This window comes from Limnobacter sp. CACIAM 66H1 (genome assembly GCF_001601825.1).
Taxonomy (GTDB): Bacteria; Pseudomonadota; Gammaproteobacteria; order Burkholderiales; family Burkholderiaceae_B; genus Limnobacter.
Map to the genome: position 1 here is coordinate 1 of NZ_LUJK01000020.1, position 51613 is coordinate 51613.

Genomic DNA, 51613 nt, shown 5'->3' on the forward strand with positions numbered 1-51613 from the left:
GAAAAACATGGGCGGGCATGAAATGGAAACGCAGCAAGCAACAACCTTCTGGACCAGTGTGCGTGACCAGCAACATGAGTTCTTTACGCGCGAAGGCGATTTGTGGCGTTTGGCAGTGCCACCCACTACCGTGGATTTGGCCATGCACGGTCAAAGTGTCCATGAATGGGGCAGCGGTTTGCGCTGGTTCCGAGCAGACTCGGGCACCACCGAGGATCAGATTCGGGCAATGGCAAAGCGCGTTGGTGGCCATGCCACCCTGTACCGCACTGCCAACTCCGCCGCACGTCAGCATGCATTTCAGCAACCGGATGCGGTCATGCTCAAATTGCAGCGCCGCCTGAAAGAGCAATTCGACCCGGCTGGTGTTTTCAGCATCAACCGCCTGTCACCTATTTTGTAAGCAGAGCCCATGGATACCCAACTCGCCGACTGGATCAAAGACACCCCTGATGGCAAAACAGCCGACGCGATTTTGCGAAAGTGCGTGCATTGCGGTTTTTGCACCGCGACTTGTCCCACCTACCAAATTTTGGGCGATGAACTGGACAGCCCGCGCGGTCGAATTTATTTGATCAAGCAAGTTCTGGAAGGCAAACAGGTGACCCGCAAAACCCAGCAACACCTGGACCGCTGTCTCACCTGTCGCAACTGCGAAACCACCTGTCCATCGGGTGTGAAATACGGCCAGTTAATCGATATTGGCCGCAAGATTGTGGACGAGCGGGTCGAGCGTCCCATGTCAGAAAAGCTGACTCGCGAGAGCCTGAAAATGCTGATGACCAACCGCCCCATGTTCAACGCGGGCATGGCCTTGGGTAAAGCTGTACGCGGCATACTTCCCGAAAGCATCAAGAAAAAAGTGCCTGCCAAGCGCGCCACCTTGCCATTCGCCAACACGGCACACACACGCAAAGTCATTTTGCTCAAGGGCTGTGTGCAGCCTGCCATGATGCCTTCGATTGATTCAGCAACTTCGGTCATTCTGGATGCGCTGGGCGTTCAAAGCATGGTGGTTCAGGAATCCGGCTGCTGTGGTGCTGTGAAATTTCACCTGAATGATCATGCAGGCGGTCTTGCGCAAATGAAAACCAATATCGATGCATGGTATTCCTTGTTGGCAAACGGCGAAGCTGAAGCGCTTGTCATGAACGCCTCTGGCTGCGGGGTCACGGTCCGTGAATACGCGCACCACTTTGAGAACGACGCAGAATACGCCGCCAAAGCCAGGCTGGTCAGCGAGAAAACGGTGGACATTGGTGAGTACATCACTCGACAAAATGCAGACGGCCTGGCCCGCCTCAGTGTGAAAGTAAAAGCGGCCATTGAACAACAACGAATTCCAGGCAGCATCGCCTTTCATCCGCCCTGCACCTTGCAACACGGCCAACAAATCAAGGGGGTCGTCGAAAACGTCCTGACCACATTGGGCTTCAAACTGACCCCGGTTACAGATTCCCATTTGTGCTGTGGCTCGGCAGGCACTTATTCAGTGTTACAACCCGAACTGTCCAAAGAACTGAAGAAACGCAAATTGGCCAACCTGATGGCAGGCAATCCACAGGCCATCGCATCCGCCAACATTGGTTGCTTGGGGCATTTGGAGAGTGACGCCACTGTGGATGTTCGACATTGGGTGGAGTGGGTAGCGCAGGCTGTTTGATGAAAAATTGCGCAACACGGAACTGAAAGGACCGCACATTTACTAAGTGGTCCTTTCAATTCCTAAGTATTTGTAGCCATGACCATCACAGACAATAGCCGCACCACCGCACCACGCCCAGTCAGCTCATTGACCAGGGCACTCAGTCAAGTCAGTCTGGAGGAGCAGGCAAGACCCGCCAAAAAAGCAGCACTGTCCATCGCAAGTGAAACACTAAAGGCTCAACAAACCCGACAAATCGTGTCTTACTGCAACGCGATTGACCGGGAAATTCCATTGATTCAAGTGAACACCCGGCGAGCCTTGTCCACCTACTTGGTGAACAATCAAATTCACGACACCGGTCTGCTCAACCAGAGACAAAAAAACCTGTGCGCTTGGACCTTGCTGGAACACGCAGCCCGAGGCGATAGTGACTTCAAGAAGATTTACCCGGCACTGGTTGGTAGTTACGTCGGTGCCGCAGAAAAGCCGCGTTTCGAGGCATTGGCCCGATCGATGAACCTGAACCCTGCAAATTTTATCGCTTGAGTGATCAGGCACATTTCTACTTCCTGCAGATGACCTCCCGGCGGCTGTAGTAGCCAGGGTGGGAGGGAACCACTGGCATCATCATGTCTGCGCCGTCGATGCTTCTGAGCACATCTTCGGTGCAGGCAATAACGCCCAAACTGGCCAGCCATTTGGTGGCGGCCTCATCAGCATCCAATTCAAACTGGCGATTCATCGCATGCAGTTTTTCCATGGTCGTCGGGTTGCGTTCAATCGCATCAAAGGCCATATCGGGGGTAGGCATGCCCGCCAGTTCCATCGCCTTTAAGCCCAGCTTTTTCTGATGCTCCAAGTGCACGTGAGCGTACTCGTGCGCGATCACGAACAACACGCCGTCAGGTGTCAGACGGTTTAAAAAGTCGGGATCCATGGTTAGCAAGGCACCCTCGATCCGATCAGACACGTAGGCTCTGCTCCATGTTTTCGTCAACTCAACCTCAAGCTTCATATTGGGCACGGTTTTGCCCAACTGCACAATTGCATGATCGATGTCGGTGCGGCTTGCTGCCTGTGCACTCGGATATGAAAACAAAGGCCCCAGACAAAGAATCCAAAGACACCCCAAGGCTTTGACGCGTGCACTCCGCATACTCCACTCCAACTTCGAGCTAACTGACTGCCTAAGTTTAATCACAGCGCCATTGCCATGCAATCCACTAAAAACCAAATGGCTTAAGGCCGCTTGAAAACTGCGCTGCATCCAACGGAGTGGAATTGACCAAGGCGTGCGTTTCGACCACCAGAGATTCAAACATGGGGCGTTGATCTTGGGTCAACTCAGTGCCATCAAACTGAATAAAGGGATCAGTTCCCCCCTTGATTGTGGCCAACAATGCCATTTCAAGCACAGAGCCAGGCAAATTCACGTGATCCGAAGTGGAGAGCCAAGCAGCAGCTTTTCTACGGTTATCAGCCCCTCCCTCCAGCCAGACGCACGCCTGCCGAAGCGCTCTGCACAATCCGCTCAAGGCTTGTGGATTCTGGTTAGCCCATGAGCGGGTACATCCCAGAACCTTTTCAGGCGCTTTGGGCCACAAACTGTTCGAAGTGGCCACAATCGAGCCCAAGCCCTCATTCACCGCCAAGGAGTTGTAGGGTTCACCCACACAAAAAGCATCAATCGAACCCGCTTGAAGCGAGGCCACCATTCGAACAGGAGGAACCACTTCAAAACGTACATCCTGATCCGGATCCACATCATTCAAACGCAACCAGCGGCGAAGCTGCAAAGTGTGCATCGAAAACGGGAACACAGTGCCAAACACCATGGCTCGCTCTTCCCGGGATTTTGCGGTCCTTAATTTTGAACCTAGTGTTTCACCCTCAATGAGCCCAGAGATCAAAGTTGCCAAAGACTTGCTGACGGTTATCGCATTCCCGCTTCGATTCAACACGAGTGGTGCCACCACTTCCTTTCTGGGAGAACCACCCAGCCCCAATTGCAAGGCAATCGCCATGGGCGAAAGCATATGTGCTGCATCAATTTCACCATAGGCCAGTTTGTCGCGAAGCGTCGCCCAAGAAGCCTGCTTGACCAGCTCGACAGTCAAACTCTCCGCCTCGAAGAAACCCATTTTCTGGGCAACCACAAACGGCGCAGAATCAGTCAGCGCAATCACGCCGATGCGAATTTCCTGTTGCATTACACGCCACCTCCACCCAACATTTCAAACACCTCAATGACGTTGCGTGCCGTATCCACAAGACGTTGATTGCGCTCCATGGCCAGCTTGCGCATGGCGTGGTAGGCCTCGTCTTCATTAAAATTGCGGTGCTTCATCAACAGGCCTTTGGCTTTGTCGATCAACTTGCGGTCTGCAAGCTGATCACGGGTTTTCTGCAACTCGTTTTTTAGTGCCTGAAATTCGCGAAAACGGGCAACGGCCACCTGCACGATTGGACGTACTCGATCCGGGTTCATGCCATCGGCCACGTAGGCACTCACGCCGGCCTTGATGGCACTGGCAATCGTGTCCTCGTTGTCTTCATCTGAAAACATAATGACGGGTTTCGGATTGCTGCGTGACAACACCGCCATGTTCTCAAGGCAATCGCGATCGGGTGAGTCGATGTCCACAATCACGATGTCAGGCTGGGATACCGCCACATGTTCAACCAAACGATCGGCGGAACTGAGACGGGACACCAGCACATAACCTGCATCAAGCAAGGCACGTTCCAGTATGGCGGCCCGCCCTGGTTCCTCGTCGACCAAGAGTACTTTCAGTGGAGGTGTGGTGGCTTTGCCAGTTTTACTATTGACCATGAACGGGTTTACTCATTCCTTTAGGGGGCAAGACGGGACATTGCCCATGAATCACCGCGCAAGGTATAGGCGAGGCGATCATGGAGTCGCGACGGCCGCCCCTGCCAAAACTCAAAAAAATCGGGTACCAGACGATAACCGCCCCAAAATGGGGGCCGTGTTTGCGGATCACCCTGCTGTTCTTCCTGAGCCTGTCGCACTCTGGCTTCAAGCACCGCCCGGGAATCGATTACCTGGCTTTGTGGCGAAGCCCAGGCGCCCAGGCGGCTACCGGCTGGTCGCGACAGGTAATACGCATCAGACTCTTCGGGACTGCACTTCTCTACCCGCCCCTCAATTCGAACCTGACGCTCCAGTTCTGTCCAGTGAAACAGAATCGCAGCGTGCGGATTCTGTGCCAGCTCCTGACCCTTGCGACTTTCATAATTGGTAAAAAACGTAATGCCACGCGCATCCAGCCCCTTGATCAACACGATACGGGCCGAGGGTCGCCCTTGATCGTTTACCGTAGCCAGTGTCATGGCGTTGGGTTCAGGCAAATCTGCACTCAAAGCCTGATCAAACCAAAGTTTGAAGAAGTCGAATGGATTGGCCAAGGCGTCAGCTTCATCCAGCGTGGCTTGGGTGTAGTCTTTTCGAAGATCCGCGATCGACATAAAACAAAACTCCTTGATGCTGCTAAAGGTATGATGACCTTTATTTTCACATGCTGCCAGCACCACAATGAAGAGCAATGCCGATCTGATCGACGAATTCTGCACCACTTTGTGGCTTGAGGAGGGATTGGCCAAAGCCACACTGCAGGCTTACCGCAGCGACTTGCAACAACTGGGAAACTGGCTGGAAGAACAATTCTCTGAAAGCCTTTTGCAGGTCAGCAATGAACACATCCGCAACCATGTACACGACCTGCTGGAATTAAAGCCCAGTAGCCTGAACAGAAAACTAAGCAGCTACAAACGTTTTTATTTGTGGCTGAACACCACCAAGCAACGCGAGGACAACCCCTGCGCACAACTGCAAAGTGCCAAGCGTGGCTTGCGCATTCCCAAAACCCTGAGCGAGAAACAAGTACTGGACCTGCTGGCTGCACCCGACTTGAGCAACGCCGCTGGGCAGCGCGACAAGGCCATGCTTGAATTCATGTACGCCAGCGGCCTGCGGGTCAGTGAACTGGTGAATATGCCTTTGCGCGCAGTGGACCTGAATGTTGGTGCCGTCAAAGTGCTGGGCAAAGGCAACAAAGAACGCTTGGTCCCCATGGGCGAACCTGCAAGGCTGGCGATTCAGCTGTATTTGCAGCAGGCCCGCGGTGAGTTGTTGAAGGGGAAAACCAGCGACTTTTTATTCGTAACCCACTTTGGCACTCCAATGACCCGCCAAGGCTTCTGGAAAAACATCAAGCGCCTGGCCTTGATTGCTGGGATCAACACCACAGTCAGCCCCCATGTATTGCGGCATGCGTTTGCCACGCATTTGATCAACCATGGCGCCGACCTGCGCGTGGTGCAATTGCTCCTGGGGCACGCCGACATCGGCACCACCCAGATTTACACCCATGTGGCCAAAGAACACCTGCACACCCTGCTCAATCAAAGCCACCCACGATCAAAAAGTCGCTAAAATCGACGCCAAAGCCCAACAACAAGGAGACACCTTTGCTTAATTTCGCCGCTGGCCTGCTGATCGCCTATTTGATTGGTTCAATTTCATTCGCAGTGGTTGTTTCCAAATTCGTGGGTCTGGCCGATCCACGCACCTACGGCTCAAAAAACCCTGGTGCCACCAATGTGCTGCGAAGCGGCAACAAGAAAGCAGCCGTGCTCACGCTGTTGGGCGATGCCCTGAAAGGCACACTCGCCGTGGCACTGGCCTTCCATTTTCAAGACCAGCTAGGTTACAGCCGCACCGACATTGCCTGGATTGGACTGGCGGCCTTTATTGGTCACCTGTACCCAGTATTCTTCAAATTTGAAGGCGGCAAAGGTGTGGCTACCGCGCTGGGCGTACTGCTTGGCTTGAACTGGATACTGGGCCTGGCCACCGCGATTACCTGGATAGTGATTGCCTACTTCTTCAGATATTCCTCTCTGGCCGCGCTCATCGCAGCGCTGTTTGCCGTGTTTTACAACGTACTGCTTTTTGGTATCAACGGACAGGCTGCCGCCATCACAATCATGTCCGCCTTGCTCATCTATCGACACAAGCAAAACATTGCTAATTTGATCGCGGGCAAAGAAAGTAAAATTGGCGATAAAAAAACTTCATGATTCCAGTTGACTTGGATACAAGCTCAATCAATCAATTGTGCTTCGAGTAAAAGCGATAGTGTCCAGAGTGCACCGATGCTCCTGAATGTTTAAGCAGTACGGTGTCTCTGCTGGCCTGTTTGGAATCCAGGTCTTTGACTCGGTCCCTGTCGCTCACAAAATCAACCTTCGAACCCAGTGACTCAAAGAACGCGGTAATGATTTGTCGGTCACCTTGAACCTCGGCCATACCCGAGAGTTCTTTCAGGTTTTGTGCCAAGGCGTTGGCTTCGGTTGTGCCCTCATTTTTGATTGGACGGGAGGCGCCGACAATCTCCAGAACCTGATCTGTTAGCCGAGGAATGGCAAGTTGCAGCGTCATTTTTTGCAAGTTGGTTTCAACTTGCGCGTCGCCAACTCGATACCCCAGGTTTTTTGCTTCATCCAGTGCTTGATAAATATCCTTCACCTCATCAACATTTTTAGGCCAATACGGCTCATAGCCATCCGCCAGCATTCCGGCCTTTTTGGCGTCTGGCTGAATTTTAGTGGCCCAATCAGCTTTCACCTTTTCCAGCGCATCGAACACGCGCCGTGATACATCTTGAATATCCGAATAAGCAATTGCGCTGGCGTTCGCTGCACGCAACCAGCAGCGATTCCCCTGGCCAGATACCTCTTGAATTTTGCGCCCACTCGCTGACAGCAGCTTGTCGATGATGGCGATTTCAGACATAGGCTTGATCGGGCTGCTTGTTTTAGCTGAACTTGTGGAACGATTGACCTTGATCGGCTGATCATTGGCAGCCCCGATCAATAGTTTGGAGGGCGACTGATCGATTGAGGAGGACCACTCAATCACCTTCGGCAAGGGCTTTCCGTTGCCACAAGACTTCCAAAGCTTTTGCACAAAACTTTCCACCTCAACCAAGGTCCTCTTGAGTTGTGGGCTAACTTGTCCTTGCAATTTGACAGTCAGGCTTTTTCCATCCAGATAGTCAGTCAAAGCCTGCGCATTACTTGCATCTTTTGAACCCAACAGCGGCTTTAACTGCCTTTTCAATTCAAAGACTATTGCGATGTTCTCTTTTTTTCCAAACTGCTGGCGCAAACGCTCCTTCTGATTAATGGTGGAGAAATAACTCTGAATCGATGCAAAACTCTCGCGAATTGCCTTGCCCCCAGCCAGGTTCACGAAATTACCCACGTTCACCGAAATGCGTCGCAAGACACCTCCGCGACGATTCGCTGCAATTTCTTTAGAAATTTCCCTTGCTGCGGTCACCGACTGTTCTGCGCCGAGGGTATCTCTTTCTGCAACCCACAAGGCGGCCTTTTTATGAAAATTACTCAACTCCTGCTTGAACGATTCCAGACCTTCAACGCCAAGCTTGCCATTCTTCTGCTGCCCGGCCAGCTCCACCTTGTTTTCAAAGTTTTTCAGCGTCTTCATGAATTGTGTGACCTCGAGGTGATGGGTGGTCAACAAGTCATTGGGCATGGCCGCCAGAATCAGCGAGGCCGCCTCCACAGCATGTTGGTCAGTAATCACGGCATGGGTGATATCAACCGGTTTTCCAGCTTTAAATACCTCCGCCTGCAAAGTTCCCGACAAACTGCCTAGTACCTTCAACCGGGCTCCCACATGCTCCTGAGATTTTCGCGAATAGCTGGACTCCACCTTGTAAGCCAGCGACGGTGCACTCAATGCCAGGCTTTTTGAATTGAAACCGGCTGCGCTCACATTTGCAGCCGCAAGTTGATGAATGAATATCCTGCCGTTTTTATCCAACCCTTGTGGTGAATCACAATTTGCCGTGCCCAGAAACGTCAACACTTTTTCCGAGCGCTCACTGCCCGGGGTTTTCAGTGCACCCCCCAACTCCGCAAGAAAAGGCAGCTTGTCCCCGCGCACTGTTGAATGCGTGGACTTACCCTGATTGTCAAAATTATTGAACCAGGACCCAAACTCGGACAAACAAACTTTCAACGCAGCTGATCGCGACGATGCGCCAGCACGTCCGTATTCCAATGCCTTATTCAAGCTGAAACCATCCTGGACTGACGGTGATTCAACACCATTGGCCAACATCGGCAAACTGCAAGGCAGCGCCTTGGCTTCAGAAGCAGGCACTGCAGCGAACCTACCGGATAAGCCGTTGAGGGCTTTCAAATCTGTTTCTGCAGCACACACAGTGCGCAAAAACGTTTCGATTTTTTTCTTCTGGTCTTCAACACCTTTGATATTCTTTTCGCACGCATCGAATTGATTCATCAACTCAAATACTTTCGTACTGTCCCGCCCTTCACCTGTTTGCTCTAACTGTTTTTGAAGTCCAGACTTTTTCTCTTGCTCCTGAGCCTCAAGCTCATCAAGCTTTTTTGCAAGGGCATTCAGCTCGACCTGATTCAACTCAACCCTGTTCTTGTTGAGCTGCACAACATTCCGAATGGAAGATTCAAGTTTGGACTGAATCATTTTGTAACCTTGAGCAGCCTTCTCATGCATGATTTGCTGGGACTTGCTTGCTCGATACCATTTCTGCACAACCTTCGCTGCTGCATTTTGGGAAACGTCGGCTGGTTCAGCCAATGCTGATGAAGACCCGCCAGCCGAGTGCAAAGCCTCGATGACTGAACGCTGAACGCCAATCGTGTGGCCTTGCTGCCTGTTACTCAAGTCTGCTTTCCGGATAAGGTCTATGACCGACTTCTTTTCATTTGAAGTGACATGAGCCAGTTCCTTGACCCTACGCTCAACATCAGTGAGCGTTTGTTCAAACGAACCCATATCTGACAGCTTGGCAATTCTCTCACTCGCCTCGTCCTTGGCTTTTTGGAGTAACTCAGCAGCCTTGTCCGATTCGAGCTGCTTTTGATACTGCGCGAGTTTCGCAGGCACACCGTCCCTGACAGCAGCCTGCTGCAAAGCATTCAATGCGGCAGCTTGATCGGGTGCAGCGCTGAAAAAACTACCAAGCCACCGCAACCATGAACTTGCCGGCTTGGTACTTGTTTCTGGTTTCGCCAACGGCACAGGGTTGGTGAGTGTGGAGGCGGCTGATGAAGGTTTGGCTGTGGAGATGGATGAGGCGACAGTTGTTGTATCAGGCGAAGAAGTTGAACTCACCGGGACTGGGTCGGTTCTCTTGAGCATATCGACAATCATGGACTTGAGTTCTTCTGCTTTTTGTCCACCACCTGACTCTACTTTCTTGACCAAATCATCAATCAAGGAATTGAGTGCCTCACTGATTTCTTCAGTGCCATTTATCTTGTAACACGCTTTCATCATGTCAATAACATGGGGTTGTTCAAGGGGTGTTTTGCCAAAGTTGGCATTCAACTGAGTGGCAGCCAAACCAGGGGTGACTACCGCTTGAACACCTGAACCTGACTTGCCTGTTGCAGCGCTGGACGATCCTGTGCGCTGACTGATGGCACTGGGTACTGCGGTGGTGGTTGAAGTGGTCATGGCGAGGTACTCCGGATGGTCGGTTCTGATTGGTTGGATGAATGGGTACTGAGACTGTGTAGTTTTCTGAGATCCTCAGCATTGGTCACAATGTTGAGTTGCAGAACCGCAAGCCTGGTTTTGATAAACGCGAGGGGATCGGGGAGCTCATCGCTTGGTGGAATTTTCAGTTCGCTCAAGGTGTGCTCGAGCAATTTGAAGTTACCCAGTAAATCAGCTTGCAAATCGGCAGCCAGGTTTTGACCGCAAACAGAGTGCGCGAGCTCATCTGCGTTGCTCAGCGCTTGTTTCCAGTGAGCGGAAGGATTGTCAGCAAGACTGGCGCTGAATTTCTTCCACAAGGCGAAAGCAGCCTTGGACACGCCATCCGTATTCGCAGAAGCTTCGCTCTGGAATGATTTAGCGGCATTTGAAGCAACAATACTTTGAGGCGTCGGGGGGGGTGAATTCCCCACCCCGGAGGGACTGACCGACATTTATTCCCCTTGCTTGAAAATCAGCAAAACGACGGGGAATACATCCCCTTTCGATTAAGGAACAAGTGCGGCCAGAAAGTTCCTTGGGTCAATGATTGCGATTAGCCTCTACTGCTGTAAAACTGTGCCAACGCGGCTGCAGTGTGACCCGCCTTCTTGCCTTTGGCTTTCGCAATTTCCTGTGGGCTACCCTGTGCCACCAACTGCCCACCGCCAATGCCAGCCTCGGGACCCATGTCGATCACCCAATCGGCTTGGGCAATCAAGTCAAGGTCGTGTTCAATCACCACCACCGTGTGGCCCGCATCCACCAGCCTGTGCAGTACGGCAATCAGCTTTTCCACATCGTTCATGTGCAGGCCAACCGTGGGTTCGTCCAGCACATACAAGGTCGGGGGGCTCATTTGTACACCCGCCTTGTTTTCGCGTACTTTCACCAGCTCGGTCACCAGCTTGATCCGCTGCGCCTCGCCACCGCTCAGCGTGGGGCTGGGCTGGCCAATAGTCAGGTACCCCAAACCAACGTCGTTCAGCAGTTGCAGGGCTTGCGCGATCGCCGGATGCGCTTCAAAAAACGGCGCTGCCTCTGAACAACTCATGTTCAAAATTTCCGCAGCGGTTTTGTCGCGCCAGGTGACTTGCAAGGTTTCCGGGTTGAATCGTTTGCCGCGACAGGCTTCACACACCACTTTCACGTCAGGCAGGAAGTTCATCTCTATGGTTTGCATGCCTTGGCCGTCGCACACCGGGCAACGGCCGGGCCCCGCATTGAAACTGAAACGGTTGGCTGCAAAGCCTCGCATCCGGGCTTCGATGGTGTCAGCCAGCACATTGCGAATTCGGTTCCAAAAGCCAATGTAAGTGGCCGGGCAACTGCGCGGTGTTTTGCCAATCGGAGTTTGGTCCACCTCCAGTACACGGGCTACTTGATCAGCACCTTCAATCGCATCGCAGGCAAACCAGTTGTGTATGGGTTTGCCTTTCTTGTTTTGGTTCAGCACATACTGGCGCATATTGGCCAATAAAATATCGCGCGCCAAAGTCGATTTTCCGCTACCTGACACACCAGTAATGGCGACCAAACGTCCCAGCGGAATGTCCACATTTAAACTTTTGATGTTGTGCAGTTTTGCCCCTTTAATGCTCAATCGGGGGGTGAGTTTTTCCACCGGGCGCTTGGGCTGTAGCAAATGCGGAATCGGATTTTTCAAATAGCGGCCTGTCAGCGAGTTTTTGTCCGCTGTAACCTCGGCCACCGTGCCTTGAGAAATAATTTCGCCTCCCAGCTTGCCTGCACCAGGACCGATGTCGACCAACCGGTCAGCACGTTTCATGGTGTCAATATCGTGCTCGACCACCAACAGCGTATTGCCCTTGGCCCGAAGTTCTTCAAGCGCATCCAGCAGGCGGTGGTTGTCACGAGTGTGTAGGCCAATGGTGGGTTCGTCCAGCACGTAACACACACCGCGCAGGTTGGTGCCCAGCTGGCTGGCCAAGCGAATGCGCTGTGCTTCACCACCACTCAGAGTAGGCGCGCTGCGGTTCAGGTGCAGGTAATCAAGACCCACCTGTTTCAAAAACTTCAATCGCCCGGCCATTTCGATGCGAATGTCTTTGGCAATCGCTGTTTCGCGTTCGTCCAGTTCGAGCTGGTCCACCCACTGCAAAGCATCGCTGACGGTTTGATCAGCCAGTTCGGCGATATTGCTGTTCTTGAACTTCACAGCCAGCGCAGTGGGGTTTAGGCGTTGACCATTGCAGGAGCCACACACCATGCTTTCTCGCAAATAGCTTCCTTCGTCATTTTCAGCATTTTCGTCTGCGCTTTTGTCTTGCTCAGAAAGCCACTTGCCTTCTTCACCTGTGGTTTCAGCATCAAACCCCTCTACCTCCTCACCCACGCCAAAGCAACTGGTACACCATCCATGTTTGCTGTTGTAACTGAACAAGCGCGGGTCGAGCTCGGGAAAGCTGCGTGCGCAACTCGGGCATGCCCGCTTGGTGGAGTAAAACCGAATGGTGGGCGCTTCACCCTTTTTACCAGGTGCCTCAACCATGACTGTGCCTTTACCAAACTCAAGCGTTTGGACCAGCACCTCGCGCAATTCTTTTTCTGTTTTGGCCTGCACAAGCAGGGTTTTCACAGGCACCTCGATGTGGTGTTCCTGATAGCGGGCCAACTTCGGCCAGGGGTTGGTGGGCACGTACTCCCCATCCACGCGCAGGCGTTCATAACCGCGGTCCACGGCCCATTTTGCAATTTCGTTGTAAATGCCTTTGCGGCCCTGCACCAGTGGTGCCAGCAAAGTGATTTCCTGCCCTTTGTAATGCTGCATGATTTGCGCCAGCATGCTGTCCATGCTTTGCGGAGCAATGGGCACCTCGCACGTGGGGCAATGCTGAATGCCCAACTTCACAAACATGAGGCGCAGGAAGTGGTACACCTCGGTCACCGTGGCGACTGTACTTTTCCGGCCACCCCGACTGGTGCGCTGCTCGATCGCCACGGTGGGGGGAATACCAAAAATGGCATCCACATCAGGCTTGGCTGCAGGTTGCACAAACTGTCGAGCGTAGGCATTCAGGCTTTCAAGGTAACGGCGCTGGCCTTCGCTGAACAAAATATCAAACGCAAGGGTGGATTTTCCGCTGCCGGAAGGCCCGGTAATGACAGTCATCTTTTCCCGTGGAATGGTCAGGCTGACATTTTTCAGGTTGTGCTCACGCGCATGCAAAATTTCAATGCCGTCAGTCAGGCCGCGCTTGTTGTGTTTGGTCTCCAGTCCGTACAGGGCCGCCGCCTCGGCCACCAGGTGATCACTGCCTTTGTTTAAATCGGCAGCATGCAGCAGATTGGTTTGCGCAAGGTATTGTTTGATCGCAACGCCCGTGTGGCTCGCTTTGTTTTTTGCAAGCTGTTCGGGCGTGCCCTGGGCCACCAGTTCACCCCCGTATTCGCCCGCCTCGGGTCCAAGGTCGATAAGCCAATCTGCCGCGCAGATCACATCCAGATTGTGTTCAACAATCAACACACTGTGCCCTGCTTCCTGCAACAAACGCAGCGAACGCATCAACTTGGCCACATCGTCAAAGTGCAAACCAGTGGTCGGCTCGTCAAACACAAACAGGTCACCTCGCTTGGCCACTTTTTGACCGCTGGCGGTGAGTTTCAGGTTAGCCAGAAAACCCGCCAACTTGAGTCGTTGTGCTTCGCCACCGCTGAGCGTGGGTACAGGCTGCCCCAAACGCAAATAATTCAGCCCAACCTGTGCCAGCGGTTGCAGTGTTTTTAGTAGCGCAGAGTCTTTTTCAAACAAATCAAGCGCCTGGTCTACGGTCAGTTCAAGTACCTGCGCCATGTTCAACACTTGGCCTTTTCGTTCAAGCGTGACTTCCAGTGCCTCTGGCCGGTAACGTGTGCCATTGCATTCGCCGCAGCGCAAATAAACATCACTCAAGAACTGCATTTCAACATGTTCAAAACCATTGCCACCACAAATGGGGCAGCGGCCATCGCCACTGTTGAAACTGAAGAAGCCGGGTTTGTAATCCCGCTCTACAGCAATTTTTGTTTTGGAGAACAGTTTGCGCAGTTCATCAAACGCGCCGACATAGCTGGCGGGGTTGCTTCGCGTTGTTTTGCCGATTGGGCTTTGGTCAACAAATGCCAATTCGGAAATGAGTTCAACACCCTCCACGGAATCGAACTCACCGGGGGCCTCTGTGGGCTCACCTTTTATTTTCTTGATCGCGGGCACCAGTACATCTTGTACCAAGGTGCTTTTGCCTGAACCTGAAACACCTGTGAGTACCACCAATCTGTTGAGCGGCAGTTTGAGATCGATGTTTTTCAAGTTGTTGGCGCGCACACCGGTCAAGGTAATGTGCTCTGTGGAATCGCCCAACGGCTCGATGTATTCCACCACCTTCAGTTCACCCTTCAAGTAGCGGGCAGTCAGCGAGTTTGCCTGAGCGATTTTGGCGGGCGCGCCATCAAATACAATATTGCCCCCGGCTTCACCCGGGCCCGGGCCAATGTCTATGAGCCTGTCAGCCTGGTTCATCAATTGCGGGTCGTGCTCCACCACCACCAAGGTATTTCCTGCCTCTTTCAAACGCTGCATGGCCTGCGCCACGCGCGCAATATCGCGGGGATGCAAGCCGACGGAGGGTTCGTCCAATACAAACAAGGTATTCACCAGCGAACTACCCAATGCCGTGGTCAGATTGATTCGCTGTACTTCACCACCACTGAGGGTTCTGCTTTGCCTGTCCAGCGTCAAATAACCCAAACCCACTTGAATGAGGAAGCCCAGGCGGGTACGAATTTCCTGAAGCACCAGGTCACTGGCTTCATCGAGTGCACCGGGCAGTTGCAGGTTTTTGAACAGCTGCGCCACCTTCAACAGCGGCATTTGCATGATTTCATGAATGCTGTGCTTGCCCGAATCGCTGGGCAACTTCCAGAGCAGGGAATCGGGCTTCAGACGCGCGCCGTTGCAGTCACCACACGGGGTGTAACTGCGATATTTGGACAACATCACGCGCACGTGCATTTTGTAGGTACGGCTTTCGAGCCATTCAAAAAAACGGGCTACACCATAGAACAAGTGACCGTCCCAATTCCCATCAAAATTGGCATCGCCCTCAATCACCCACAGCTTGTGTTCTTCGGGCAAATGTTTGTAAGCGATGTCGGTGGCGATACCGCGTTTTTTGGCAAATTTCACCAAGTCTTTCTGGCAGCTTTTAAAACTTTCCGTGGTCCAGGGCTTCACCGCGCCCTCCTCCAGCGATTTGTTTTCGTCGGGAACCACCAATCCGTAATCAATACCGATGACACGTCCAAAGCCGCGGCAGGTGTCACACGCACCCAAGGGTGAATTGAAGCTGAAGTGGCTGGGCAAAGGGCTTGAATAATCCAGATCACAAGTGGCGCAATGCAGGCCCTCGGAAAAACGCCAAGGCTGTTGCTCGTCATCGCCCTCGTCAGGCAATGCAAACACATTCACCTTGCCCTTGCCCCTGTGCAAGGCGCTGGCCACAGCGTCACTAAAGCGGCTTTCCTCAACACCCGCGACGCGGAAACGGTCTTGCACCACATCCAGCAATTTCTCCACGATGCTGCGGCCTTTTTTAATCGGCGTTTCGCGGTGAATACGGGTGTAGCCTTGCGCGCTCAGGAAGTCTTCAATTTCCTGAGTCGTAAATTTTGCGGGTACACGCACCGGGAATGTAATCACCAAACGCGGGTCGTTCTGTGCGGCGGCCTTGTCCAGTATCGATTGTTTGATGGTGGCTACGGTGTCTTCACGTACCCACTGGCCACACTGTCGGCAATGCAAATGAGCCGCGCGGGCGTAAATCAACTTCAGGTGATCGTTGATTTCGGTCATGGTGCCCACGGTGCTGCGGGAGGTGCGCACAGGGTTGGCTTGGTCAATTGCGATGGCAGGCAAGACGCCTTCGATGCTATCTACATCGGGTTTGTCCATGCGGTCGAGAAACTGGCGCGCATAAGGCGAAAAGGTTTCGACATAGCGACGCTGACCCTCTGCATACAGGGTATCGAACACCAATGAGCTTTTACCACTGCCCGACACACCCGTGAACACGGTAATTTCACCGGTCCTGATGTCAATGTCGACGTTTTTGAGATTGTGCTGCCGCGCCCCCTTGATACGAATCACATTGCCAAGGTACTGGGAATTCTCGGTTTTTTTCGCTTTGGTGGTCATGGGGCGCCTGGGGTAAAACGGTTGCTACAGGCGGTTAATTGTACCTGTAGCAATCGCTTTTACCTGGCTTGGAGCGCTTTACTTAAGCAACCTGTGCAAGCCTGCGTTTGCGAACACCTTGTGCCAAGGTTTCCAGCACTTGCAGGCTGTCGTCCCAGCCCACGCAACCATCGGTGATGCTTTGGCCGTAAGTCAAAGGCTTGCCGGGTTCAAGGTCCTGGCGACCTTCCACCAAGTGGCTTTCAACCATGACACCCATGATGCGCGCATCGCCGGCGGCCAGTTGTTCAGCGATGTTCTCGCACACCCCAACCTGGTTCTTGGGAACCTTGCTGCTGTTGCCATGACTTGCATCAATCATGATTCGGGCGGCCAGGCCTGCTTTGCCAATGTCGGCCGCCGCGGCCTCCACTGACGCTGCGTCATAGTTCGGGCCTTTCCCGCCACGCAGAATAATGTGGCAGTCCTCGTTGCCCGAGGTGCTGACAATCGCGCTGCGACCCTCCTTGGTTACGCTCAGGAAGTGATGTGGGTGTTGCGCTGCCTTGATGGCATCCACTGCAATTTTTACGTTGCCGTCTGTGCCATTCTTGAAACCGACCGGACAGCTTAGACCTGATGACAACTCACGATGAATCTGGCTTTCAGTGGTGCGGGCACCAATCGCACCCCAACTGACCAAATCAGCGATGTACTGTGGGGTGATCATGTCGAGGAACTCAGTTCCCGCTGGCAAACCCAGGCTGTTGATATTCAAAAGCACTTCACGCGCCATGCGCAGGCCTTTGTTGATTTCAAAGCTGCCATCCAGATTGGGGTCGTTAATCAACCCCTTCCAGCCCACAGTGGTGCGCGGCTTCTCAAAATAGACACGCATCACAATTTCCAGGTCTTCTGCGTATTTTTCGCGATACACCTTCAGCTTGTTGGCGTATTCCATCGCTGCCTTCACATCATGGATGGAACAGGGCCCCATTACGACGATCAAGCGATCGTCACCACCATGCAGAATTTTGTGGAGGGCCGCACGGCAACCTGCCACTGTTTCGGCAATTGCGGGGGTAATGGGCACGTCTGCGATCAAGGCCGCAGGGGTGATCAGTTCTTTAATTTCTTTGATTCTCAAGTCGTCTGTTACCGTGTTCATGCCAATTCTCCTGAATGCTGGCGCGCTTTTTGTTCAAAGTGTCGGTTCAAAAAAAAACCGCCAGGAAGTTCAGGCCTGGCGGTTTTGGGATCTGTTTGAACTATGTGTTTTTACGCACAACCCTCTTCCGCCGCTTGCCCAAACCAGGCAAAGAAGCCAAAAAAAGCATAAAAAGAGTGCGCGAAATTCGTGTTCATCTTTTAAATGTAATCAATTCATGGCCGCTGTGCAAGCGCGCTAAGCCAAATTCTAACAAGTCGCCGATGGCTGTGGTTGGCATCCCACTGAAAAACAAGGAACTTTGACAGCTTTGGGTCCACTCAGGCGTTCAATTTCAATACTCCAACCAATGAATCATGAGCATGAACGGAATCAACCCAATTCAAGTGAACCCAGTGAATATTGCCCAAGCACCTCCCCAAGCCCAACAGCGACCCACGGTGGACGCAGTAAGAACCCTCGCCGTGCAAATCAGGAGGCAAACCGCAGAGTTGATCCCGCTTGCCAACAATTTCTACACAGCATGGATGGTGTTACCACAAGCGCAGGCCCTCTCCTCTTCCGCATTACAACAACTCAAAAACACCTTTTTGGAAGCCGATGAGGGACATGCAGACTTTCTTCGTAAACTGGAGAACTGTACTGATGAAGTGCGGCACAATGCCAGAGAGGTCACTCGTTTGGCCATTTCATTGCACAACAACAGCTTCGAGGCACTCGAAATCGCCAGTCATTTACTCGAGCGGGGCCCCGGCAACTTGCTGGTGACCACGCCATTGGGGCCTTGGTCTTTGTCAAAGCAGGCCATTGACACCAGCTTGCTTTACCACATCACGGGTGATGCTGAGGTGCTGCAAGGCCAACAACCCCAAGACCGAGCCAATCTGGCTGCCTTGCATGCAGAATGGGCGCAAGACGACGCAATCGACCCCTATGCGCTTCAACGCTAGTTTACTGAGTACCGCCCATGACCAGCCCATCAATGCGCAGGGTGGGCTGACCCACACCCACAGGTACGCTTTGACCTTCCTTACCGCAAGTGCCCACGCCATCATCAAGCGCCATGTCATTGCCAACCATTGAAATTTTGGTAAGCGACTCTGGGCCGTTGCCGATCAAGGTTGCACCCTTGAGTGGGTAGGTGATTTTGCCGTTTTCAATTTTGTAGGCCAGCGAAGCTGAAAACACAAACTTGCCACTGGTGATGTCCACCTGACCACCGCCAAAATTCACGGCATACACGCCATCTTTTACGCTGGCGATAATTTCCTCGGGCGTTTTGTCGCCGTTCAACATGTAAGTGTTGGTCATGCGGGGCATGGGCAAATGCGCAAAGCTCTCGCGTCGACCATTGCCAGTCACCGGCATTTTCATCAGGCGCGCATTCGTAATGTCTTGAATATAGCCTTTCAAAATACCGTCTTCAATCAGGGGGGTGCATTCGGTTTTGTTGCCTTCATCGTCAATATTCAGGGAACCCCGGCGGCTGGCCAAAGTACCATCATCAACAATCGTGACCCCCTTGGCGGCCACTCGCTGGCCAATCATGCCGGAAAAAGCACTGCTGCCTTTTCGGTTGAAGTCGCCTTCCAGACCGTGGCCAATCGCCTCATGCAGCAAAATACCAGGCCAACCTGAGCCGAGCACCACGGTTTGAGAACCAGCGGGGGCAGGACGAGCCTCCAGATTGATCAAGGCCTGGTCCACTGCGGTGTGAGCATGGTGCATCAGGAATGCATCGTTGAAATGACCAAAATCATAACGACCGCCCGCCCCCCGACGAACCTGTCTCGCGACGGCCTTTTTGTTCTACCACTACGCTGACATTGATTCGAACCAAAGGACGTACATCCGCGGCGAGTACACCATCACTGCGAGCCACCAATACCACATCATAGGCGCCCACAATATTGGCCATCACTTGCTTCACGCGCTTGTCGCGCTTGCGTGCAAATTGTTCAAGACGCTTGAGCAGATCTACTTTTTCTGTCGATGTCAGCGTGGGAATCGGGTTCAGGGGGCTGTAGAGTGCCCGGCTTTCAGCGCCAGCAAAGCCCTTGCCCGTTTTCAGATTGCGATTGGCGGTTTTGCCCAAGCTTGCAATTTCACGCACCGACTTCGCCGCTGCCAAGATGGGTTTGAAGGCAATGTCGTCGGAATAGGCAAAAGCTGTTTTATCACCGCTGACAGCGCGCACGCCTACGCCCTGTTCAATGTTGTAGCTGCCCGATTTAACAATCCCTTCGTCCAGCGACCAACCTTCAATGCAACCGTACTGAAAATACAGATCGGCGAAATCCACCTTGTGCGAGAAAATTTCACCGAAAGCCTTCTGGATGTGGCCTTCATCAATACCGTAGGGGGTCCACAACAGGCTTTGGGCAATGGCGAGATTGGAAATGGCGGGGTCTACTACTTTCATGTTGAATCCTTTAAAGCACGCGGTGCGTAAGCGCGGGCAGGCTGTTTCGCACATCAACTATCTTAGCAGGGTCAAGCTGACCCAGCACTACCCCCTCCCCCTCTTGCAGCACATTCTCGACCTCGCCCCACGGGTTCACCAACATGGAATGACCCCAGGTGCGGCGCCCATTCTCATGTACACCGCCTTGTCCGCAGGCCAGCACATAACACTGGTTTTCAATTGCACGAGCCCGCATTAGCACCTCCCAGTGGGCTCGACCCGTGGTGTAGGTAAATGCAGCGGGCATCACGATTAAATCAACAGGCCCCATGGCGCGGTAAAGTTCGGGAAAACGAAGGTCGTAGCACACGGACAAGCCTATTTTGAAGCCCTCCACATCGGCGACCACTGGCGTGGCCCCGGGCAGCAGTACACGCGCTTCATCGTAGCTTTCCTGCCCCTTGGTAAAACAGAACAGGTGAATTTTGTCGTACCGGGCCGTACATTCGCCCTGCGGATTGAAGACCAGCGTGGTGTTGAAAACGCGACCCTCTACGTCGCTGGCAATTGGAAGGGTTCCCGCCACAATGTGGACGTTGCGCACCACGGCCTGATCGGCGAGGAATTGCTGGATTGGCCCTTGGCCGTATGCTTCGGCGATCGCCAACTTGTCGGTGTCTTTGTGGCCCATCAAGCAAAAGTATTCTGGCAACAGCACCAATTGCGCGCCCTGTTTGGCAGCCTGACCGATCAGGCGCTGCGCAATGTCCAGGTTCCGTTCAAGGTCAGGTGTTGCAATCATTTGCAAACTTGCGACGGTCATGGAGTGGCTCATGCTAATTCCTTGTGTTGGGGTCGTTGGTGGGCGGGGTGACTGCATCGCCCTTGCGCACACGCTCAATAACCGGGGCCACCCAGGGGCCGCTTACTTTGTATTGAAAAGAGAATATTTTTGACAGTGGGTCTTTCAGCACGAAATCGGCAATCAATGATGCAATACCCACCGCCGGGTTGGCCGCAATCACAGAGTAGATCAGTGAACCGCCCGCAGGGTTCAGGTCAGGCAACACAACCACATTCAGGTTTTGGGTTTCGCTTTCCAGGTCCAGTTTTCCATCCATCAACACAGTGGCACTGGGTCCGGTCATCTTGAAATTCTGGGTACTGGCGATGCCCTCTTTCAAAGCCACATCGGCTTCCATGGTGTCGTAGGCAAAGCCTTCCGAGAACACGTCTTTGAAGTCGAGCGTGAACCGACGCGGAATACTTTGCAAGGAAAGTACTCCCAGCAATTTGGCCACACCAGGATCTGCCTTCAAAAACTGACCTTTGGTACTCTGGAGTTTGAATTGCCCACTCAAACTGCCGTAATCAATATTCGTGGGTGCATCGTTCCAGCGCAAACGTCCAACCAGCGTGCCTTCGCCACCCTGAAAAACGCCAGCCATGCCAAGTCGCGTTAACAGGCCGCCAGCATTCTTGACTGTTTGATCCACCTCAATATCGGTTCTTTGATTCTTCAGGTTTGCCCCGTACTGCCAAACCCCCTTGGCCCGGGTAATTGATTCAGGGTTCTCGATACGAAGCTCTTCGAGCTTCCATTCTTTCGGGCGCTGACTCAGCGCCGCGCGCGCCTGCTCTTCCCGAGTTTGATTGACCGCGATGAGCTTCAGATTGCCCAACACCAAATCATTCAAAGTGAAATTGTCCACCTGCACGTCCAGTGCCGGAATACTGGAGGCAGGTTCCTCCACCAAATCGCGTAGATCACTGTCGAGCGTTTTGGGAATGACCAGCGTTTTAAATCGGGCCAGCACAGCGCCATCGGGTCTCTGTTTGTCAGAAACCCAGGACAGATAACCATCGACGCCTTTGGCTTTCACATCGAACTGCCATCTTTTTTCCACGGTGCGGGCAGCCACCGACACGCCTTCAAAGGATTTGCTGCCCACATTCAGGCGTTCGGTACGAATACCTACCTTTAACTTGATGTCGGTGCCTGCGGAGGGGTCACCCATCAACTCGCCCATCAAGCCCGTGTTGCCAGGGGCTGAGGTAATGTCATTAAAAATGGTACGCCAAGTGTCCAAATCAATGGCGGGCACCCGAATGTCGCCTTGTATTCCCGCTGTGGGGGCCGCCAGGGGCGCACCGATGGCGAACTGCATGGAATCAATACCCGCTTGCCCCGCCTGCTCCAGCACAATGGCACGAAGTTGTGCCAGCGGTTTCGCATCGGGACCCAAATCCACTTGCAAACGCTCACCCTGGGCTGTAGCGCTTTGATTCAGTTTGAAGGGCAATCGGGCATCTGCTTTTTTGGCGAAGGGGGCTGGTAACTTGACTTCCAAACCCTGCAATTGGCTGTTCACATCGACGACTACGCCATTCTCGCGCGTAGCCACAAGTACCGAATACGGCGTGCTACCAGCGAGGTAAGGCTCACTCAAGGGGTTCAAATACTGGGCCAAACCCTTGGCTCGCGCAGTGCCATTGGCCCTGATTTCCATGCGCCCATTGGCATCTGTGGTGCCTTTCACCACCACAGGCCCCCCCAGGGCCTGGCCAAGCAACTGATCGATGAAAAGACCTTTGTTGGAGAATTGGATAACGCCGTCTACATTGCTGACCACCGGCATGCCACGCACCACGCGGATGGAATTGCCTTTCAATTTCAGATCGCCTTTGACCTGTGTTTTTTCAGGATCGGCAATCGGAATGTTCAGACGCAAATCGAGGTTGGCATTGCCTTCCACCTGGGCATTGATCAAGGCCTCGTTCAATATTTCACGCACTGGGCTTTGATTCACAAAAGCCACCATCTTGCCCAACTCGCCCTGGCCTTCGCCTTTGATTTCCAACAAAGGTTCCCATGCATCCAGATTGTCAATACTGGCTTGAACGCCTTTCAAAACAACGCCTGAGGTTTCGGCTTGGTCTGCTTCAATCAACATGCGTTTGCCAACAAACGAGGCTTTACCGTTCACTTTTTGAATACCTGGCCATCCTGGTGCATAGGTCAGTTCACCGTTTTCAAACGGCACATCGATCCTGAACACGCCCGGGTGCTTTGGGCCCGCAAAGGGGAAGTCGCTCAAGCGCCCCGACAGTTCAAACTGACCATTTTTTGCAGTGCCTGCTTTCAAGTTCTCGGTCAACCACTCGCGGGCACTGGCACCTACCACCAGTGGCAGGTAATTGGCCACGCGCGCGATATTGGCCATCGGCAGAGAGCCCTTGATGTCGATGACATCCGATTCATCCCGACGAAACTGGTAGCTGCCCGCGACCTCGGCCTGCAGGTCTGCATTGCTGACTTTGAGTTGTTCCACTGAAAATTCGGCAGGCTGATTGGCAGTAAACACATCCTTCCAGCCGCCGCGGCCCTCAATTGAATCAAAAGCCAGGGTTTCTGCTGAGAATATTTCTGGCAGTGAAATTTCAGAATCATTGCCTGCCAAGGTCCATTCGCCGATAGAGTCGCTACCCTTGAATGTACCGCTGAGATTTTTGAAACCGGTGATTCGTCCGTTGGATTTGGGTGACGGATCGCGATACAACACAGTGAGCTTGCTGAAATCAACATCGGATTTGAACGAGACTGATTTCTCAAAGGGCTTGTTACCAGAAGTCCGCCAATCCAGCGCCACACGGTTGATTCGCCCGGCCACTTCGAAAGACTTCAAGGCTTCAAGCCGCTGAAGCTGCCCCAAATGTGGTCCCAATTCCAGCACCACTGCCTGCGCTTGGGCGGCATCCAGCTGTTGGATCTGAACGCCCCAATCCACCCCATCTGCACCTGCCAGTTTTTTCAGCGACAAATCCGTCGGGCCAAACTGTTTTTGCCCGGCAATCTGGCCTTTCAGTTGACGGACCGAAATCGCATTGGGTTCAAACAGGGCATGCTCACCCTGCACTTCAATCAAAGCGCTGGTATTGGTCATGTCAAAGGGGATTGCCTCGACCTCGGGATTGGAGAAGCGCAATTTACCGATTCGGGCATCCAGCAAGGAACGCTGCACCAAACCGTCTTCAAAATCGACCCATAACTTTCCCTGCGGCTGGGTAAGATCCACATCCAGACCGAAAGTTTTGAACACTGACTCAAGCGGTTCGCTTTGATCCACCAAGGCACACAGGTAAAAACTACCTTTCCATTTGGTCACATCGCCCAACTGACGCTCCAGCAAAGGCGTTTTGAAGTTCAAACGAAGATTCACAGGCGTCTGGGCCAGCACAGGCAATTTGAAAGTCAGGCCGGCCTCGTGACGGCTCAGACCATTTTCCAGCAACAGTTCAGCCTCGATGGCTTGAGCGCCGGGGAATTGCCCCATGGCATCCTGCCAGTTCAATACGCCGTTCTTCAGCAACACGCGCTGCTGGGCGAGCAACCAGTCCAGCCCGGGGTTGCCCTGGCTGCCGTCGTCGATCAAGGGTATGCCTGCCACCTCAATGACACCCTGTGAATTGCGCACCACACTGAGCGCTGGCGATTGCACTTCCAGGTTTTTCAGGCGCGGATTGAAGGCGAGAATGCTGGGCAAAGACCAGGTGAGGTGAACTTGGTCCGCAGTGAAGCCAGGCTCACCGTTGGCTTGCGGCAAGCGAATATTTTGCACCACGAGCAAGGGACCAAAACCACGCCAACTGGCTTGAATTTGGCCAATTTCAAGTGCAGTGCCTGTCTGGGTTTGCAAGTACCGCTGAATTTCAGGACGGTAACGGTCGATTTCAGGCAAGACCAACCACTTGATGGCCAACAAAGCCATACACAGGGGGGTATAGACCGCAATCAGCACCCAAAACAGCACCGCCCCTGCACGCCGAAGCGCGGGGTTGCCCTTGACTTGTTGCACCAGTGCCTGGTTTGTTCCTTCCTGCAAGAAATACCGCCCGAATAATCGTCAACACCTGTAGTACGCTATTGTAGAACCAAGCTTCCCTTTATAACGACACGCATGAACGACCCACTGGATTTCTATCATCAGGTTTGGCCCACGCACTCCGAGTATGCCAAACGCTGGCTTCACCGTTTCCCACAATGGGACAGCACCGAGCATGATGAAGACCACCTGTTGAATTGCATTGAAACCTGGCTTCAGAAAGCACGGGAGTTGACCGAAGAAAAAGCCCTGATGGCCGAACTTCGACTGGTTAGGCAGCGCAGCATGATTGAAATCATGCGTCGCGACCTGCAAGGCAAGGCCGATTTGTTTGAAGTGACAGAGGCCTTGTCCTTTCTGGCCGATGCCGCCGTACAAATTGCGTTGAAGTTCAGCCACAAAATGCAGGCTGAGCGGTTTGGTGAACCGGCCGACGGCGATTGCATGATGGTCGTGGGGATGGGCAAACTGGGTGGCCTTGAGTTGAATGCTTCCAGTGATATCGACCTGATTTTTTTGTACAACCAGGATGGAGAGACACTGGGGGGCCCAACCGGCAAAACCCAGTCTCACGCCGAATTTTTTACACAGGTTGGCAAACGGGTCATCAAGATTATTTCCGAAGTAACCGACGAAGGCTTCGTATTCCGGGTTGACATGCGGCTGCGTCCCAACGGCGATTCGGGCCCGCTGGTGGTGAGCCTGGACATGCTGGAAGAATACTTTGTGGTGCAGGGCCGCGAATGGGAGCGCTACGCCTGGATCAAGGCCCGCGTGGTGAATTGGGCAGTGGACCCATCACAAGATTCGGCTTTTCAACAGAGTCTGGACAACCTGAACAATATTGTCCGCCCCTTTGTATTCCGCAAATACCTGGACTTCGGGTCCATTCGCGCCTTGCGAGCACTGCATGTGCAAATTCGCAACGAGGTGAACAAGCGGGAAAGCCAACACCCTGGTTCTGTGCACGTCAAACTGGGGCGCGGTGGCATTCGTGAAATTGAATTCACGGCACAGGCTTTCCAGCTGATTCGTGGGGGGCGTGAACCGAAACTGCAATTGCGACGCACAGTCGATGTGTTGGAAGTGTGCGTTGAATTGGGACTGATCACCAAAGACGATCACGACAAAATGGTGGCGGCGTATCGCTTTTTGCGCAACCTTGAACACCGGCTGCAATATGTAGACGATGCCCAAACTCACCGCCTTCCTGCCAGCCCGACCGAGGTTCTGCGCATTGCGCGATCCATGGGATTCCAGGACCCAGGCAACTTCATGAAGGCCTTGAACCGCCACATGGACTACGTGGCCAGCCACTTTGATGTGGTATTTGGCGACAAACAGGAAGACGAAGAAACGCCCAGTCTTGAACTGCCATGGGCAGACACCTTAACCCAGGGATTCACCCACCCACAAGCGGCACAAGACCGTTATCAGCACCTGATCGAATCGAGCCGGTACCAGGCCTTGCCAACCGCACACCGGGAACGGGTTGACCGCTTGATGCCCACGTTGCTCGCGGCAGCGGGGGCGTCTTCAGCGCCTGACTCTTGCTGGCGTTACTGCTGCGACCTTATTGAAACCGTGTCGCGGCGCGGAGCCTACCTCAGCTTGCTGGATGAATACCCCATTGCCAGGATGCGGGTCAGCCGAATGCTTGCGGCCAGCCCTTGGGCCGCCAACTTTTTAATCAAACACCCGCTGTTGCTTGATGAATTACTGGACAGCCGAACTTTGCTGACACCGCCCGACTTCAAGCAATGGAAGCAGCAACTTCGAGACTTGCTGGACCAGGCCAAGCTGCCTGACGGGCAACCCGACCTTGAACGACAAATGGACCTGATTCGGGAGCAGCACCATGCGCAACTGTTCAGGGTACTGACCCAAGACCTCGAGAATCTGCTTACAGTTGAACATGTGTCCGACCTGCTGTCGGAACTCGCAGATTGCACGCTTGAAATCATTCTGGAACGTGCATGGGAGCAACTGCCAAAACGGCACCGCGCACAACCACGATTTGCGGTGGTCGCTTATGGCAAACACGGCGGCAAAGAGTTGGGCTACTCCTCCGACCTGGACCTGATCTTTCTGTTTGAGGATGAGGATGAGCGCGCGCCCGATTTGTATGCCCAGCTGGCCAAGCGCATGAACCGCTGGCTGACTACACAAACCGCGGCGGGTACCTTGTTCGAAACTGACTTTCGCTTGCGCCCCAACGGCGAGGCAGGCTTGCTGGTGAGCAGTGTGGAATCGTTTGAAGATTATCAACGCCGCGAAGGCGGTGTGGGCGCCTGGTTTTGGGAACACCAGGCACTGACCCGTGCCCGTTTCTGCGTGGGTGATGTTGAGATTGGTAAAAAATTCGAAACGCTTCGCGAAGAAATTTTGCAACTGCCCCGCGACTGGAATGACGTCAAAAAAGAAGTGATTACCATGCGCCAGAAAATGCTGGATGGACACCCCAACCACACCGAGCTGTTTGATGTAAAACACGATTTGGGAGGCATGGTCGATGTAGAGTTTATGGTACAGGCCTTGGTGCTGGGCTACGCCAACAAACACCCGGAACTGACCAAGAACAAAGGCAATATCGCCCTATTGAAGAAAGCAGGGGAACTGGGACTGGTGCCGGCTGAGCTTGCCAATTATGTGGCAGATGCCTACCGACAACTGCGGGCCAAGCAACACGCCTTGCGGCTGGCAGGACATGACAAATCACGCACCAGCGACCCCGCGTTGATGGTGATGCGAAAGCCCATTCGGAAGCTGTGGGAAACCCTGTTGGGCTAAAGTGTTTGCCAACAAAATGCGCTCACTTCGGCACAGTCACTTGGTACATGCGCTTTTGAAGGGTACCTGTTTTTCGAGCGAGGAAAGGTGAGTTTCTGCGTTTGTCAAAATAGCGTGGCGCTGGCAACATGCCCGCCATGCGTGCGGCCTGATAGCTACTCAGTTGTGCAGCGCTGACACCAAAGTGATGTTTCGCGCCCGCCTGCGCCCCATACACACCATTGCCCCACTCCACCACATTCAGGTACACCTCCAGAATACGGCGTTTGTCCCAAAGCGCTTCAATCATCAAGGCAATGACCAATTCCTGAGCTTTGCGAATGTAGCTTCGCTTGCTGGTCAAAAACAGGTTCTTGGCCAATTGCTGGGTAATGGTGGAACCGCCGTGTGTCACCCTGCCCCGTCTCTCATTGCGCTTGATGGCCAGTTGGATCGCCTCCATTTCCACGCCTTTGTGGGTCATGAAACCACTGTCCTCAGCTGCAATCACGGCACGCTTTAAATTCAGGGAAATTTTGTCGTAAGGCACCCATTCATGCTTGAGTTGAAAACCGGGTTCGGTCTTGCGAATTTCAGCCAAACGGGTTTGCATGAAACTGGTGCTACTGGGGTTCACATGCGTCCACACCGCAATTTGCGCCAGATACCACAGCTGCAACAACACGACGGCACAGAATCCCCAAAAGAAAATTCGCCACAACCACACCAATGGATTCAGACTGAATTTACGCTTGCTGCCACCGGGAGAGGATTTTCTGCGCGCCATTTTCATTGTTGTTTTGCTTTGGCAAGCAGGGCTTGCCGAACTTTGGTTAAAGTTTCAAGTGCATTGGGCGACTGCCCGGTCCACACCTCGAAGGCCAATTGGGCTTGAAACACCAACATACCCAAGCCGTCGCTGCACGGCAAACCCAGTGCGCTGATTGAGCGAATGAACGCTGTGGGTTCAGCGGCGTACATCATGTCGTACACCAGCACGGCACGCGCATACCAATCAGGGTGAAGTGCGGGCACATCCCCTTTCAGACTGCTTGAGGAGGCATTGACAATCACGACAGGCGCACCGGGCAAATCAAAATGTGCTGGAGGAGTATCCAGCCCGCCACCCGCCGCCGGAAGGTCGATGGCCTCCGCACGCTGCGCCAACTGACGCGCTTTGTCCGCAGTTCGGTTCAGCACAGTGAGGTGCTGAACGCCTGCTTGCTGAAAAGCTGCAACGCACCCACTGGCTGCGCCACCAGCGCCAATCATCAATACCTGGCATTGCTCCAGGTGCAAACCCAGAGTATTTAACTGTCGGTTCAAATCGCGGCACAAGCCACCGCCATCTGTGTTGTCCCCATGCACAGTGCCATCTGCATTGAACTTCAAGGTATTGACGGCCTGCGCAAATTCGGCAGACGGGGTTAGCGAATTGGGTGGGTTGCCAGTCAATGCGAAGGCATCCAGCTTAAAGGGCACGGTCACATTCGCCCCTTTGACGCCAGCTGCATGCAAGGCAGCCACTGTTTGCGAAAAACCATCCACAGGTGCCAACAAACGTTCATATTGCAAGGTCAGGCCGAGCTGTGCTGCAAAGTCGGAATGAATGAAAGGCGACATGCTGTGTGAGATCGGATTGCCAATCACGACGTAGCGATTTGCCTGACGAATTGATGCATTCAACGATAAATCTCCATGCCCTTAGTACTCGGTGCTGATCGTGTCGCGGCTGAACACCCAAGTGCGGGTAATCGCCAAAATATCGGCTTTTTGTCGCATCTCCGAAGGAAAAGGCGGAAAGGGTGTCGACATTCTTAAAATTCGCAACGCGGCCCGGTCCAACACAGCCGATCCAGATGACCGGTCTATCTCCACATCTTCCAGCGTGCCGTCCGCGCGCACATAGGCCGTCAACCTCAACTTGCCGTAAATGCGGCCCTTCAGTTCATCGGGATAATTGGCATTACCCACCTGTTCTACTTTGGCGCGCCAAGCTTCCTCGTAAATGGCAAAGGCATAGGGCGAGGTGCGTGGCGAGAAAAAATGCTTGCGAGGACGCTCGTTGTAGCTTTTGATGTTGTCGGCAATTTGCGCCTGCAACCGTTTGATTTCGAGTGCCCGTTGGCTTTTCGGATCATTGCCGGAACGGGTATCCAACACTTCATTTTGCGGCGTGGTGCGCAATTCCGCACCTGCCAGATTACGTTGCAAAGCCTCGAGCTCTTTGAGTCGCTCCTGGCTGGCAATGAGTTCTCGCTGGTTGACATTGTCATCGGCTTGCCCAGGCAAGGTGGTGGCTCGGCCCTTGTCGGCTTGCCCGCCACCATCCAGCGCAACCTGCGCAAGCACCTTGGCATCATTGGGTGTTTTCTGCGACTGCGCATTCACCAGAATCACTTCAAGCGGACGACTGAAGGCGGTATCCACTTTCGGTTTTGAGAAATGCACCAGCAACAACAAGGCGTGAAGAAACAACGACAACACCAGTGCCTTCTTCAGGTTGATCTCAACAAGTGGTGCGTGCAGCGAATTCAAGCCGCAGCACCTCCCACTGCATCGTCAGAGGAGCTCAGCCCTTCCGACTCACCCGCTTCAATCACAGCCACTGGCGCCTCCGGAAGTTCAATGTCCTCCTCCTCATCATCATCGAGCAAACGTGTAGGCGTTCCCCTCTTCAAGGCAATCAGTTTGCAGGACACAGTCAAGGTGAGCTCATCGACTTGATCCAGCTCCACCTCCACCTGAACGCCACGGCCCGGCGAAGTCACACCGACGAGGCGAACAAACAGGGGAATGTCGTCCAGGCGCACCAGTTCGTCTTTCACCACCACACCGTCAAACTGCTTGCGGCCCTTTTGCTGAATCCAGCGCAGGCACCAGTAACGCTCCATGCTTTGCTGGAATTCGGCATACGCTTTGTAGGTGACATCAAAACTATTCACCGCGGAAAGCAATTCCGCATCGGTTGCGGTGTACACCGGTGGCTCCTGGCGAAGCAATGAAATCAATTGCTGCTGGTTCACCAAATCAACATAGCGGCGCAATGGCGACGTGCTCCATGCATATTGCGGCACGCCCAAACCCACGTGCGGGGCGGCATGGGTCGACATTCGCACACGGCCCATGGGGGGCTGTACACGGTAAATGCCAGTGACCTTGCATTCGTCCAGCATGCCACCCCATTCACGGTTCACGTAAATCATCCACTCGGCCACCAGCAAATCCAGCGGTGCATCGCGGCGGCGTGGCTGAATTTCAACGGTACCGTCGTCGCTCACATAGAAATTGAAATCGATGCGCGTGTGTTTCTCGGGCTGACCGCGGGCAATCTCCCGCTCCATTCGCAACACGCACGAACTTTTCCACAGCATTTTCAATGCAGGAAAAAACTCGCCCACCACTTCAAGTTCATTTAAATTGGGGTCTTCCAGCACCTCTTTGGACAACGCCGCATCCAGGTGATTGTGGCGCAGGTTTGCGGCCATGGGCACCTGCTCAATGGTGCTGTAGGGCTCACTGATCAGTTCACCCGTGTCGACGCTGACTTCAACGTAAATACTCACCGATGGCACAGTGCGCCCTTCAGCCAAGGTGGCCAGCTCAACTACCTGATCGGGCAACATGGTGATCTTGTCACCAGGCGCATACACCGTGGACAGGCGCTCTCGGGCCACGCGATCGTATGGACTGCCGCGCGGAATCAGAAGTGCAGGCGCCGCAATGTGCACGCCAATTCGCGCGCGTTTTTCATCCAGCCACACGACGCTGAATGCATCATCAATCTCCGTGGTTGAAATGTCATCAATTGAAAAAGCGCGCACATTGGCCAGGGGCAACTCTGCCAACTCGGCGGGCACTTCAGGCGCAGGCAAATCAATTTCCGGCCCCTTTGGAAAATACACCGCTGCGAAACGCGCGCGCATCATTTCATGCACAGATTTAAACGCACCACATTCAATCAACAACACATCGGGTGACCGGCCCGCTTCCGTGCAGGCCAACATCAAGGCTTTGTATTCGGCACTGTTTTTATCCGGCCGCACCAGCAGTGTGGCGGCCTGTTTCGCAAAACCGTCAGGCAGCTCTCGACGCACCAAGGCATCGGCCCAAGCTTGTTGCTGCTCAGCTGCCAAGCGCTTTTTCTCCAGACCCGCCAATGCGGCCTGCAAAATCTCAGGTGGGGCCGCACGGTACATGCCCTTGCCTTTGCGATGGAAATGAATAGGCGCAGCATGCAAAGCCGCAAGAGTCGCCGCCTGCTGCACCACGGTGGGCTTTTCACCGAAATATTCCTGGGCCATTGCGGTGAAATCAAACTCGCCTTCAGGCGAACATTCCCACAAAAACTCGGTGTCCACTTCTTTGGCCAAGGCTTCCACCTGCGTGTGGAATTCGGCACATTCCAGCGCATCAAACTTCAACATCACACTGTTGGATTTCACCTTGGTGCGTTTGCCATGCAAGGTTTCCACCTGATAGGCGTTACCCTGCTCTTGAAGCACTCGGCCCACTTTGAAGGCTCCGGCCTCTTCGTAATACAAATTCATCAACTGTCCTAAAGGTAATATTCAAGTTGGGGCAGGAAGACTTCCATCACCCACAACGGTGTTCTGTTGGGCTTGCGCGTAAAGCGCGCGCAACGGGCATACCAAACGCGACCGCTGCCCAGCCGGTTCATGTCGGCTTTCATCTCTGGGGGCAACAAACGCTGCACCCAGGGCTGCTGCAATGGCAAACGCGCGAAATAAAGCTTGCCCCGTTTTACCTGCGGGTCGGAAAACAACACCGTGCCCAATGAGCGGGTGCCCAAGCCCCGCCAAAAATGCCAATCATTCACCGGGCCGTCCATTTCAACCAGAGTTTGGGCCAGCACCACAGGCACATTGTTCACATGCAAACGCACCAGTCGCTGCCGCATCATTTGCCCTGACATACCCAGTCCCCTCACCCTCGGCGCATGTTTGATCAACACGTTGCCTAGTGCAACAGGCTCTACTTTAAACCCCTTGTCCAAGCGCACCAAACGCTGGGTGAGCGAGCCGGGGGTACTTACCCAGTTTCGGGCCCACACAGGCCAGCTTGGCGGGCAATGCCCGCTCCATACAACACCAACGCTCATGGCAAACCCACGGCCAGTTTCACGAAGGGCAATATGTCATCGAAATCGCTCAAGGCATGGTCAGAACCCAACAAATGCAGTTGATGCGCACCGCGATAACGCGCGAGCATGGTGTCACAGTTCAGTACTTCATCGTCCCGGGCTGCCACCAAAAAATAGCGCGATGGGTCAGTCAGGCTGGTTTGTTCCATGGCCTTCAAATCACCAAGATAAGCGGGAACAAATTCAATTTCTTCGTCGGAAAAATAAACTTTCTTTTTGCCGATTTGATCCTGCAGATCATCATATGGCCTGATGGCGGGGTTCAGCAGCACCACCGTGGACTGCACATGCTGTTCGCCCAGCACCGTGGCGTAATACCCTCCGAGTGAACTACCAATGAAGGTTAACGACAGATCGGGCTGGCTTTGCAAACGCGCATCCAGGTGCTGCTCGATCATCGCCATCGCCCGCGCGGGCGAGGCTGGCAAATCAGGCACCCACAAGTGGCTGCTTAAACCAGCCTGGTCAAAACAATCGATCATTTTCTGGGCCTTTACAGATCGAGACGATGAGCGAAAGCCATGCAGATAAACCACCAGGTCGGCCACGACCGCGGTGCGCGCAAACCCGCCGGGGCTGCTGAGGGTAAAGGGCGTCAAACCCGCACCCGTGTGGCCAAGGCATCGACCAACTTTTGATGGACACCACCAAATGAGCCATTGCTCATGGCCACCACCCAGTCACCCGGCTGCGCCAGAGAAACGACGTGGTCAATTACTTCGTTCAAATCATCGCTGGTAAACAGCCGGTCGCCCAAGCTGCCCAGAGTATCGCGCACATTCCATTGAATACCTGCGGTGTAGCACACGACGGACTGCGCTTCATCAAAAGAGGCTGGCAAGGCTTGTGCAAGAGTTCCCATTTTCATGGTGTTGGAACGGGGCTCAAACAGCGCGATTAACTTTCCGGTCGACTTGCCTGCCTCGCCGGCAATTTCAGTCATTCGGGCTTTTGCACCCTCCAGAGTGGTGGCAATCGCTGTGGGGTGATGCGCAAAATCGTCATACACCTTCACGCCAGCGGCCTCGCCACGCAATTCCATGCGACGCTTTACGCCAGGGAATTCGCTCAAGGCCTTGCAGGCATCCGTTAACTTCACGCCCACCGCATGCGCAGCGGCAATCACAGCCAAGGCATTGTTTACATTGTGCAAACCGGACCAATTCCATTCCACCCGGCCTTTCACTTCACCGTGTTTCAACACTTCAAATCGTGAGGCACCCAACACGCGGGCTTGCCAAGGAGCTTCATCGCCATTGGCGGAAAAACGCTCGACTGGGGTCCAGCAACCCCGTTTCAGCACGCGCTCCAGTGATTCGGTATTGGCAGGACAAACCACCCGCCCTTCCGACGGCACGGTGCGCACCAAGTGGTGAAACTGGGTTTCAATTGCCGCAAGGTCGGGGAAAATATCGGCGTGGTCAAACTCCAGGTTGTTCAACACAGCCACCACGGGGCGGTAATGCACAAACTTGGAACGCTTGTCGAAGAACGCAGTGTCGTATTCGTCGGCTTCAATCACAAAGCAGTCACCCTGCCCCAAGGTGGCCGACACACCAAAACCACCGGGTACACCACCAATCAGAAAGCCTGGATTCAAACCCGCCTGCTGCAACACCCAGGCCAACATGGAACTGGTGCTGGTTTTGCCATGCGTCCCCGCCACTGCCAACACCTTGCGACCCCGCAAAATATGCTCACCTACCCACTGCGGCCCGCTGGTATATGGCAAACCTTGGTTCAAAATTGCCTCCATCAGCGGATTGCCGCGGGAGACCACATTGCCGATCACCCACAAGTCAGGCTTGATGTTCAGTTGCTCCACACCAAAGCCCTCGGTCAGCTCTATACCAGCTTGGGTTAGCTGGGTGCTCATGGGTGGGTAAACATTGGCATCACAACCGGTCACGGTGTGGCCCAGAGACTTGGCCAACTGGGCAACACCGCCCATGAAGGTGCCACAAATCCCGAGAATGTGGATGTGCATTCTTTCTTCCTTTCAGAACAAGCCCATATTGTAGTGCCTGTGAATTTGGATACACTGCCGGTATGGAAGAATTCTTCGCCCCGCAAGACGAACTTCGCATAGAAATTGCGATGACCGCCGCCCGATTGATCGCCGAGGAAGGCCTAGACTATGCCACCGCACGCAACCAAGCCGTGAAAGCCGTGCTCGGGAAACAGCGCGTGCCTCGGGAACGGCTCCCTTCAGATCAAGACATTCAAGACGAAGTACGCGCGTATCAGGCGCTGTTCCAAGCCGATAGCCAGCCCGGAGAATTGAACGAATTGCGCGAAGTTGCACTCCAATTCATGCAAGGAATTCAGCAATTCGAGCCCATTGTGTATGGCGCAGCCGTGAATGGCACGGGCAGCGCACATTCAGATGTTCACCTCATTGCCTTCGCCGATGACGAAAAAGAAGTGGATTACTGGTTACTGAACCAAAACATCAATTTCGACGCCTGTGAAGACGCCTTGCTGGCCGGCAAATCATTTCCCGCTGTGGCCTTTCGCTGGAAACAGCGCTGGTTTCAGCTGGGCGTGGCCAGCCCAGTACAACGCCGTGGCTTGCTTAACCGGCAGGCACCCGATGGAACCCTTTTTCAAACTGACATAGCGGGCCTGATACGCCTGATTGAAGCACCATGAAAAACAAATTGATCCCGATTATCACTGCCGTTCTCGCTTTGGCCATTGGCCTTTATTTCGGCTTGAAACCGAAAAGTGGGCCAGATTACCCACTTAGTGGCTACACCTTTGACACCCCCCAAGGTGGATCGCTCGACTTGGGCGCATTGAAAGGCAAGGTGGTGGTGCTCAACTTTTGGGCCACTTGGTGCCCCCCCTGTGTAGAGGAAATGCCTGAGCTGGACGAGCTTTACCCTCAATTGCAGGCCCAAAATGTCGAACTAATCGGCATCGCAATTGATTCACCTTCTAACGTCGACCAATTTCTACAGAAAACACCAGTAAATTACCCTATCGTGCTTGCTGGCATGACTGGCACTGAACTTGGAAAAGTGCTGGGTAACCAGCAAGGCGGATTACCGTTTACCGTCATTTTGGACGAAAATGGTAATGAATTACTGAAAGAAGCCGGCAGAATACAGATGAGTACTATCACTAACGCACTGCAACGTTAAAATCGGGTATGCTCACGCAACGCCTGACTTGGGCGAACCGCGAAGCAAGGTTCACCAACGCCCTCCAAGGTGGAAAATAATTGATTTTCAGTGCACACTAAGCGAAGTTAGGCTCAAATCACCTCGCACTTGGTTGTGTACTGCCATACAAAACCAACCTCCCTAGATGGAGCAAGCAAATGGACCTCAGAAAGCTTAAAACATTGATCGACCTGGTCGCCGAATCTGACATTTCCGAACTGGAAGTGACTGAGGGTGAAGGCAAGGTACGAATCGTCAAAAGCCAGCCCCAATACACCATGGCCATGCCGCAGCAAATGGTGCAGCAAGCCCCGGTAGCTGCCCCAGCGGTGGCTGCAACCGCAGCGCCTGCAGCCGCCGCCGAAGCACCTACTGCTCCAGCCGAAGCTGGCCACAAGGTTACCTCTCCCATGGTGGGCACCTTCTACCGCGCGCCCAGCCCTGGTGCCTCCAATTTCGTTGAAATTGGCAGCACTGTCAAAGAAGGCCAAACCATCTGCATTATTGAAGCCATGAAATTGCTCAACGAAATTGAGTGCGACAAATCTGGCGTGGTGAAGGCCATTTTGGTCGAAAACGGTCAACCTGTGGAGTTTGGTCAAGCTCTGTTCGTCATTGAATAAAGCGGGAGCTGCACCATGTTTGGAAAAATATTAATCGCCAACCGCGGCGAAATAGCCCTGCGCATTCTGCGCGCCTGTAAGGAAATGGGCATCAAAACCGTGGCGGTGTACTCCACCGCAGACGTCGACGCCAAGTATGTGAAACTGGCCGATGAATCGGTGTGCATCGGCCCACCGAGCTCCAAAGACAGTTACCTGAACATTCCAGCCATTATCAGCGCCGCCGAAGTTACTGATTCTGAGGCCATTCACCCCGGCTACGGCTTTCTTTCCGAGAACGCCAACTTTGCCGACCGTGTTGAAAAGAGCGGCTTTGTGTTCATCGGTCCGCGCGCTGAGTCTATCTTGCTGATGGGCGACAAAGTGTCAGCCAAGCGAGCCATGATTGCAGCTGGCGTGCCCTGCGTACCGGGCTCTGAGGGAGAATTGCCCGACGATCCACGTGAAATCGTGAAAATTGCACGCCAAGTGGGTTACCCGGTCATCATCAAAGCCGCTGGCGGCGGCGGCGGTCGGGGCATGCGAGTAGTACACACCGAAGCCGCACTTTTGAATGCTGTAACCATGACCAAAACCGAGGCCGGGTCTGCATTCAACAATCCCGCGGTTTACATGGAAAAGTTCCTTGAGAATCCTCGCCACATTGAAATTCAGGTATTGGCAGACGAACACAAAAACGCAGTATGGCTGGGTGAGCGCGATTGCTCCATGCAGCGCCGTCACCAAAAGGTGATTGAAGAAGCGCCGGCACCGAACATTCCACGTCGGCTGATAGAGCGCATCGGTGAACGCTGCGCGGAAGCTTGCCGCAAAATTGGGTATCGCGGTGCGGGCACATTCGAGTTCCTGTACGAAAACGGCGAGTTCTACTTCATCGAAATGAACACCCGTGTGCAGGTTGAACACCCTGTTACAGAGATGATCACCGGCGTGGACATTGTGCAGGAACAGATTCGTATTGCTGCCGGGCAAAAGCTGCGTTTCCGCCAACGTGACATTGAATTCCGCGGCCACGCCATTGAGTGCCGAATCAACGCGGAAGATCCATTCAAGTTTGTGCCCTCACCCGGCCCAATCAAAAACTGGCATGCACCGGGTGGCCCTGGAGTGCGCGTGGATTCCCATGTGTACAGCGGTTACAACGTGCCTCCTCACTACGATTCCATGATCGCCAAAGTGATCACCTACGGCGAGGATCGCAAGCAGGCCATGGCCCGCATGCGCCAGGCGCTTGCCGAACTGGTGGTCGACGGCATCAAAACCAACACAGCCTTGCACCGTGAATTGATGGAAGACGCCCGCTTCGTTGAGGGTGGCACCAGCATTCACTACCTTGAGCACAAACTGGAAGCACGTTTCAAGTAAATGAACCCACAGGCCACTCCACTGATACAAGCCAAACTGACCCTGCCTTTTGAGCAAGCCGATGAAGTCTCAGACCTGCTCATGGAGTTGGGGGCCCTGGCGGTCAGCCTGGAAGATGCCAATGCCGACAGCGAAGACGAACAACCCTTGTTCGGCGAGCCCGGCATGGAACCAGAATCAGCGGCGTGGAATTTGAACCATGTGGTGGCCCTGTTTCGCAACAAGGCCGAAGGTGAGCAAATTTTCGGTGAAGTTCCAGCTGAATTGCTGGGCGACGCTCAGGTTGATTACACGGAAGTGCCCCAAGAGGACTGGGTTCGCCTGACCCAGTCCCAATTCGATCCCATTCCCATTTCAGCTCGCTTGTGGATTGTGCCCTCCTGGCACGAGCCCCAAGACATCGACGATCGAATCAATCTGGTGCTCGATCCTGGCTTGGCTTTTGGCACAGGTTCACACCCCACGACCGCCCTTTGCCTTCGCTGGCTCAGCGAGTTTCCGCTCAAGGGGCAAAGTGTTCTGGATTACGGCTGCGGTTCGGGTATTTTGGGGATTGCTGCACTTAAATTGGGCGCCTCTGAGGCCATTGGCGTGGACATCGACCCACAGGCGGTCGACAGCACCGCTTACAATGCCCTCAACAACGGGGTAGAAATGCCCTGCGGTTTGCCCGATTTCCCGCTCGCCAAACGTCAGTTTCCGGTAGTGGTCGCCAACATTTTGTCAAACCCGCTGAAAGTTTTGGCGCCGTCATTGTGCAACCATGTTGAAGCGGGCGGGCAATTGGTGCTGTCTGGGGTATTGGCGCGTCAGGCCGAAGAAGTGATTGCCCACTACCGTCAATGGATCAATTTGGCAGTGTGGGCCGAGCGTGACGGTTGGGTTTGCCTGCATGGCCAAAAAGCAACTGACTGATTCAGCAAACTAGCAGGCAACCAAATGGCCAACGAATTGGCCAGATTACAGCCCAGCGCTTGACGGGCAAGGTTAAACTAGCACCATGAGCCTTGCCACCCGCTGCCCGAACTGCAACACCCTATTCAAAGTCACCTCTGGCCAACTGCAAATGCATGAAGGCAAGGTGCGCTGCGGCCATTGTCAAACCGTGTTCTCCGGCATTGAACACCTTACTTCGGCCGACACTGAGGCCTGGCAAAAGCTCGACTTAAGCCCGAGACAAACAGACAGCAACTATATCAGCGACCACAACTTGACCGGTGGCGACGGCACGGGCTCCGAAGCACTGTTCGCTGACTCTGCGCCCAACAAGCCGCTGCTGAATTTCAATGTAGGCAGCCCGAGTTTGAAAGTGGCCTGTGTTGCGCTGCTGCTGACGCTTGGCCTTCAGGCACTGTGGTGGCAGCGCGTCAGCCTGCTGCAACAAACCCCCGAGATCGCCAAATACATCAACAGCGCCGGCCCCACCCTTCAGGGACTATTTGCAAGCTCGGCCACTCAGGCCCTGCGTGTTGAGGGCAGTGGCCTTCAAGCCCTGGACGAGCACAACTTGCGAGTGGACCTAACCTTGCACAATCAGCTTGTGCTGCCAGCCCGTTGGCCTTACCTGAAAGTTGAACTGCTCGACCCACAAGGATTGGTACTGGCCAGCAAGTCCTTGAGCCCCAGCGATTACCAACTGCGGGATGAAAATGCAGCCAGTCAAGCCCCCTTGATCCCCGGCAAAAAAACCGTGGAAGTACTGGCATACTTGAACCTGAGTACTTTGAACACGCAACTCCCCGAAAGCGCGGCAACCGGCTTTCGACTCGAATTATTTGACCAAGGCCCAAGCGAACAAAAATCGCCAAGCTAATTTTTTAATACTGGACCTTTTCACCATGAATTCCCCAACCAACACCAAACGCGTTCTAATTTGCGGCTCTATTGCATTTGACACCATCATGGTGTTTGAAGGGCGCTTCAAAGATCAAATTCTGCCCGACCAAGTACACATCCTGAACGTGGCATTTCTGGTTCCAACCCTTCGCAAAGACTGGGGTGGCTGTGCAGGCAACATTGCCTACAGCCTGAACATGCTGGGCGGCAAACCTGTACCCATGGCCACGATTGGACATGATGCCGGTGGATACTTTCAGCGCCTGCAAACATTGGGCATCGAAACCAATTGCCTGAAACAGATTTCCGAAGAATTTACTGCACAGGCCTTTATTACCACCGATCTGGACGACAACCAGATCACTGCATTTCACCCTGGTGCAATGAGCCATTCTCATTTGAACAAGGTGAGCGATGCGGGGGAACTGGTATTGGGTATCATCGCGCCAGATGGCCGCGACGGCATGATGCAACACGCCGAGCAATTTGCAGCTGCGGGCATTCCGTTTGTATTTGATCCGGGCCAGGGCCTGCCCATGTTCGGCAAACCCGAACTTGACCGGTTTTTGGAACTTGCCACCTACGCTGCTGTCAATGATTATGAGGCCAAGATGTTGTGTGACCGAACTGGGCTCACGCTGGAGCAGATCGCTCAGAAGCTGGAAGCACTCGTGGTGACTCGTGGTGCGGAAGGCAGCTGGGTGTTTACACAGGGTCAACGGCACGACATACCGTGCGTTAAAGCAGAACGCATCGCCGACCCCACAGGTTGCGGTGATGCTTACCGCGGCGGCCTGCTCTACGGTCTTACGGAAGGCATGGGTATCGTAAAAGCGGCCAAGCTGGCGAGTTTGATGGGCTCTTTGAAGATTGCAGTGAAAGGCCCTCAAACCTACCAATACAGTCGGGAAGAAATTGCGTCCAGGTTCACTGCCGCTTTTGGCGAACAACCCTGGTAATTTGAAAGGAAATCAAATCATGGCCAAGTCAATTCAATTCAGTTTTAGAAGCACCGGCGCAGTGGCCCTGATTGCGCTTTCTGCGCTTGCAGGTTGTGCTACGCAAAGCAGCTCGGGACAAGTGTACCGAGAAGGCGAAACCCGTCGTGCACAAATTATTGAGCAAGGCACAGTTGAAAGCGTGCGCACAGTGACCATTCAAGGCGACACCAACGGCGTGGGCACTGCGGCCGGCGGTATTGTCGGTGGTATCGCGGGCAGTAATGTCGGTGGTGGCAGTGGTCGTGCCGTAGGTGCGGTTTTGGGTGCAGTGGCAGGCGGTATCGCTGGTCAAGCCATTGAGCGCAACGCGTCAACTCGCCAGGGGCTTGAAATCACCGTTCGCATGGACAACGGCACCTTGCGTGCTTATGTTCAAGATGCGGCGGGTGAAGACTTCCGCCCAGGCGACCGCGTACGAATCGTCAGTGGCGGCGGCACTTCTCGCGTGACACGCTGAGTTGCAACCAGCGCAAAGCACCATGAAAAAGAGCACCGTTGGAGGTGCTCTTTTTTTATTTCAACTCAATTAATCAATCAATCAAAAACCCGGCATCAGGCTTTGCAGCACCATCATCACGATCTGCAAAATCAGGAAAAATACCAAGGGCGATAAATCTACATTGCCAATGGTGGGCAACACCCTGCGCAGCGGCTCCAGAAAAGGACGCGACAATTCATTCAAAATGGATGCGATTGGCGAGAACGGATTCACCCAGCTCAAGATCACCTGAATCAGTACGATGCCCATCAGCAGGTAAGCCACATTGCGCAGCACCCAGAAAATGGCAATCGGGATGGTCAACGTAATCAGCGAACCAAAACCCGGGCCTCCGCTGGAAAGCCCAACCGTCAGCAGAACCAACACGATGTGCAACGCGAACGACACAACAAAAGCGCCGAATATGGACGCCCAGTCAATGCCACCATAGCCCGGCACACCCTTGCGCAGGGGCTTCACGAGCCAGTCTGTCATGGAAAAAATAAAAGGTGACAGGGGGTTGCTGGGGTGTATACGCACCCACTGCATCAACGCACGCAGCAACAGGCAAAAAGTCAGCAGGCTGGCGGCTGTTTCCAGCAGTAGGCGCAAAATATCAATTAGAAGCATGGTGAAGCGTTCAGCAAGTTAAGGTCGTGAGCCAGTTGGAAATGGCCAGGTAGTTGTGGCGCCCTTTAACTTCCGGGGCTTGGCGGCTCCCGACCTGCGACGGCGCGCCGGCTTGCTCGGGGTGAGCAAAGCCAAAGGCGTAACCTCTGAAGGAGAAAGCGCCGTTTTGGAAGGTTTGCGGGTTGTAGCCACTGGGCGCGCGGCTTTGCTTTCAGCGGGCTGCTCTTCCACCGACTTGACCACGGGCTTGGCGGTCGGCTTGCTGGGCGACCTGGAAGATGACTGTGCAGCGACCTTGGCGGCTGTTTTGCTGGTTTCCTCGGTTGCTCGCTTGGTTGCAGGCATTCAGGAACTCCTTTCAATTCTTCAAAGACAGCCGTACAGTTTAACGATATGACCTTGAATATTCAAGAAATATGACTCTGATCCACTGAGGAAAAGCCCATGAGCCAAGTGCAAGAACAACCACACAGCGTGAAAGCAGGCGAACGCTATCGTCACTACAAAGGCGGCCTGTATGAAATCATCTGCCAGGCCATTCAAGAAAGCGACCTGAGCCCGGTGGTGGTGTACCGCCCTCTGAGCGGCGACACCCACACAGCCTGGACACGCCCCATGAGTGTATTTTTTTGAAATGGTACATGTGGGTGAGCGCATGACCCAGCGCTTCACCCTAGTTGATGGCGACAATTAAATTCAGGCAACCGCCTTCAACTTCGGCTTGGCCCTGCCCCCCGCCTTTGCAGGTTCAAACACCAAACCGGGTTCATCCACTGGGTCTTCCAGCAAGGTTTTGGTGTCATGGTAGTAGTCTTGCCGGTTGTGCCAAGGGTGAGTTTCCCCCTGGCGCGGCAACTGGTCAGCCACACGCTGCAGGTAACCCGAATTCAAGCCACCCAACACGGTGAATCCTTCCACAGGTTTCACATCGGCAGTTTTGGCCACCGCCACGGCGTGGCCATTTTTGTCCATGTAGTTCAGCAATCGGCACACAAAACCGCTCACCAAATCTGATTTCAAAGTCCATGAAGCATGCGTGTAGCCTAGAACTACTGCGGCGTTCGGCAGGTCTTGAAGCATGGCGCTTTTGTAGAACATTTTTTCACTCAGGTTGACCGCCTTGTCATCCAGTGAAATCTTCATGCCGCCTACCATTTGTACGTTCAAACCGGTGGCAGTCACGATAATGTCGGCCTCAAGAACCTCACCCGAGTTCAACTCGATGCCATTGGCTACAAACTGCTTGATGGTGTCTGTGGCCACACTGGCTTTACCACTTCTCAGGGCTTTGAAAAAATCACCATCGGGCACCAGACACAGACGCTGATCCCATGGCATGTAGTTGGGTGTGAAGTGCTTGATGTCCACATTCGAACCCTTCAACTGCCTGCGCATCATGGCAATCAAAAACCGCCGCACCACTTCCGGCTTGCTTTTGCTGGCCTTGAACATGAAGTGCGCCAAACCAATGGTACGCGTGCGGTTCAGCTTGTAGGCCAATTTGGAAGGCAGGGTTTTCTGAAGCACTTTGGTGAGTGCATCCACGGAGGGCAATGAAAAAATATAAGACGGCGAACGCTGCAACATGGTGATGTGCTCGACCTTGTCAGCCATGCTGGGGATGAGCGTAACTGCAGTTGCACCGCTGCCAATCACCACCACTTTTTTGCCGGTGTAGTCCAGGTTTTCTGGCCAATGCTGTGGATGAACAATCAAGCCTTTGAAGTTTTTCTCACCCGGAAAATCGGGGCGGTAGCCTTGATCGTAATTGTAGTAACCCGCACAGGCCATCATGAATTTGGCGCGGTATTGTTCGGGTTCGCCAGTCGCTTCATTCACCGCATTGATCACCCAACGCTGAGCCTCGCTGTCCCAATTGGCATCGCTTACCTTTCGCTGAAAGCGAATATGGTCAAATACCTTGTTTTCGGTGGCTGCCTCGTGCACATAGCTGCGAATGTCACTGCCCTGAGAAAAGAAATGTGCATTTTTCCAGGGCTTGAACTTGAAGCCGAAACTGAACATGTCGGAATCGGATCGGATACCGGGGTAACGGAACAGATCCCAAGTGCCACCAATGGTGGTGCGGCGCTCGAGGATGGTGAACTTTCGGTTGGGGCATTCCTTTTTCAAATGGCATGCAGCACTAATGCCTGACAAACCTGCGCCAATGATCAAAATGTCTTCGTCGAATATCGCCATGGTGTCTCCGTGTGGTTTTTCTCTTTTTTTATTGTGCCGATTTTTTCAGACCTGAAAACAGCGTTTGCGAATACCCTCCAGATTTGTCCGAATTTATCAAGTGCATTGAAAACTCAGGGTAAACTGGCCAGCACTGGCAGTGCTATAAATACCCCATCCCACTTTCCAAGAGGAACACCATGCCGTCCATTCAAGCCAAAGTGATGAACAAAATTGCGAGCATCGCCCTGAAAAGCTACCGGGGCAACGGTGCCGGTTTTGTGCGCAGGTTCCGCATGGTGACAGCCGCATCCAACCTTCTGGCGCCAGTTCCCAAAGGCTTGAAACACATCAAAGGCGCTTTGGGCGGCGTACCTGGCGAGTGGCTGATTCCCGTCAATCCCAAGGGTGCTCTGCTTTACATTCACGGCGGAGGATTTGTGGCGGGTCACCCACCGATGTACCGCCCTTTTTGCGGGGCCTTGGCCAATGCGCTTGGATTTCGAGTGTTCATGCCTGATTATCGCCTTGCGCCAGAAAACCCGTTTCCAGCGCCATTAGATGACTGCATTGCTGCCTTTGAAGCGCTGGTGGCCGACACACCCACTGGCGAGCCAATTTTCGTGGCAGGCGATTCCGCTGGCGGCAATTTGGGATTGGCAGTACTGCAACATGCATTGAAGAAAAAGTTACCCGCGCACGGCGGTCTGCTGATTTCGCCAGCCACCGACATGCGCCGCCTGTCACCTTCGATTGAAGGCAATGACAAAACCGACAGCATGTTGTCCTCCCACATGATTGAACATGCCGCCAACTTGTACATGTGCGGCCATGACCCCGCCGATGAACGCGCATCGCCATTGCTGGGCAAGCTGAAAGGCCTGCCACCACTGATGGTGACTGCCAGTGAAGACGAATGTTTGCTGGACGATTCTGTATTACTACGCGATGCGGTAGAAAAAGTGGGTGGGCAAATCACTTTGCTCACCCGCCCCGGCATGCCGCATATTTGGCCGACGATGAACATTGCCTTGCCGGAAGCCAAAGAAGACTTAACCAAGATCATTCGCTTTTTCTCGCCGCTGGTGAAGGGCATCTAAAACCGCATTGGTGGCAGTACAAGGTGTTGGAGACACATTCAACACCAACAACAATGACTTTTTTCATGTCCCGCACAGGCCTTGCAGCCTGTGCCCTCCTTTGCGCACCAATCCTGTCCGCTTGTTTGGGAGGCGATTCCGCCACAGGCAGCGCCAGCACGGCAAGAACCAGTCCCAACGAAACACGGCCCAATGTGTTTGAGCCCGCCAACTTCACACCCCTGCCCGCAGCGGGCACTGCGAGTGCCGAACTTCAAGCCACGCGTGAACGCATTTTGGGCCCCAATGCCATGGACCCTGAACAAGTGAAGTTCTGGTGGGTGGGTGTGTCCAGCTTCATTGTGAGCATGAAGGGTCATTTGTTCTTGATGGACGCTTGGGAAATTGTGGGCGTGCATGCCAACTACGTACCGATTGGCCGCGAGGAACTGGCCGCCATTCAACCCGAGGCAATCTTCATTGGCCACGGCCACTTTGACCACGCTGCGGATGCCGGCTATGTGGCCGGCTTGAGCAACGCCCTGCTGGTTGCAGGCAGCAATGTGTGCGACATCGCCCGCGAACGCGCCGCCAGTGAGGGCATACCCAACAGCTTTCCGTGCTTGAACCTGGGCGACCAAACCAACCCGGGTGCTGGAAGCACCCGCGCCATTCAAATTTGGGAAGATGTCGAGCCCGTGCATGTTGTACAGCATACTCACTCTGCCGCTGAACCCACCGACCTGCTCAGCGGTGGTATGCCGCTTGTGTACATTCCCGACGTGCTGACCTACCCCACTTACCTGAACACCAGCCTGGCCGAGGCACTTCGGTTTGTGGGCACGCTGCGTGACGATGGTGGTGTGGGCCAACCCGCAGGTGGCACCTGGGCCTATCACTTCCGCGCAGGCGACTTTGCCTGGTTTTGGCACAACTCCACCGGAGTGATGAAAGCAGGCAATGCAGAAAGCGAAGCCGTGGCCAACGCCTTGGTCAAATTGCCCGAATGCGTGGATGTGCAACTGAATGCAATTGTGGGTTTTGGTTTGGTGACCAGTGCCTACCGCGACGCCCTGGCGTATGTGGCACTGACCAAACCCAAAGTGGCCTTGCCCAACCACCACGACGCCTGGACACCCGGTATTGGGGGTGGGGCCTCGGCTTATGAAAACAGTTGGCTGGAGGCTGTCAGCAAGCTGCCCAACCCACCCGAAGTAGATTACCTGCGCGACCCGGTGGACTATATGAAACCGCGCAGCTACAACATCAATGACCCACGCTGGGCGGGTGGCTGCTGACCCACCACATCACATGCCAGGCACGCCCCGGCGAATGACTTCCGAAAAGTTTTCACCGGCCTGCATGGCCCTGGCACGGGGCACTATGTAGCCTTTTTCCTGAAGCTCGGAATAAGCAAAACCCTCAACCAAACCGCCCTGCGCATGCGCGTACTCCGCGAAGTACCCACTAAGCAGCAAGCGGTAATCCAAGGGCAAATCAGGCACAATTCGTTTGGCGATATCAAACACCACGGTGGTGCAATTGCTGGTCAGCGTGTTGTAAAACTCGGGGGTTTTTTCCAGTTTGCTCGCCTGCTCCACATAAGCCAAAAACAAGGTTTGCAATTGTTCAGGCGGAATGGACAGCCTGAAAATATAAACGTCTTCACCGCGTGCATTGCTGCGGGTTTTAATAATGTCCGCTTCATCTGCCGCCACCAAAATTGCCTCGTACTGCCTGAAAAACCCCTTCCATGCAGAAAACTTTTCCCCTTGCTCTTTTCGGATTTCGAGTGAAAAAGTAAGGTACTGGCCATCGGCAAAACCGAATGAAACAAGCGTGTGTGCAATTTTTGGCCCCATCCAGTACGACAGGATGAGGTCGGCGGTTTGCAACTGGCTTAAATCGTATTCACGTGTTTCCCAACGTGGGGTGTAATCGGTTTCTGTGCGCCACTCAAAGTTGCGCACATTTTTCAATACCACTTGATTACCCTTCACATCGGCATGCAGCATGTGGGCCACATCGTCAGCCCATTGCCGGTTGTGGCTGGGTTTTTGAAGAAACCACCATGTTGCGAATGCACCCAAGGCAATCAGCAAAAACAACAGCAGCGTACGCATCAGGCAAAGGCCTTTCGAGTGGCCTCGTCAGCAGGGAACAAATGTTCAATTCTTAACGATGCCGCAGTGATGTCCAAAGGCGCCCCGAAACTGGTGAAAGTTGACACAAACCGAAGCTCACCCACCGTACTTTTAAACCGGGTTACCAAGGTGGGGTTGTTGAAGTTCTGTGGCTGTTTGGTATCGAACATTGATTGCGGAATTTGCTTCAACATGGCCTGTAAGGCGGGCACGTGCAAAGCCTCACGCTGAGCCCTTTTCAGCACATCACCCAGCACCTCGGCCGGGTTCTCCAGGCGCGAGGCCAAGCCACCGGGTGCAGTCAGCGCCAGCAACACATTCGGTGTGGCTTGTAATGCGGCCAAGTCAAATTCCAGCAATTGCAACAAGCGCACAAAGCTGGGATTGAATTTCAGCAAATTCCATTCACTGTCCAACACCATGGCCGGGGCTGCATGCTGCGCAGTCAACATCAAATCAATCACTTCATTGATGGTGCCCATTTCACGGTGATCAATCGGCCGGCTGCCAAACAAGGGCGCAAATCCCGCAGCCACCAGCGCTTCATTGCGCTCATTCAGCGGCGCATCCAGACCCTCCAGCAGTGCCAACAGCATGTCTTTGCTGGCGCTGGCTTTGCCTGTTTCAATGCAACTTAAATGGCGCTGGGAAACGCCAACGCGCAAGGCCAAATCAAGTTGGCTGACCTTTTGTCGAGTGCGTAAATCGCGCAGGCGAATTCCGGCGGTATGGGTGGGGGCTTGTGTATGCATGTGCTCATACTGCCACGGAAAATTTCTGAAATCTATGACCTCGCAGGTTATTGCTGCAATGACCCTGACCTCATCAAACTGGTGTTGAACTAATTCACTTTCAACCACGCGAGGAGACCTGCCATGCAAGCCAACACTGTACAAAACACACCAGCAAGCACTCCAACCCTTTGGATCAACTGGCTCACCTACACCGCCGAATTTACGGTGCTGTTTGGCCTGTTCATGGTGCTTGCACCGGGCTGGACCCAGCAGGCATTTGGATTGTTGATATTCCAGAACACCGAACAGTTTGCAGCGTTCGACCCACAAGCCACTGCTTATATTGAACTGGCCCATGCGGTGATGGGCTCAGTGCTGGTGGGTTGGGGTGCGCTGATCTTCATGCTGGTGCGCAAACTGAACATTGAGGACGCCAAACAGACCTGCAACATGATCACGATTTCCGTATTGCTTTGGTATGTACCCGACACCGCATTTTCGCTGTACAGCGGCTTCTGGCAAAACGCGGTTCTGAATTCCGGGTTTGCTGTGTTGTATGCGGTGCCCTTGCTGGCTTTGCGCAAGTATTACAGGTAAGGCATTTTCATCCACAAGCCATGAAATTCAAGGGAACCACCGCCACGGATTAATTACTCAAGGAGCTACACCACTTACTTTTGATCGCATGTCCTCAAGGCCTCTTATACAAGGTCGCGCACAAATCCTGATCGGCGACACCACCAGCCACGGTGGTGTGGTCATCTCGGGCAGCCCCACCACATCGGTTGAAGGCCGACCCATCGCCAGGGTCGGCGACATGGTCACCTGCCCTTTGTGCAAACCCCATGTCTTCCCGATTGTCGAGGGACTCAGCACATTCACCGACAATTACATGGCGGTGGCCCTGCACGGTCACAAAATTGCGTGTGGTGCCACCTTGATAGCCAACAGCAGCAATCGCGAAGAATAAGTGCACTTTGGCAGGTAAAAGCATAAAATACGGCCTTGATCCGAAAAACAGATCCACAAGGTACACCCGCCATGATCCGCTTGTCCGAGCTGAAGCTTCCACTCGACCATCCTGAAGACGCCCTGCCCGCATTAATTTGCAGCACCCTGAAAATTTCAGCCAACCAGCTCAAAAGCTTCAGCATTTACAAGCGCAGCTACGACGCGCGCAAACAAAAACTGCTGTTGGTGTACATCGTGGATGTGGAACTGGACAGCGCTCAGCTTGAAGCGCAGCTATTGGCAAAATTCAGTACCAACTCGCACATTCGGCCTGCGCCCGACATGGTCTACCAGTTGCCAGTGAAACTGAAGGAAGCCCCAGCCATTCGCCCGGTGGTAATTGGCTTTGGCCCCTGCGGTATTTTTGCAGCGATGATGCTGGCGCAAATGGGCTTCAAACCCATTGTGATTGAGCGTGGCAAACAGGTACGCGAACGCACCAAAGACACCTGGGGCCTGTGGCGCAAACGTGTGTTGCACACCGAATCGAACGTGCAGTTTGGCGAAGGCGGCGCCGGCACATTTTCAGACGGCAAACTGTACAGCCAAATCAAAGACCCGCGCTTTCTGGGCCGAAAAGTGATGACCGAGTTTGTCAAGGCTGGCGCACCCGAGGAAATTTTGCTCGTCAGCAAACCCCACATTGGCACCTTCCGCCTGGTGAAAGTGGTAGAAAACATGCGCGAGCAGATCATCGCCATGGGTGGTGAAATTCGCTTCCAACAACGCGTCTGCGACTTTCACATTGAAGACGGCCACATTCGCGGCCTGACCATTGAGAACCTGAAAGACGGTGGCACTTACGAACTGCGCGCAGACCATGTGGTGCTGGCGCTGGGCCACAGTTCCCGCGACACCTTTGCCAAGCTACACGAGCGCGGCGTGTACATGGAAGCCAAGCCATTTTCAGTGGGCTTTCGCATAGAACACCCGCAAGGGCTGATCGACCGGGCCCGCCTGGGGCAACACGCCGGCCACCCCCTGCTGGGCGCAGCCGACTACAAGCTGGTGCACCATGCTGCCAATGGCCGATCGGTGTACAGCTTTTGCATGTGCCCCGGCGGCACCGTGGTGGCCGCCACGTCAGAAGAACATCGCGTGGTCACCAACGGCATGAGCCAATATTCCCGCAACGAACGCAACGCCAACGCGGGTATTGTGGTGGGCATTAGCCCGGCCGACTATCCCGGTGGCCCACTGGCAGGCATCGCCTTTCAACGCAAGCTTGAATCCAATGCCTTTGTGATGGGCGGCAGCAACTACGAGGCACCCGGGCAATTGGTGGGCGACTTCATTGCGGGTAAGGCATCGACTGAACTGGGCAGCGTAGAACCATCGTATAAACCCGGCGTGAAAATGACTGACCTGGCCGACGCATTGCCAGAGTACGCAATCACGGCCATGCGTGAAGCCTTGCCGGCATTCGGAAAAAAAATCAAAGGTTTCGACATGCACGACGCGGTGCTGACCGGCGTTGAAACCAGAACATCGTCGCCACTGCGAATTACGCGTGGCGACGACTTCCAAAGCCTGAATGTCAAAGGCCTTTACCCTGCCGGTGAAGGTGCCAGCTACGCGGGTGGTATTTTGTCGGCGGGTGTCGATGGCATTGAAGTGGCTGAAGCAGTGGCGAGGAATTTGGTGGGGGGTTAACTGCTTCAGCCTTGTTAGTCTTAATCGTGGCTTTGAGGCAGGTCTGGATGCCTCGGTACGCACGGTTCCTTAGCAATGCTGATACCGATGCAACAGGCTACACAGCAGGCAGCACTCACAGAGGCAGTAAGAGTCGAGGCCAAAGAAGCTCCTAATTTGGCACTGACAATCGGAGAGGCTATCAATATGCCCAAGGTTCCGGCAGTACCAGTGATTTTCCCCATTAGCGCAGAGTTTCTTCTGCATGGCGACGCCTCAAACTCTCGACGCTCGATATGGTACTCAGCCATGTTACGCGCATGAATTAGATCAGAGTCGCTCATGGTTTGGACAGCAGGGGGACTGATTGCAAATGATGAATTCATATAAACCTCTGTTGTGAGTAGGGACTGCTGAGTAGTCGCGTGCATGAAGTGGTTCCATTCCTGTTCAGAACACCTCCACCCATTTGTAGCCCCAAATTACACCTCATCAAATAATTCATTCAACGAAGGTTTCCTGATACATTCGAAGAGATGATCGTACACACCGGCTGCAGATCGAACTTCCTCGACGACGAGTCATACGATCAAATTCAAGAAGTCTTTCACCGACAAGAAAACACGCACAAACTTTCAGGTACCGGTGAATGGTTTTCAAACACATGGAGGCCGTACCCATGTTGAACAAATATGAGGGGTTGAACCTGCCGATCGTGCAAGCCTGTCAGAATGCCGCCAACAGCGTACCGGTTATCGATTTGAAGTTAGCCGCCGAGCAGTTTGGCAACTACCAACAGGCTGACACGTTTGACCATGTAGTACTGCCCGCACACCTGCACGCGAGCGAAGGCTATTTTTTAGCCCGCGTTGAAGGTGATTCAATGAACAAACGCATACCACCGGGTGCATGGTGCCTCTTTCACTTCAACCCGCAAGGCACACAG

42 protein-coding genes and 4 pseudogenes are annotated in these 51613 nt (G+C 53.8%); 23 read left to right on the forward strand and 23 right to left on the reverse strand.

Annotated features, from left to right (window positions below; all coding sequences use genetic code 11):
- The 3 genes and pseudogenes from glcE to A0129_RS07565 all read left to right on the forward strand — a co-directional run.
- Positions 1-403 (forward strand): annotated as a pseudogene (gene glcE / locus A0129_RS07555) (glycolate oxidase subunit GlcE); the annotation flags it as partial.
- Between the two features lie 9 nt (positions 404-412).
- The gene (gene glcF / locus A0129_RS07560; RefSeq protein WP_291713847.1) at positions 413-1663 is read left to right on the forward strand and encodes a glycolate oxidase subunit GlcF; all 1251 of its coding nucleotides are present in this window, start codon (positions 413-415) and stop codon (positions 1661-1663) included.
- A 78-nt stretch (positions 1664-1741) separates the two neighbouring features.
- A complete protein-coding gene (locus tag A0129_RS07565) occupies positions 1742-2194 on the forward strand; it encodes a hypothetical protein (RefSeq protein WP_291713849.1) in 453 nt (150 codons plus the stop codon).
- Between the two features lie 16 nt (positions 2195-2210).
- Here the strand turns inward: A0129_RS07565 and A0129_RS07570 are convergent, their stop codons facing one another.
- From A0129_RS07570 to pdxH, 4 genes are all read right to left on the reverse strand, one after another.
- Positions 2211-2804 (reverse strand): M48 family metalloprotease, encoded by a 594-nt coding sequence (locus A0129_RS07570; RefSeq protein ID WP_291713851.1) that lies wholly within the window; start codon positions 2802-2804, stop codon positions 2211-2213.
- Between the two features lie 67 nt (positions 2805-2871).
- Positions 2872-3858, reverse strand: a complete 987-nt coding sequence (locus A0129_RS07575; RefSeq protein ID WP_291713853.1) for a CmpA/NrtA family ABC transporter substrate-binding protein — start codon at positions 3856-3858, stop codon at positions 2872-2874.
- Positions 3858-4481 carry an ANTAR domain-containing response regulator gene (locus A0129_RS07580; RefSeq protein ID WP_291713856.1) on the reverse strand — a complete coding sequence of 208 codons (624 nt, stop codon included), beginning with the start codon at positions 4479-4481 and terminating at the stop codon, positions 3858-3860. Before A0129_RS07580 ends, A0129_RS07575 begins: the two co-directional genes overlap by 1 nt.
- 20 nt (positions 4482-4501) lie before the next feature.
- Entirely contained in the window at positions 4502-5137 is a 636-nt protein-coding gene (pdxH, locus tag A0129_RS07585; protein WP_291713858.1) for a pyridoxamine 5'-phosphate oxidase, read from the reverse strand.
- 67 nt (positions 5138-5204) lie between these two features.
- Between pdxH and xerD the strand changes: the two genes are divergently transcribed.
- Positions 5205-6104: a site-specific tyrosine recombinase XerD gene (xerD, locus tag A0129_RS07590; protein WP_291713860.1), complete on the forward strand. Its 900-nt coding sequence runs from the start codon at positions 5205-5207 to the stop codon at positions 6102-6104.
- Positions 6105-6139: 35 nt separating this feature from the next.
- Positions 6140-6751: a glycerol-3-phosphate 1-O-acyltransferase PlsY gene (plsY, locus tag A0129_RS07595; RefSeq protein ID WP_291713862.1), complete on the forward strand. Its 612-nt coding sequence runs from the start codon at positions 6140-6142 to the stop codon at positions 6749-6751.
- A 31-nt stretch (positions 6752-6782) separates the two neighbouring features.
- On the opposite strand, the gene A0129_RS07600 is transcribed toward plsY, so the two are convergent.
- From A0129_RS07600 to aroG, 4 genes are all read right to left on the reverse strand, one after another.
- Positions 6783-10205, reverse strand: coding sequence for a hypothetical protein (locus A0129_RS07600; RefSeq protein WP_291713864.1), 3423 nt, complete (start codon positions 10203-10205; stop codon positions 6783-6785).
- Positions 10202-10681, reverse strand: coding sequence for a hypothetical protein (locus A0129_RS07605; RefSeq protein WP_291713866.1), 480 nt, complete (start codon positions 10679-10681; stop codon positions 10202-10204). The genes A0129_RS07600 and A0129_RS07605 overlap by 4 nt, the downstream gene beginning before the upstream one ends.
- Before the next feature lie 101 nt (positions 10682-10782).
- Positions 10783-16419, reverse strand: a complete 5637-nt coding sequence (gene uvrA / locus A0129_RS07610) for an excinuclease ABC subunit UvrA (RefSeq protein WP_291713868.1) — start codon at positions 16417-16419, stop codon at positions 10783-10785.
- Between the two features lie 82 nt (positions 16420-16501).
- Positions 16502-17566 carry a 3-deoxy-7-phosphoheptulonate synthase AroG gene (gene aroG, locus A0129_RS07615; protein WP_291713870.1) on the reverse strand — a complete coding sequence of 355 codons (1065 nt, stop codon included), beginning with the start codon at positions 17564-17566 and terminating at the stop codon, positions 16502-16504.
- 29 nt (positions 17567-17595) lie between these two features.
- On the opposite strand from aroG, the gene A0129_RS07620 reads away from it, so the two are divergent.
- Positions 17596-17871 (forward strand): hypothetical protein, encoded by a 276-nt coding sequence (locus A0129_RS07620; RefSeq protein ID WP_291713872.1) that lies wholly within the window; start codon positions 17596-17598, stop codon positions 17869-17871.
- A 57-nt stretch (positions 17872-17928) separates the two neighbouring features.
- Complete coding sequence (locus A0129_RS07625) at positions 17929-18516, forward strand: hypothetical protein (RefSeq protein WP_291713874.1); 588 nt, start codon at positions 17929-17931, stop codon at positions 18514-18516.
- Position 18517: 1 nt separating this feature from the next.
- On the opposite strand, the pseudogene tldD reads toward A0129_RS07625, so the two are convergent.
- The 3 genes and pseudogenes from tldD to A0129_RS07640 form a co-directional block, all read right to left on the reverse strand.
- Positions 18518-19988, reverse strand: a pseudogene (gene tldD, locus A0129_RS07630) (metalloprotease TldD).
- Positions 19989-19998: 10 nt separating this feature from the next.
- Positions 19999-20805 carry a carbon-nitrogen hydrolase family protein gene (locus A0129_RS07635; protein ID WP_291713876.1) on the reverse strand — a complete coding sequence of 269 codons (807 nt, stop codon included), beginning with the start codon at positions 20803-20805 and terminating at the stop codon, positions 19999-20001.
- 1 nt (position 20806) lies between these two features.
- On the reverse strand, positions 20807-24853 hold the full coding sequence (locus tag A0129_RS07640; protein ID WP_291713878.1) for a YhdP family protein: 4047 nt from the start codon (positions 24851-24853) through the stop codon (positions 20807-20809).
- Positions 24854-24928: 75 nt separating this feature from the next.
- Here A0129_RS07640 and glnE point away from each other — a divergent pair, with 75 nt between their 5' ends.
- Positions 24929-27643: a bifunctional [glutamate--ammonia ligase]-adenylyl-L-tyrosine phosphorylase/[glutamate--ammonia-ligase] adenylyltransferase gene (glnE, locus tag A0129_RS07645; RefSeq protein ID WP_291713880.1), complete on the forward strand. Its 2715-nt coding sequence runs from the start codon at positions 24929-24931 to the stop codon at positions 27641-27643.
- A gap of 22 nt (positions 27644-27665) precedes the next feature.
- On the opposite strand, the gene mtgA is transcribed toward glnE, so the two are convergent.
- From mtgA to mpl, 7 genes are read right to left on the reverse strand one after another with little or no spacing between them, the layout of a single operon-like run.
- Positions 27666-28415 (reverse strand): monofunctional biosynthetic peptidoglycan transglycosylase, encoded by a 750-nt coding sequence (mtgA, locus tag A0129_RS07650; protein WP_291713882.1) that lies wholly within the window; start codon positions 28413-28415, stop codon positions 27666-27668.
- Positions 28412-29308 carry a shikimate dehydrogenase gene (gene aroE, locus A0129_RS07655; protein ID WP_291713884.1) on the reverse strand — a complete coding sequence of 299 codons (897 nt, stop codon included), beginning with the start codon at positions 29306-29308 and terminating at the stop codon, positions 28412-28414. The genes mtgA and aroE overlap by 4 nt, the downstream gene beginning before the upstream one ends.
- A gap of 18 nt (positions 29309-29326) precedes the next feature.
- Positions 29327-30160 carry an energy transducer TonB gene (locus A0129_RS07660; RefSeq protein WP_291713885.1) on the reverse strand — a complete coding sequence of 278 codons (834 nt, stop codon included), beginning with the start codon at positions 30158-30160 and terminating at the stop codon, positions 29327-29329.
- Positions 30157-32172: an RNB domain-containing ribonuclease gene (locus A0129_RS07665; RefSeq protein WP_291713887.1), complete on the reverse strand. Its 2016-nt coding sequence runs from the start codon at positions 32170-32172 to the stop codon at positions 30157-30159. The genes A0129_RS07660 and A0129_RS07665 overlap by 4 nt, the downstream gene beginning before the upstream one ends.
- 8 nt (positions 32173-32180) lie before the next feature.
- Entirely contained in the window at positions 32181-32744 is a 564-nt protein-coding gene (locus tag A0129_RS07670; protein ID WP_291713889.1) for a chorismate lyase, read from the reverse strand.
- Complete coding sequence (locus A0129_RS07675) at positions 32741-33385, reverse strand: YqiA/YcfP family alpha/beta fold hydrolase (RefSeq protein WP_291713891.1); 645 nt, start codon at positions 33383-33385, stop codon at positions 32741-32743. The genes A0129_RS07670 and A0129_RS07675 overlap by 4 nt, the downstream gene beginning before the upstream one ends.
- Positions 33382-34773, reverse strand: coding sequence for a UDP-N-acetylmuramate:L-alanyl-gamma-D-glutamyl-meso-diaminopimelate ligase (mpl, locus tag A0129_RS07680; protein WP_291713894.1), 1392 nt, complete (start codon positions 34771-34773; stop codon positions 33382-33384). The genes A0129_RS07675 and mpl overlap by 4 nt, the downstream gene beginning before the upstream one ends.
- A 62-nt stretch (positions 34774-34835) precedes the next feature.
- Between mpl and A0129_RS07685 the strand changes: the two genes are divergently transcribed.
- The 8 genes from A0129_RS07685 (at position 34836) to A0129_RS07725 (ending at position 41235) form a co-directional block, all read left to right on the forward strand.
- Complete coding sequence (locus A0129_RS07685; protein WP_291713896.1) at positions 34836-35438, forward strand: hypothetical protein; 603 nt, start codon at positions 34836-34838, stop codon at positions 35436-35438.
- The gene (locus A0129_RS07690; RefSeq protein ID WP_291713897.1) at positions 35435-35932 is read left to right on the forward strand and encodes a TlpA disulfide reductase family protein; all 498 of its coding nucleotides are present in this window, start codon (positions 35435-35437) and stop codon (positions 35930-35932) included. The genes A0129_RS07685 and A0129_RS07690 overlap by 4 nt, the downstream gene beginning before the upstream one ends.
- Positions 35933-36111: 179 nt before the next feature.
- The gene (gene accB / locus A0129_RS07695; RefSeq protein ID WP_291713900.1) at positions 36112-36576 is read left to right on the forward strand and encodes an acetyl-CoA carboxylase biotin carboxyl carrier protein; all 465 of its coding nucleotides are present in this window, start codon (positions 36112-36114) and stop codon (positions 36574-36576) included.
- A gap of 15 nt (positions 36577-36591) precedes the next feature.
- Positions 36592-37941: an acetyl-CoA carboxylase biotin carboxylase subunit gene (gene accC / locus A0129_RS07700; RefSeq protein WP_291713902.1), complete on the forward strand. Its 1350-nt coding sequence runs from the start codon at positions 36592-36594 to the stop codon at positions 37939-37941.
- Complete coding sequence (gene prmA / locus A0129_RS07705; protein WP_291713903.1) at positions 37942-38856, forward strand: 50S ribosomal protein L11 methyltransferase; 915 nt, start codon at positions 37942-37944, stop codon at positions 38854-38856.
- A gap of 85 nt (positions 38857-38941) precedes the next feature.
- A complete protein-coding gene (locus tag A0129_RS15805) occupies positions 38942-39754 on the forward strand; it encodes a zinc-ribbon and DUF3426 domain-containing protein (protein ID WP_367189844.1) in 813 nt (270 codons plus the stop codon).
- Positions 39755-39779: 25 nt separating this feature from the next.
- Positions 39780-40736 (forward strand): carbohydrate kinase family protein, encoded by a 957-nt coding sequence (locus tag A0129_RS07720; RefSeq protein WP_291713904.1) that lies wholly within the window; start codon positions 39780-39782, stop codon positions 40734-40736.
- 19 nt (positions 40737-40755) lie between these two features.
- Complete coding sequence (locus tag A0129_RS07725) at positions 40756-41235, forward strand: glycine zipper 2TM domain-containing protein (protein WP_291713906.1); 480 nt, start codon at positions 40756-40758, stop codon at positions 41233-41235.
- A gap of 81 nt (positions 41236-41316) precedes the next feature.
- On the opposite strand, the gene A0129_RS07730 is transcribed toward A0129_RS07725, so the two are convergent.
- Positions 41317-41886, reverse strand: coding sequence for a YggT family protein (locus tag A0129_RS07730; RefSeq protein WP_291713908.1), 570 nt, complete (start codon positions 41884-41886; stop codon positions 41317-41319).
- An 18-nt stretch (positions 41887-41904) separates the two neighbouring features.
- On the reverse strand, positions 41905-42231 hold the full coding sequence (locus tag A0129_RS07735; protein ID WP_291713910.1) for a hypothetical protein: 327 nt from the start codon (positions 42229-42231) through the stop codon (positions 41905-41907).
- Between the two features lie 99 nt (positions 42232-42330).
- Here A0129_RS07735 and A0129_RS07740 point away from each other — a divergent pair.
- Positions 42331-42580: pseudogene (locus tag A0129_RS07740) on the forward strand (DUF1653 domain-containing protein).
- 2 nt (positions 42581-42582) lie between these two features.
- Here the strand turns inward: A0129_RS07740 and A0129_RS07745 are convergent.
- Positions 42583-44088, reverse strand: a complete 1506-nt coding sequence (locus A0129_RS07745; RefSeq protein WP_291713911.1) for an NAD(P)/FAD-dependent oxidoreductase — start codon at positions 44086-44088, stop codon at positions 42583-42585.
- Positions 44089-44267: 179 nt separating this feature from the next.
- On the opposite strand from A0129_RS07745, the gene A0129_RS07750 reads away from it, so the two are divergent.
- Together A0129_RS07750 and A0129_RS07755 are read left to right on the forward strand one after the other, a co-directional pair.
- Positions 44268-45167, forward strand: coding sequence for an alpha/beta hydrolase (locus tag A0129_RS07750; protein WP_105027238.1), 900 nt, complete (start codon positions 44268-44270; stop codon positions 45165-45167).
- Positions 45168-45232: 65 nt separating this feature from the next.
- On the forward strand, positions 45233-46444 hold the full coding sequence (locus tag A0129_RS07755; protein WP_291713914.1) for an MBL fold metallo-hydrolase: 1212 nt from the start codon (positions 45233-45235) through the stop codon (positions 46442-46444).
- A gap of 9 nt (positions 46445-46453) precedes the next feature.
- On the opposite strand, the gene A0129_RS07760 is transcribed toward A0129_RS07755, so the two are convergent.
- Complete coding sequence (locus tag A0129_RS07760; protein WP_291713915.1) at positions 46454-47269, reverse strand: DUF4105 domain-containing protein; 816 nt, start codon at positions 47267-47269, stop codon at positions 46454-46456.
- Positions 47269-48042, reverse strand: a complete 774-nt coding sequence (locus tag A0129_RS07765) for a helix-turn-helix domain-containing protein (protein ID WP_291713917.1) — start codon at positions 48040-48042, stop codon at positions 47269-47271. Before A0129_RS07765 ends, A0129_RS07760 begins: the two co-directional genes overlap by 1 nt.
- Positions 48043-48165: 123 nt before the next feature.
- Between A0129_RS07765 and A0129_RS07770 the strand changes: the two genes are divergently transcribed.
- The 4 genes and pseudogenes from A0129_RS07770 to A0129_RS07785 form a co-directional block, all read left to right on the forward strand.
- Positions 48166-48621: a hypothetical protein gene (locus A0129_RS07770; protein WP_291713919.1), complete on the forward strand. Its 456-nt coding sequence runs from the start codon at positions 48166-48168 to the stop codon at positions 48619-48621.
- Between the two features lie 88 nt (positions 48622-48709).
- The gene (locus A0129_RS07775) at positions 48710-48994 is read left to right on the forward strand and encodes a PAAR domain-containing protein (protein ID WP_291713921.1); all 285 of its coding nucleotides are present in this window, start codon (positions 48710-48712) and stop codon (positions 48992-48994) included.
- Positions 48995-49065: 71 nt separating this feature from the next.
- Positions 49066-50688, forward strand: a complete 1623-nt coding sequence (locus tag A0129_RS07780) for an NAD(P)/FAD-dependent oxidoreductase (protein ID WP_291713923.1) — start codon at positions 49066-49068, stop codon at positions 50686-50688.
- Between the two features lie 628 nt (positions 50689-51316).
- Positions 51317-51613: pseudogene (locus tag A0129_RS07785) on the forward strand (AAA family ATPase); the annotation flags it as partial.

Coding starts and splice junctions, on each gene's coding strand:
- glcF (WP_291713847.1), top strand. CDS start 413: ATGGATACCCAACTCGCCGACTGGATCAAAGACACCCCTGATGGCAAA.
- A0129_RS07565 (WP_291713849.1), top strand. CDS start 1,742: ATGACCATCACAGACAATAGCCGCACCACCGCACCACGCCCAGTCAGC.
- A0129_RS07570 (WP_291713851.1), bottom strand. CDS start 2,804: ATGCGGAGTGCACGCGTCAAAGCCTTGGGGTGTCTTTGGATTCTTTGT.
- A0129_RS07575 (WP_291713853.1), bottom strand. CDS start 3,858: ATGCAACAGGAAATTCGCATCGGCGTGATTGCGCTGACTGATTCTGCG.
- A0129_RS07580 (WP_291713856.1), bottom strand. CDS start 4,481: ATGGTCAATAGTAAAACTGGCAAAGCCACCACACCTCCACTGAAAGTA.
- pdxH (WP_291713858.1), bottom strand. CDS start 5,137: ATGTCGATCGCGGATCTTCGAAAAGACTACACCCAAGCCACGCTGGAT.
- xerD (WP_291713860.1), top strand. CDS start 5,205: ATGAAGAGCAATGCCGATCTGATCGACGAATTCTGCACCACTTTGTGG.
- A0129_RS07600 (WP_291713864.1), bottom strand. CDS start 10,205: ATGACCACTTCAACCACCACCGCAGTACCCAGTGCCATCAGTCAGCGC.
- A0129_RS07605 (WP_291713866.1), bottom strand. CDS start 10,681: ATGTCGGTCAGTCCCTCCGGGGTGGGGAATTCACCCCCCCCGACGCCT.
- uvrA (WP_291713868.1), bottom strand. CDS start 16,419: ATGACCACCAAAGCGAAAAAAACCGAGAATTCCCAGTACCTTGGCAAT.
- aroG (WP_291713870.1), bottom strand. CDS start 17,566: ATGAACACGGTAACAGACGACTTGAGAATCAAAGAAATTAAAGAACTG.
- A0129_RS07625 (WP_291713874.1), top strand. CDS start 17,929: ATGAACGGAATCAACCCAATTCAAGTGAACCCAGTGAATATTGCCCAA.
- A0129_RS07635 (WP_291713876.1), bottom strand. CDS start 20,805: ATGAGCCACTCCATGACCGTCGCAAGTTTGCAAATGATTGCAACACCT.
- glnE (WP_291713880.1), top strand. CDS start 24,929: ATGAACGACCCACTGGATTTCTATCATCAGGTTTGGCCCACGCACTCC.
- mtgA (WP_291713882.1), bottom strand. CDS start 28,415: ATGAAAATGGCGCGCAGAAAATCCTCTCCCGGTGGCAGCAAGCGTAAA.
- A0129_RS07665 (WP_291713887.1), bottom strand. CDS start 32,172: ATGAATTTGTATTACGAAGAGGCCGGAGCCTTCAAAGTGGGCCGAGTG.
- A0129_RS07670 (WP_291713889.1), bottom strand. CDS start 32,744: ATGAGCGTTGGTGTTGTATGGAGCGGGCATTGCCCGCCAAGCTGGCCT.
- mpl (WP_291713894.1), bottom strand. CDS start 34,773: ATGCACATCCACATTCTCGGGATTTGTGGCACCTTCATGGGCGGTGTT.
- A0129_RS07685 (WP_291713896.1), top strand. CDS start 34,836: ATGGAAGAATTCTTCGCCCCGCAAGACGAACTTCGCATAGAAATTGCG.
- A0129_RS07690 (WP_291713897.1), top strand. CDS start 35,435: ATGAAAAACAAATTGATCCCGATTATCACTGCCGTTCTCGCTTTGGCC.
- accB (WP_291713900.1), top strand. CDS start 36,112: ATGGACCTCAGAAAGCTTAAAACATTGATCGACCTGGTCGCCGAATCT.
- accC (WP_291713902.1), top strand. CDS start 36,592: ATGTTTGGAAAAATATTAATCGCCAACCGCGGCGAAATAGCCCTGCGC.
- prmA (WP_291713903.1), top strand. CDS start 37,942: ATGAACCCACAGGCCACTCCACTGATACAAGCCAAACTGACCCTGCCT.
- A0129_RS15805 (WP_367189844.1), top strand. CDS start 38,942: ATGAGCCTTGCCACCCGCTGCCCGAACTGCAACACCCTATTCAAAGTC.
- A0129_RS07720 (WP_291713904.1), top strand. CDS start 39,780: ATGAATTCCCCAACCAACACCAAACGCGTTCTAATTTGCGGCTCTATT.
- A0129_RS07725 (WP_291713906.1), top strand. CDS start 40,756: ATGGCCAAGTCAATTCAATTCAGTTTTAGAAGCACCGGCGCAGTGGCC.
- A0129_RS07730 (WP_291713908.1), bottom strand. CDS start 41,886: ATGCTTCTAATTGATATTTTGCGCCTACTGCTGGAAACAGCCGCCAGC.
- A0129_RS07735 (WP_291713910.1), bottom strand. CDS start 42,231: ATGCCTGCAACCAAGCGAGCAACCGAGGAAACCAGCAAAACAGCCGCC.
- A0129_RS07745 (WP_291713911.1), bottom strand. CDS start 44,088: ATGGCGATATTCGACGAAGACATTTTGATCATTGGCGCAGGTTTGTCA.
- A0129_RS07750 (WP_105027238.1), top strand. CDS start 44,268: ATGCCGTCCATTCAAGCCAAAGTGATGAACAAAATTGCGAGCATCGCC.
- A0129_RS07755 (WP_291713914.1), top strand. CDS start 45,233: ATGTCCCGCACAGGCCTTGCAGCCTGTGCCCTCCTTTGCGCACCAATC.
- A0129_RS07760 (WP_291713915.1), bottom strand. CDS start 47,269: ATGCGTACGCTGCTGTTGTTTTTGCTGATTGCCTTGGGTGCATTCGCA.
- A0129_RS07765 (WP_291713917.1), bottom strand. CDS start 48,042: ATGCATACACAAGCCCCCACCCATACCGCCGGAATTCGCCTGCGCGAT.
- A0129_RS07770 (WP_291713919.1), top strand. CDS start 48,166: ATGCAAGCCAACACTGTACAAAACACACCAGCAAGCACTCCAACCCTT.
- A0129_RS07775 (WP_291713921.1), top strand. CDS start 48,710: ATGTCCTCAAGGCCTCTTATACAAGGTCGCGCACAAATCCTGATCGGC.
- A0129_RS07780 (WP_291713923.1), top strand. CDS start 49,066: ATGATCCGCTTGTCCGAGCTGAAGCTTCCACTCGACCATCCTGAAGAC.